Here is a 56,004-nt window from a genome sequence, read left to right as displayed (position 1 = left end):
GCTCGAGGTCGAGGTTTACCCCGGCGATACGTTCCTGTTGTGCAGCGACGGTTTGTACCAAGGGCTCAGCAGCGATGCCCTGGGCAATGCCCTGAGCCTGACCGCGCCGCACGTTGCGCTTGAGCGTCTGTTCGACGGCGCCCTGCGTGGCTCGGCCCGGGACAACCTGACTGCCGTGGTGATCCGACAATGACCCAACTCATGCCGCCGCTCGACGACCTGCTGGTGACCGACGAGGAAGCCAATAACCTGACTTACTTTGCGTTCGCCAAATCTCATCAGGCGGAACCTGCACTGGCGCCGACCAAGGCCAGTGTCGGCGAAATGCCCGACGTGCTCGCGGGCCGTTACCGCATCGAGCGTCTGCTCGGTGCCGGCGGCATGGGCGCGGTTTACCGCGCACGGGACTTGCTGAGCGAACAGTTCGGCGATCCCGACCCTTACATCGCGCTGAAGATCCTCAGCGAAGAATTTGCCGAATCGCCGGACGCCAGCGCCTTGCTCTACAGCGAGTTCGCCCTGATCCGGCGCCTGCGCCACGACAACGTGCTGCGCTTGCACAGCTTTGAAGTGGACACCGACTGCCAGCGCGCCTTCATCACCATGGAACTCATGCGTGGGCTGACCCTGGACAAACTGCTCTGCGAGCGCCCCCTGGGCCTGCCGTGGAAAGAACTGCGCGACATCGCGCTGCCGCTGCTCGACGCGCTGGCCTACGCCCACGCTCGCGGCGTGCTGCACGGTGACATGAAACCGAGCAACGTGATGCTCAGCGAAGAAGGCGTGCGCCTGTTCGACTTCGGTCTCGGCCAGGCAGAGGAGGGCATCCTGCCCGGCCTGCCACACCTGAGCCGCGACCGCTTCAACGCCTGGACCCCGGGCTACGCCGCACCGGAGCTGCTCGAAGGCCAACCGCTGTCGGCCAGTGCCGACGTGTACGGCGTGGCCTGCGTGCTCTACGAACTGGCGGGCGGCAAACACCCGTTCCGTCGCTTGTCTTCAGTCGAGGCCCGCGACGCGCACCTCGACCGCGAGCTGCACGCACCGCGCAATCTACCGAAACACTGCTGGCCAGCCCTGCGAACGGCGCTGGCTTTCGATGCGGCCAAGCGCACCATCACCGCCGCCCAACTGCGTGACGCCATGGGCGCCACTTCGTCTTTGCTGCAGCGCCTGCGACTGCGGGCGTAACGGATGACTACCGAACAGGGAGCAAGCAATGTTCAACCCGTCTAACGAAACGCATTTCAGCCTGACCGTCGAAGACTACGTGGGCGACCTGCAAGTGCTGTCGTTCACCGGCACCGAAGGCATCAGCCAGCCGTATCGCTTCGACCTCGAACTGGTCAGCGAAAACCCCGATCTGGACCTGGAAAAACTCCTGCACAAACAGGCGTTCCTGGCGTTCGATCCGCAAGGCTCCGGCGTTCACGGCCAGATCTACCGCGTCGCCCAAGGTGACGCCGGCAAGCGACTGACCCGCTACAAAATCTCCCTGGTGCCGCAACTGCAATACCTGCATCACCGCACCAACCAGCGCATCTACCAGCAGATGTCCGCGCCGAAAATCATCGCGCTGATCCTCGACGAACACGGCATCAAGGGCAACGCCTACCGCTTCCAGCTCAGCCAACCCTGCCCGGACCGCGACTACTGCGTGCAATACGACGAAACCGACCTGCACTTCGTCCAGCGCCTGTGCGAAGAGGAAGGCATTCACTACCACTTCCAGCACAGCGAGAAAGGCCATCTGCTGGTGTTCGGCGATGACCAGACAGTGTTTCCAAAACTCGGCCAGCCCACCGCCTACGTCCAAGGCAGCGGCATGGTCGCCGACGAGCCCGTCATCAAAGGCTTCAAACTGCGCCTGGAAACCCGCACCGGCCGAGTCACCCGCCGCGACTACGACTTCGAAAAACCACGCCTGCAACTCGAAGCCGCCTACAAGCCTGACGGCGAAAGCACCGAACCGGATCTGGAAGATTACGACTACCCAGGCCGCTTCCTCGACCGCGCGCGCGGCAAATTCCTCAGCCAACGCGCCCTCGAACGCCACCGCGCCGACTACCAGCAAGCCGAAGGCCACGGCGACCAGACCAAACTGATCAGCGGCCACTTCCTGGAAATGTCCGACCACCCGCGCACCGAGTGGAACGACCTCTGGCTGCTCACCGAAATCGTCCACGAAGGCAAACAACCGCAAGTCCTCGAAGAGTCCGTGACCAGCGACACCACCGACAACAAAGATGACTTCCACCAGGGCTACCGCAACCGCTTCCTCGCCACCCCATGGACCGTGTTCTACCGTCCTGCGCTGGAACATCCGAAGCCGCGCGTCCTCGGCAGCCAGACCGCCATGGTCACCGGCCCCAAAGGCGAAGAAATCCACTGCGATCAGTACGGCCGCATCAAAGTGCAATTCCACTGGGACCGCGAAGGGTTGGCGGATGACAAAACCAGCTGCTGGATGCGCGTCTCCAGCTCTTGGGCCGGCGACCGCTACGGCGCCATCGTCATCCCGCGCATTGGGATGGAAGTGCTCGTCACCTTCCTCGAGGGCGACCCCGATCAGCCACTGGTGACCGGTTGCCTGTATCACAAGGAAAACCAGGTTCCCTACGAATTGCCGGCCAACAAGACTCGCACCGTGTTCAAAACCCTCAGCTCACCGGGGGGCGGTGGGTTCAATGAACTGAGGATTGAAGACAAGAAGGGTGCAGAGCAGATCTTCATTCATGCCCAGCGGGATTGGGATGAAAACATTGAGCATGACCAGAAGATTCGCGTGGGTAACGAACGCCACGATACGGTGGTCAAGAACACCTACACCGAGCTCAAGGCTGAAGAGCATCGCACCACAATTGCTGATCGTAAGGTTGAAGTGAAAGCCGACGACCACCTGTCTGTGGGGCAAAATCAACACGTCAAACTCGGCACAGCTCAGTTGACCTATGCGGGGAAAGAGATCCACCTCAAATCCGGCGACAAAATGGTGATTGAGGCGGGGATGGAACTTACGGTTAAAGCGGGAGGAAGCTTCATCAAGCTGGATGCTGGCGGTGTGACCGTGGTGGGGCCAGTTGTGAAGATCAACGCTGGGGGGGCGGCGGGAAGCGGAACGGGTATTGGGATTCTGGTTCCCGGACTGCCGATGATTGCTGATCAGGATCGGGCGGGCAGTGTGCTGAAGAATGAGGCGATTAAAAGCTATTACGAAAAAATTCAATTCGTAACGAGTTCTGGTGATCCAGTTGAGGGGCTTACTGCCGCATTTATTTTGCCTAACACGGCTTCCCCGTTGAGGTTTCGCAGCGATGCTGATGGCCACTCCCCTCAGGTAAAAGCGGATTCAGTACAAACTGCCGACGTCCACCTTGTATGGGACAGCTTTGGTGTTCCTGATGGGGCAGATGATTACGAACGGAGTCGAAAAAAATGAGTAGTGCACCCACCCCTTTGGCAAAAGTTGAAATTAACAAGGCCAAAAATGATCCCCCGCGACAGATCGAGGCGACGTGCGCGCATTTGTGGTCTCTTGCGCAATTTCACGCAATAAAACGGTTGAGTACCTACAGGAAGGAGTACTACCTGTTCGGTGAGTCAAAATGGATGCTTGTCGGTGACTTTAGTACCCGTGCTGCCCGTATTGCCGGTGTATATGCTTCTTTCTATTTGGAAGAAGAAGATGGCGGCAAGAAGGAATTTAAGGGGCGGTTTTATTGGATGGGATTGGCTGCATTTGCAAGCAAGCAAGTCATGTGCGGTCTAGATTTTACAAAGATTGCTACCGCTGCGATGCCTATTGGTAAACCCGTGATTGATATTGGGAAGAATGGTCTAGGTAAAGGTAATTTTTGGTTGTTTCAAGATATTTTTTGCTGGCATTGGTTTTATAGTAAGTACCCAAACAAATTTGAAGGTTGTTCGGGAGGTCGTAATAGTGAAAAGTTTGAAGAGATAATAAAAACAGGTTTGAAAATTCTGCCATGGGCTCAGGAGTCTTTGGGTGTCATTGATAATTTTAAAATAAAGCAGGAAGTAACTGATGCCTTTTCAACTATCAAAAAAGTTGAGGGGAAGGCGCCGGGAAAAGAGAGGCAGGATCTTCAGTATAAATCGCTCATTGCGACGGCAAATCATGAGCAGCTAAATATACTGCAACCACTTATATATGAAGATCCAGTGTTTAAAGCAATTCTTGATGTCCAGAAAAAATCAGAAGGGATGCCGCTTGTGCCTTTGCGGTCAGCTGCATTTTCAACAGCTTGCGACGTAAAAGAGCCAGAACTGAGAGAGCAGATGTATGAAGGTGATTTATATAACGCTCAGAATCGGATGGAATTTATTCAACAAATCGCCGATAAATATCATGGGCTCATGATAAATAGAAAAGAATACATGGAAAGAATGATTACTGAGATATCTGGATGGAGAAACAAACCGTGAAGTGGTATTGGATCTTACCGTTCCTCTGTCTCGCTGGATGCGATAGCGCCAAAAATGAAGGTGCCAATGAAATGAAAAATGAAGCAGTTAACATGAGTGTCGAATTGGGTAGCCCTGTCGAGACCCTATTGAAGAAAGGCCCATTAGAATTCACCTCCGATTGCTTGGATGCGGTAAACATGTGCTGGTATGAAATTAGGCGCGGAGGTAAGGATCAAGCGTTGATGAACGTAACCGTCACTCAGCCAGACAGTACTCTCGAAATAAAACAAGTGATAGGTCTTAATGTTGTCGTAGATGGCGATGTAACTCAGGATGTTGAAGAGGTTGTGATGACTCTCCGAGGATTGCCAGATAATAGTTCTCATGAAGAAAATAAGAAGCTTGTATACAAATTGATATCTGACCTCAAAGCCGGCGGTTGGAGGAAATATTATTTTTCTTCCGATCCTCGCATTTCCAGCTCGGAGTTAAATAAATTTGACTGGAAGGATGATGTTTTTGGCGGAACGCCATTAAGCCATCCGTTGTTTGATCCTGATCACGAAATGAGTTTGGACGACTGGCTGGCAGGTGATGGGTTTTATGATTGGTATTTGTACAGTGGTCACTACATTAGCCATGTCAAAGTACAAAGAAGAAATTCCGCCACTGATCCATCCCGGACAGGTGTATACCTTGTAAAAATCGAGTTCAAGTCTCTGGATAATTTCTGGAGGACGGACTTCGAGGAGGCAGTTCGACCTAGATGGAAAGAGTTATTTCCAGCTCATTTGCAACAGCTCCTCCAACGGCGTTCGGAAACAGAAGATCGAGCTCGAGCCGCTGGGGTGAAGATAGATGAAAGCTACAAAGCGCCGATTATGGAGCAAGTCAGATAGGTGAGATAAGAGGATGGATTTATTTCGAAAGTAAATCCATCCCCTTACTTCTCTTATGTTTTAACTTGTTGCACTTTCATCTCTAACTCATCCAGACGGTCCAAAGCTCGTTCCACCAAAAGTTGTACTCCATCCGCCATCCTGCTCAGCGCCAAGGCTACGGATCGCCGAGTGCCTTCCACATCGTCCGCCAGATCGGCGGCGATAGCGCTTATGGACAGCAGGTCTTCGGAGGCGTTGGCCAACAGAGCTTCAGTGTCGATATCGGGGGAGACGGTGAAGAGATTGCCTTTACGACGTTTGGCTGGTTTTTCGTTGGCCGGGGGGAAGTAATGGGCGAAAGCGCGGTCAACAGCTTCTTTATTGAGTTTTTCGGTGTCGAGGAATTCTTCAGTAGAGGTGCCAGATTTGTCTGGCGGGTTGGGCGTGACCTTGAACATGTATGTATCTCCATCTGTATTTTGGGAGCCACCACCGTTCGCTTGCACGCGAATATGGTGGCAACTGTGCGCAGGTGTGCAAGACCGGGCAGACGGACCCCGGCAGATCGCTCTCGAAAGAAAGATCTCCCACGCACAGCCGCCATAAAACAGGTGCCACGAGCAGGACTCTGCTCGACCAGCGACCAATGACGTTGTGCGTCGTCTTTTACCCGGACTTGCACGTCCGTGTCACCGTTTTTTGCGATGACAAGTAAAGGTTAGCGGTGAAAGTGAGGGGCGAATAGTTCATGAACAGCCCCACGTCTTGCAGGAAATGTCCGATAAACATGACATCCCTGTAGGGGCAAAATCAAAAGGCCGTGATTCCGTTTAAATAGTTGCGGCATGTAATAGATCGGTCTGACAGCGACGACCTGTCGACGTAACGGATGACCACCGAACAGGGAGCAAGCAATGTTCAACTCCGCTAACGAAACCCACTTCAGCCTGACCGTCGAAGACTATGTGGGCGACCTGCAAGTGCTGTCGTTCACCGGCACCGAAGGCATCAGCCAGCCGTATCGCTTCGACCTGGAGCTGGTCAGCGAAAACCCCGATCTGGACCTGGAAAAACTCCTGCACAAACAGGCGTTCCTGGCGTTCGATCCGCAAGGCTCCGGCATTCACGGCCAGATCTACCGCGTCGCCCAAGGTGACGCCGGCAAGCGACTGACCCGCTACAAAATCTCCCTGGTGCCGCAACTGCAATACCTGCATCACCGCACCAACCAGCGCATCTACCAGCAGATGTCCGCGCCGAAAATCATCGCGCTGATCCTCGACGAACACGGCATCAAGGGCAACGCCTACCGCTTCCAGCTCAGCCAACCCTGCCCGGACCGCGACTACTGCGTGCAATACGACGAAACCGACCTGCACTTCGTCCAGCGCCTGTGCGAAGAGGAAGGCATTCACTACCACTTCCAGCACAGCGAGAAAGGCCATCTGCTGGTGTTCGGCGATGACCAGACAGTGTTTCCAAAACTCGGCCAGCCCACCGCCTACGTCCAAGGCAGCGGCATGGTCGCCGACGAGCCCGTCATCAAAGGCTTCAAACTGCGCCTGGAAACCCGCACCGGCCGCGTCACCCGCCGCGACTACGACTTCGAAAAACCACGCCTGCAACTCGAAGCCGCCTACAAGCCTGACGGCGAAAGCACCGAACCGGATCTGGAAGATTACGACTACCCCGGCCGCTTCCTCGACCGCGCGCGCGGCAAATTCCTCAGCCAACGCGCCCTCGAGCGCCACCGCGCCGACTACCAGCAAGCCGAAGGCCACGGCGACCAGACCAAACTGATCAGCGGCCACTTCCTGGAAATGTCCGACCACCCGCGCACCGAGTGGAACGACCTCTGGCTGCTCACCGAAATCGTCCACGAAGGCAAACAACCGCAAGTCCTCGAAGAGTCCGTGACCAGCGACACCACCGACAACAAAGATGACTTCCACCAGGGCTACCGCAACCGCTTCCTCGCCACCCCATGGACCGTGTTCTACCGTCCTGCGCTGGAACATCCGAAGCCGCGCGTCCTCGGCAGCCAGACCGCCATGGTCACCGGGCCCAAAGGCGAAGAGATTCACTGCGACCAATACGGCCGCATCAAAGTGCAATTCCACTGGGACCGCGAAGGCCAGGCCGACGACAAAACCAGCTGCTGGATGCGCGTTTCTTCGAGTTGGGCCGGGGATCGCTATGGCGCGATCGTTATCCCGCGCATCGGCATGGAAGTCCTCGTCACCTTCCTCGAAGGCGACCCCGATCAACCGTTGGTGACGGGGTGCCTGTACCACAAGGAAAACCAGGTTCCCTACGAGTTGCCAGCGAACAAGACTCGCACCGTGTTCAAAACCCTCAGCTCCCCGGGGGGCGGTGGGTTCAATGAACTGCGGATTGAAGACAAGAAAGGTGCGGAGCAGATATTTATTCATGCCCAGCGGGATTGGGATGAAAACATTGAGCACGATCAGAAAATTCGCGTCGGCAATGAGCGACATGACACGGTGGTGAAGAACACCTACACCGAACTGAAAGCCGAAGAACACCGCACCACCATCGCCGACCGCAAAGTTGAAGCGAGGCTGGATGATCACCTGACGATTGGGCAGAACCAGCATGTGAAGCTCGGGACTGCGCAGCTGACGAGTGTTGGGAAAGAGATTCATCTGAAGGCTGGGGCGAAGATTGTTATCGAGGCTGGCAGCGAACTCACCATTTTGGGGGGAGGGAGCTTTATCAAGCTGGATGCGGGTGGGGTGACGGTTGTTGGGCCGGTGGTGAAGATTAATGCCGGCGGTTCGGCGGGCAGCGGCACCGGGATTGGTATCAAGCCACCGGTGCTGCCGGGAGCGGCGGATAAGGATAAGGCGGGGAGTTTGATGGATCAGGCGTTGGCCAATCCATTGAAGGAAACACCACCCGGACAACTGCGCCTGCGCATCGCACCGTTACCGAACATGCCCGGTTATGCCGATGAGCCCTATCAGCTCTACGCGGATGGCGCGCCGATCAGCAAAGGCTTCAGTGATGAGCAGGGCAACGTGGTGTTCCAGCACATTCCGGGTACCCGCAACTATGTCGTGGAAACCATCAACGGCCATCGTTTCAGCATGGACATGAGTGAAGAATCTACCGACCAGACGCGCCACCGTACTGAACGGCTGGGGCGCGAAGGCTACCGTGATTTTCCTGAGGGAGCGGCGTCGCTGGAAGCTGCGAACATCAGCGACGTGTTTCGCCATCTGTGGGCGGATCAAAGCGAGCCGAAGGCGTAAAAGGAGTTACTTGAATGACCTACCTCGACCAAAAATTATCGCTTTCGGTTGCAGAAAGCACCGCGACCCTGAGTGCCGACTGGTTCGCGCACAAAAACAATCCGCTGAGCCCGCCACGCCCGGCGGGCAACATCGTTACCCCGCTGGTGTGTGGCGAAGAAGCGTTCGGCAAAGTGTATGAGTGCATACAGAAGGCCAAGCGCAGCATCGACCTCATCAGCTGGGGGTTTGACCCGGGCCTGCGCCTCAATCGTGGCTCGGCCGATAGCCTCAGCCTGGGCGAGCTGCTCAAGAAAAAGGCTGATCAGGGCGTGGAAGTGCGAGTGCTGATTTGGAACAACCGACTGGCCCAGCTCGGGGAAAACTCGGTCATCGGTGAAGGCTGGAACGGTTCTGGCGGAACGTCGATGGGCTCGGGTATGACCCAAGGCCAGCCTGCGGACACCAGCGGGCGAGACGCCAAACGCCAGAAACTCCTGCAAAAGCAGCAGGAAGAGCAAGCAAAGCTGGCCAAGCTTTCACCCAGCGACGAAAGTGGCAGGCGCGCTTCGCGTGACAGGTTGATCAAGATCCAGATCGACCTGGATGCGCTGGACAGTGGCTACACCAAGGGCAGTGATTCGGGCGGAACAGTGCAAGATCCGAACGAGCAGATCAAAACGCGTGACTGGCACCGTTGGGTGCACAGCAGTGAGGCACGCAATATCGAATTTCGCACGCGGGACTTCAACTGGGCGGGCGAACTGACCTACGACGACGAAAACGGCTTGCGGGTCCATTACGGGCGTCTTGCCATTCTGTGGCGCTTGATGAAAAACGAGTCCCCGGATGTGCCTTTTATCCAGATGCTCGCACTCGGCCTGTTTCCCAGCCATCACCAGAAAACCCTGGTGATCGACTACATGGACCCGCAAACGGCCGAAGGCTTCGTTATGGGGCACAACCTGCAGCGCAACTATTGGGACACCACCGAGCATGCCTTCGACGACCAGAACGGCAAGCGCGACCAAGGCTTCGGCCCCTGGCAAGACCTCTCCCTGCATGTGCGTGGCCCGGTGCTGTTCGACCTCAACCACAACTTTTGCAATGCCTGGGACAAGGGCACCAATTGGATAAAACGTGCCTTCAGCGGCTCCTTGATCGACCAGCGAAAAGTGGTCAAGCCATTGAGCCTCATCTGCAATGGCGGTGAACCTGCGCAAATCTGCAGAACCCAGCCAGAAGAAGGACCGGAAACCACCATTCTCGAAGTGTATGAAAAGGCACTGGGCAACGTGCACCAGTACGCCTACATCGAGAACCAGTATTTCCGCTACAAACCTTTGGCCGAACGCCTGAAAAAAACCGCGGCCGACTACACCGCCGCAGGCAAGCTTCAAGACCTGTACCTGTTTGTGGTGACCAACAACCCGGAAAGCGGTCACTTCTCAAGCACCACTCACGAGACGCTGGATACCCTCGGGCAGGGAGAGCTGATGCCCTTGGCTCACCGCGATCTCAAATACGACCAGCGTCAACTCGCGCTTCGCGAACGTGAGTTGACGGCCCAACCCAGCTCGCCTCAGCGCGATCAGCAACTGGCCGCCGTGAAAGCGCAAATGGCCAAGGAGAACATCGACTCCAGCCGCGCCGACGACTTGATCGAAACGGACCCCAACAAGCACTACAACCAGGCGGCGGCTCGCGAACTGGAACCTGAACTGATCCCGCCAAAGGGGCTCAAAATCATCGTTGCCACCCTGGTCAGCTGCAAGGACAGTGGCGCTCCGGTGGCCGGAAAAACCAGCACAGAGCGGCAAACGGATAAGGCCATCGAAGAGCACCTAGGCCCTGAACAGGGCACGGCGCAGTACAAGTCAATTTATGTGCACAGCAAATTGCTGTTGGTTGATGATCTGTTTTTCACCTTGGGTTCGGCGAATATAAATTTACGCAGCTTGCAGACCGACTCTGAATTGAACATTGCTATGCCTAGTCCGAAAACGACGCGGACTTGGAGAGAACGGTTGTGGGCGATGCATTCGGGGGTGCCGGTAGTAACAAATACCCCCTCGTCACAACAGAATATTATGAAAGACTACAATAACTGGGAGTCAGTTATTGATAGGAACTGGAAAAATCAACAAAGTAATCTTCCGTTAGATGGAAATTTAGTCAGATTTTGGGATGTGGTGACGCCTTATGCGAAAGCTGTTGATTAACTATTTGCCGGTTGTATTTTTTTATCTATTTGGGGCTGTTGCCATGGCTGATGAGTTTAAATGTGTTCATGAGAAAGATACCGCGCCACCTCTGGATCAGCAGGCGGACCAATGGTTTAAACAAGCTAGAGCTATAAGTAAAGAGCGGCTGCCCGACTGGCCGGAAGTAGCCAGTTTATATCAACGATCGGTTGATAAGGACCATTGGAAAGCAATGCATAATTTGGCTGAGTTGTATCTTAGGGGGGATGGTGTTAGTAAGGATACTAATAAGGCTATCGATCTTTATATGAAAATGGTAAGCCTAAATGTCCCGTTGGGCTATTACGACATGAGTGTGATGACCCAGCGAGGTGTAGGCGTCGTGCAGTCTGATAAAGATGCCATGTTATTTCTGCTGAAAGCGGGCGACATGGGAAGTCCATTGGCTCAGACTGTGTTGGGAAATACATACATATATAAGCTGAAAAAAGTTAGTTTGGGCGCAACTTATTTGCGCTGTGCAGCTCATCAAGATGACGCGAAGGCTAACTATGAGCTGGCTGAGTATTACGAAGTCACTGATAGGAACTATCCAGTTGCCATGCACTTCTACCAGCGTGCGGCTGCATTAGGATATGCGAAAGGGTTCTTGGCAATTGAAAATACTTTTAATTTTGGAAAGTTCGGATATAAGAAAGATGAAGGGCTAGCTAGCAATTACAGTGCAGTGTCTAGCAAGCTTTATAGTAACCCCGAACTGTTGTTTCCAAATCTCGCCAAAGATTATCCACTGCCGCCACACCCTGTTCAGGGCTATCACGGCGATAAAGATATCAACTGGAAACCGGCTGGGCGTAATGACGATTATTAAAGCATTGCTAGCTGCGGGCTTAGTAAGTGCCAGTGGGCTTGTTGTGGCTGACGAATTCAAGTGTGTCCATGAACAGGATACTGCTCCGTCTTTGAATCAACAGGCGGAGCAGTGGTTTCAAGAAGGACGGTCTATCAGTAAAGAGCGCCCTGCAAATTGGACGGAAGTCGCTCGGTTCTATCAACAAGCGGCAGAAAAAAATCACTGGAAGGCTATGCACAATCTTGCCGAGCTTTATTTGCTTGGCGACGGGGTTGTCAAGGATACAAATAAAGCTATTGACCTTTATATGGAGATGGTGAAGTTGCAGGTGCCCTTGGGTTATTACGATATGAGTGTGATGACTCGGCGTGGTGTCGGAGTGGTGCAGTCCGATAAAGACGCTATGCTTTTTTTGATAAAAGCAGCAGATCTTGGAAGCCCGCATGCGCAAACACGGATTGGGTATATCTATATATACGATAAAAACAAAGACGCTTTGGGGCTTAGGTACCTTAAGTGCGCAGATGAGCAAGATTATTCAGATGCGACGTACAAGATAGCTTCATATAATAGCAATATTGATGCTAATTACCCTGTTGCCATGCACTATTATCAGCGTGCGGTAGCGTTAGGCGTGCGCAAAGCTGCGTTAGTTATTGATAGTACTTTTGAGGAAGGCAATTTCGGCTACGAAAAAAATGAGAAAATGGCGAAAGCATATAGCAATATCTCTAGCCAGCTATACAAGAATCCAGATCTTCGCTTTCCTGATTTATCGAAAGATTATCCGCTGCCGCCACATCCTGTTCAGGGCTACCACGGCGATAAAGATATCAATTGGAAACCTACTGGGCGTGATGACGATTATTAATGCGCTGCTGATTGCGGGCTTTTTAAGTTTCAGTGGGCTTGTTGTAGCCGACGAATTCAAGTGCGTCCATGAACAAGATACTGCTCCGACTTTGAGTCCACAGGCGGAGCAGTGGTTTCAACAGGGACGCTCTATGAGTAAAGAGCGCCCTGTAAACTGGGCAGAAGTCGCCCGGCTCTATCAGCAAGCGGTAGAGAAAAATCATTGGAAGGCCATGCACAATCTCGCCGAGCTTTATTTGCGCGGTGACGGGGTTGTCAAGGATACAAATAAAGCTATCGACCTATACATGGAAATGGTGAAGTTAAAGGTACCGTTGGGTTATTACAATATGGGTGTGATGACCCAGCGTGGTTTCGGATTAGTGCAGTCCGAAAAAGACGCCATGATGTTTTTGCTTAAGGCTGGGGATTTGGGGAGCCCGCTAGCACAGACCAGGCTGGGAAATATTTATATTTACGACCTGAAGAAATATCGACTAGGGGTGTCTTATTTGCGCTGTGCGGCGAATCAAGATGATGCGAAGGCAAATTACGAATTGGCCGCATACTACAAAATAGTTGATAGAAATTATCCTGTTGCATTGCATTATTATCAAAAGGCTGCTGCCTTAGGTGAGCGGAAAGGTGCTATGCAAATCGAAAGTGTGTTTCGGGGTGGACTGTTTTCTTATCAGAAAAATAAGAAACTTGAAGATGCTTATTATGAAATATCAAACCAGCTGTCGAATAATCCGGAACTTCGTTTTCCAAGCCTAGCGAAAAGCCACCCATTACCTCCAAATCCAGTTCAGGGCTATCACGGCGATAAAGATATCAACTGGAAACCGGCTGGGCGTAATGACGATTATTAAAGCATTGCTAGCTGTGGGCTTTTTAAGTGCCAGTGGACTTGTTGTGGCTGACGAATTCAAGTGTGTCCATGAACAAGATACTGCTCCTCCTTTGAATCAACAGGCGGAACAGTGGTTTCAACAGGGACGCTCTATGAGTAAAGAGCGCCCCGAAAACTGGACGGAAGTCACACGGCTTTATCAGCTAGCGGCAGAAAAAAATCACTGGAAGGCTATGCACAATTTCGCCGAACTTTATCTGCGCGGCGATGGGGTTGCCAAGGATACAAATAAAGCTATCGGTCTATATATGGATATGGTGAAGTTACAGGTACCCTTGGGTTATTACGATATGAGTGTGATGACCCAACGAGGCGTTGGCATTGTGCAGTCCGATAAGAATGCCATGCTCTTCCTAATCAAGGCGGCTGATCTAGGAAGCCCGCAGGCGCAAACTAGAATCGGATACATATATGTATATGATAAGAACAGAGATGCCGTCGGCCTGGATTATATAAAGTGTGCCGCTAAGCAAGGTTATGCCGACGCTAATTACAAATTGGGCACGTACTATCAGGGGATAGATAAAAATTACCCGGTAGCTATGCACTATTATCAGCTCGCTGCTGCCTTCGGGGAGGATAAAGGAGCTATGGAAGTTAGAGATGTTTTCCAAGAGGGGCTGAACGGTTATCCGAAGAATGCCAAATTGGCGAAAGTCTATGATGATATATCGAGTCACTTCTACCGCGATCCTGATCTGCGGTTGCCTAACTTGGCAAAGGGCTACCCACTTCCTCCACACCCTGTTCAGGGTTATCACGCCGATAAAGACATCAACTGGAAGCCCACGGGACGTAATGACGACTACTAATCCTGCGACGAAATGAGAGACTCTGCGTCAGAGAAAAGCATCCCGCTAAAACTCGCGGTGCACAGTTTTCGACTCAAGCATGTCCATGAAGGACTCGACGAATGAAGGAGCACTGTAATGCGTAAAACCTTGGGGATTTTGGCGGCTGTGTTGTTAGCCCTTTCGATATTCAGTGCAGTGCTGGGGCTCGGGGGGATCGCTGCCGGAGCGACCGGCAGCGGAAGCATATCCAGCGGCCTTGATGTTGCCTTCACCGTGGCATGGGTGTTGTTTGTCTTGAGTCTCATAAGCGGAGTAGTCGCTGTTTTCTGCCCGAAAGACAGTCGTCCATAGCGCGGGGAAGGGATGGGTTTTTTATGCTAAACCCATCCCCCGTTTGTTATTTAAAAGGGACCAAAAAGTGGACAGATTTATTACTTGTCCCCCTTGTTTCGGAAAGCTAGCGCATGCGGCGGGAGAAGATATTGAAGAGAGCTGGCAACCTCCAAAAATTGAAGTTGATGGTCAGGAATCGTATTGATGATGAGGCTTTTCTGGTTACTTACGTTTCTTCTGCTCGGCGCATGCGGTGATGCCGGTCGCGATAGCGGTACCCCGAGCGTTGTCGTAGAAAACCGTGTCGAGAATGACACTGCTCTGGTCAGCCAGGAGATCACCGATTTTTCTGATCAGGAGCCCGTTGTTTCTCTGCATGCAGGTGGAGACGAATGGGAGTTGGGTGACTTCACGCTGCGCGCTCTAATCCTCCCAGGCATCGTTGATCTTGGCCAAGTCGGTGATCCTTGGATGACGCTGTTTCCTCGGATTTCGCTCATTCAAGTCAGGATTCTTGCTGGCCCAGACTCACCTGTGAAGCACGCAAACATGGCAGTGGTGTTCTCAAATAACCCGGTTCCTGTCTATTTTGAAACGGATAGGCGAGGAGATTCGCCCGCGTATTACGTGCAAACGGGCATTGTTGCGAAGGTCTACTTAGTGTGGGATGAGCTGATCGTTCCGGAGGGCGCGGACGATTACGAAAAAAGTCGAAATAAGGGGCTTCTACAGATAATGAGTGATTGGAATCCCACCCAGGCCTTGATGCATCGGCTTTTGAAGTTGGCGAATTAGATAAAAGGGGATGGGTTTTATGAATAAACCCATCCCCTCATTTCCTACTACACCTTCGCCCGATGCTCCGCCGGATCCGGCGAATCAATGTGATCCAGCGCTCGCTCCACCAACAACCGGACCCCATCCGCCAATCTGCTGAGCGCCAAGGCTAAGGAGCGTCGTGCACCGTCCACGTCGTCGGCCAGGTTGGCGGCGATGGCGCTGATGGACAGCAGGTCTTCCGAGGCGTTGACCAGGAGGGCTTCGGTGTCGATGTCGGGGGAGACGGCGAAGAGGTTGCCTTTGCGAGGCTTGGGTTTGTCGCCGGGTGGTGGGGCGAAATGGTGGTCGAGGGCGCGTTCGGCGGCTTCGTGGAGTTTCTTCGAATCGAGGGATTCGTAGGGGGAGGTGGCTTCGTTTTCTGGTGGATTGGGTGTTGGCTTGATCATATGAGTAGTACCGATATTAGGAGCTAATCACCGTTTCGCTTGCGCTTCGAATGAGGTGGCAGCTGTGTATAGGTGTGCAAGACCGGAATCGGCAAACCGGCAGACCCGAAGGCCTCCCACACACAGCCGCCATAACAATTCGCGAGCATAAGAAAACGCTCGATGAATAGCCATAACCGATTGTGTGCCGATCCCGGACTTGCACGCCCGTGTCACCGATTTTGCGGTGACGAACAAAGCCTATCGGTGAAGCCCAAGGCTGCCTAGTTCACGAACAGCACCACGTATTGAAGGAAATATCCGATGGCGTCGAGCGTAGAAAGATCAAAATCTTCACGCTTTTAAACACCCTCGGTTCGTCAATGACTTGGTAGTCATCAGCGTCAAAAACTACGGCATCTTCTTCTATCACTGCACAACAGTGGCGTTCTCGCTTGAAGCCGCTACACTGCGCCGGCCGTTCACTTTTCTCTTGAGGCTGTGCGCATGAAATTTCGTTTTCTTCTGTGGATACTGGGTTTGTTGATGGGTAAGGCCAGTCGGACTAATCCTGCGTTTCAGCAGCAGTTGGGTGACAAGGAATTGGTGTTCCAACTACAGACCCTGGACGGGAAAGTGGCGCGGCATTTCTTTGTGAAGGATCAGCGCATTACCAGCAAGTCGGGCGTGTATGCCGAGCCGGCGTTTGCGATTGCGTTCAAGGATGCGGCGTATGGCTTTGCCACGATGCAGGCGAAGAACAAGCAGTTGGCGTTTATGACGGGGATTCAGGACAAGTCGATTCAGATCAAGGGGAATCCGGCGCTGGTGATCTGGTTTCAGGGGTTGACCAAGTATTTGAAGCCGCGGAAGGCGAAGGCTAAAGCCAAGGCTTGAGGTCGATGATTAACCCTGTGGCGAGGGAGCTTGCTCCCGCTGGGCTGCGGAGCGGCCCTACAGTCTGAGACCTCGGTTGTATCTGACACACTGCGTTGGCTGGGTTGCGACTGCTGCGCAGTCGAGCGGGAGCAAGCTCCCTCGCCACAGAGGTGTGGTGATTCAGAGATACCGAGGTGGATTCTTCGCGGGCAAGCCTCGCTCCTACAGGGATTGCGTAAATCCTGTGGGAGTGGGCTTGCCCGTAGTGCTTTAGGCCTGGCTGAATTGCGAAGCCAGTTCGCGCAGCAGGACTTCGGCTTCAAGCACTTTGCTGACGACGTCGTTGGCCTTGTCGCGAGTCAGGCCTACGCGTTCCAGCAATGCGTCCGGGATGTCCTCGTCGGGGCCGGAGCCAATCCCGCGTCCACGCAGCAATCGCACTGCCAAACACACCAGGTTCGGATACTCGGCATAGTCGCCGTCGTAGCTCGGATCGTGCTGGAAGCGTAACGCGGTGGCGAGTTCTTCGGGCATGTCCCAGTAGCGCATCAGCCAGGAGCCGATCTGTTCGCGGCTGATGCCGAGCAGGTGTTGCTCGACGTAGCTGTGGCACAGGTGCGGGTTGACTTCCAGGTGGCGGCAGATCAGCGAGAAGTGCGGCGGGAACACGTGCGCCAGCAGCAAGTAGCCGAAGTTGTGCAGCAGGCCGGCGAGGTAGGTCAGGCCGGCTTCCGGGCGCTGGGCGCGGGGCATGGCGCGGGTCAGGCCTTCGATGACGGCGGCGGTGTAGATCGATTGCTGCCAGTACGGCGTGGTGTGTTGCGGGTGGTCTTTGGGCAGGCTCAGGGTTTTGCCCAGGGCCAGGCCCAGCGCGAGGTTGATCACCAGGTCGAAACCCAGCACGCGCACGATCGCGTCTTCCACTGAACGAATTTTGCCCGGCGAGGCGTAGTACGGCGACGCGGCCCAGCTGACGACTTGGGCGGCCAGCGCCGGGTCGGTTTCGACCACGCCGGTGATGTCGTCGATGGTGGCGTTGGGGTCGACCCGCAACTTGATGATTTTCTGCGCGGTCTCGGCCAGCGGCGGAATCTCGATGGTCTCTTCCAGACGTTGCTGGATGCGTCGCGCGGTGAACGCCTGGACGGCCTGGGTGATTTCCTGGCGGTCATCGTCGGGGCGGTCGAGGTTCGGGCGGATGCTGGTCAGGTTCTCGCCGAAGTTGGCGGCGCTGGCCTTGGTCAGCATGCTCTTGAAATCTTCGCGGGTGATTTCCAGCAGCAGGCCCGGCTCGCCCGAGTTGATCAGCAATTTCGGTTCGCGCAGCAGGCTTTCTTCGTACAGGCACGGCGAACTGGTCAGCGCCGGCAGGCCGGGCAGTAGGCTCAGGTTGTGCTTGCCGAGCATTTTCACAAGGCGTTCTGTGGGCACGGCGGTGAGGCGGCGACCGGTCAGTTCGGCGAGGCGGTTGAGGTCCAGCAACTGGCTTTGCGGGAACAGCACCATCAAGGCGCCGACCGCGTCGTCCACCAGAACGGCCTGCACTTTGCGCGAGGCGTTGAGGCCGTGGTGGTCGAGCACTTCTTGGTAGGCAATGCCCAACTTGCCCAGCAGCAGCCGAATAACAGACGGAGCGTGCAGGGGTTCCGGGGCGAGGGCAGCTTCAGTCATGGTCTGTATCCGTATTCAAACAATTGCAGGAGTATAACCAGCTTGTTTAAAAGCATCGTCCACAAACTGCGACGGTGCTCACACTTGGCCGTATTGCTGCCCATGGCGCAGCCAGCGGTCAAGCAACGGGCTGACATGGTCCGGCCAGCGTTCCAGCAAGGCCTGGGCGGCATCGCGCACGGCGGGCAGCAAATCGGCGTCGCGCATCAGGTCGGCGACCTTGAATTGCAGCAGGCCGGTCTGGCGCGTGCCGAGCATTTCGCCGGGGCCGCGCAGTTCGAGGTCTTTTTCGGCGATGACAAAACCGTCGTTGGTTTCGCGCATGATGCCCAGGCGCTGGCGGCCGATCTGCGACAGCGGCGGATGGTAAAGCAGCACGCAATGGCTGGCGGCGCTGCCTCGACCGACACGGCCGCGCAATTGGTGCAGTTGTGCGAGGCCAAGGCGCTCGGGGTTTTCGATGATCATCAGGCTGGCGTTTGGCACATCGACGCCGACTTCGATCACGGTGGTGGCGACCAGCAGTTGCAGGTTGCCGGCCTTGAATTCGGCCATGACGGCGGCTTTCTCGGCGGGCTTCATGCGGCCGTGGATCAGGCCAACTTTCAGTTCGCCCAGTGCTGCGGTGAGGTCTTCGTAAGTGGTCTCGGCGGCCTGGCAGGTCAGCTCTTCCGACTCTTCAATCAGCGTGCACACCCAATAGGCCTGACGCCCTTCGGCACAGGCGCCGCGCACCCGCTCGATGACTTCGACACGTCGGGTATCGGTGACCAATACCGTGTTCACCGGGGTTCGGCCGGGCGGCAGTTCGTCGAGGATCGAGGTGTCGAGGTCGGCGTAGGCGCTCATGGCTAGCGTCCGCGGAATCGGTGTGGCGGTCATGATCAGCTGATGCGGGCACATCCGCCCGCCGACGCCTTTTTGCCGTAGCGCCAAACGCTGCTGCACACCGAAGCGGTGCTGTTCGTCGATGATCGCCAGGGCGAGGTTCTTGAACTGCACTTCGTCCTGGAACAGCGCGTGCGTGCCGACCACCATCGGTGCGCCGTTGGCGATTTGTTCCAGCGCGGCCACGCGGTTTTTGCCTTTAAGCTTGCCGGCCAGCCACGCGACTTCGATGCCCATCGGTTCGAGCCAGCGCTTGAAGGTGATGAAGTGCTGTTCGGCGAGGATCTCGGTGGGCGCCATCAGCGCGACCTGATAACCGGCCTCCAGCGCCTGAAGTGCAGCGAGGGCAGCAACCACGGTTTTACCCGCGCCGACGTCGCCCTGAATCAGGCGCAGCATGGGTTCGTGCTGACTGAGGTCGTAGGCGATTTCGTTGCCTACCCGTTGCTGGGCGCCCGTTGGCGTAAAGCCCAGATTGGCCAGGTATTGCGCTGGCAGTCGCGTGGCTTTCGGCATCGCCGGCGCGCGTAGGGAGCGCATGCTCTCGCGCAGGCGTTGCTGGGACAGTTGATGGGTCAGCAGTTCTTCGAAGGCCAGACGGTGCTGCGCCCAGTGATGGCCGAGGGCGAGTTCGTCGACGTCGGCATCGGCGGGTGGGTGATGCAGGTAGCGGATCGCATCGGCCAGCGGCGCCAGTTGGTAGTCGCGCGCGAGTTCGGTCGGCAGCCAGTCGGGCAGGCTGGTGGGGCCGAGCATCGTCAGGGTTTGCATGCACAGTTGGCGCAAACGCTGTTGGGTCAGGCCTTCGGTGAGCGGGTAGACCGGGGTCAGGGTTTCATCCACCGGCGGTGGCTCGTCACCGGTGATGGCGCGGTACTCCGGGTGGTAGATTTCCAGCCCGGACGCACCGGGCCGCGCTTCGCCGTAGCAGCGAATCCGCGTGCCGCGTTTGAGGCCTTCTTTCTGCGCGTTGCTGAAATGGTAGAAGCGCAGGCTGAGCCCGCCGGTGCCGTCCTGAATTCGAACAACAAGGCTGCGGCGACGACCCATGACCACGTCGGCGCCGCTGACGGTGCCTTCGATCACAGCGTCCTGACCCGGTCGCAAATGGCCGATCGGGACCACACGCGTGCGGTCCTGATAGCGCAGCGGCAGGTGGAACAGCACGTCCTGAAGATTCTCCAGGCCGACCTTGGCCAGTTTCTCGGCCATGGCCTCACCGACACCCTTGAGTGCCGTCACCGACACTTGCGACAACTCGGTCATGACTGCAACTTACGCCGCAACCACCGGCACCGGCGGCTTGGCCACCGAGCACAGGCGAATGGAGTCAGCGAGGATCTCGATGGCTTTCGGACGCGGGAAGCTTGCGCGCCAAGCGATGGCCACGGTACGGAACGGTATCGGCGGCGTCAGTGGGCGCACTTCGATGATGCCGGGGGCGTAGTGATGGCTATCCACTGCCGAGAGCGGCAGGATCGAAATGCCGAGGCCGGACGCAACCATGTGGCGGATGGTTTCCAGGGAGCTGGATTCCACCGTGGTGTGCTTGGCGCCGTCGTTGCCTTTGGCCAGGGTCGGGCAGGCTTCCAGCACTTGATCGCGGAAGCAGTGGCCTTCGCCGAGCAGCAGCAGGCTCTTGTCGTTGAGCAGGGCGGCGTCGATGGATTCTTTTTGCGTCCACGGGTGCTGGGCCGGCATCAGGACGTAGAACGGCTCGTCGTAGAGCTGCAGGGTCAGAACGTCGGCTTCGTTGAACGGCAGGGCGATGATGATCGCGTCGAGCTCGCCGTTGCGCAGTTTGTCGCGCAGCACGTGGGTGAAGTTTTCTTCGATGTACAACGGCATCTGCGGGGCGACCCGGTGCAGTTGCGGAATCAGGTGCGGAAACAGGTACGGGCCGACGGTGTAGATCGCGCCGACTTTCAGCGGAGCGGTCAGCTGGTTTTTGCCAGCCTGGGCCAGTTCGCGAATGCCTTGGGCCTGTTCCAGGACTTTCTGCGCCTGGGCAACGATGCCTTCGCCGACCGGGGTCAGGCGCACGGCGCTCTTGCTGCGCTCGAAAATCAGCACACCGAGTTCGTCTTCAAGCTTTTTCACGCCCACCGACAGGGTCGGCTGGCTGACATGGCAACGCTCGGCCGCGTGGCCGAAATGCTGCTCTTGGGCGAGGGTAACGATGTAGCGTAATTCTGTGAGAGTCATAGCAAGCGTCCATGAAGTTGCGAGCCAAGCATACCGGCTGCAATCGATAGACGCACGTTATCAGACTGAGTGTGCTGAGTGACACTGGGTAATGCCGGTTTGCCGCTGGTGGATATGCAAAAGGCACCTTTCGGTGCCTTTATGGCTATGCACGTATCTCCCTGTGGGAGCGGGCTTGCTCGCGAATACGGTGTGTCAGTCAAAGTTGATGGCGACTGTCACACCGCTTTCGCGAGCAAGCCCGCTCCCACATGGGGTTTTGTGTTGCGTTTAGCGGCGGCGTTTTTCCAGGGAGTAGAGGAACGGCGCCGTGATTTCGATGGTCCCGTTGGTCAGCATGTCGGCCGGCGGCTTGGGCAGCGGTTGGGCGAGGCGGATCATTTCCAGGGTGGCGCGGTCCAGATCGGCAGTGCCTGAACGGCCCACCAGTTCGTACGACAACACATTACCTTCGCCATCAACGATGAAGCGCAGACGGTTGGTGCCTTGCTTGCCCCGATTCTGTGCGCTCACCGGGTACTTTTTGTACTTGCCCAAGTGCGCAAGCAGGGTGCCTTCCCAGCTGGCCTTGGCAGCCTGTTGTGCCGGCGATGGACCCGGTGCCGGTTGCGCGGATTTCTCCGTCGGTGCCTGGGTCGGTTGCGCGTCGCTAGGCTTTTCCTCGGACGGCTTCTCCTTCGGCGGCTCCGGCTTTTTCTCCACAGGCTTGGGCGGTTGCGGCTTGGGCTTGGGTTTGACCGGCTTCGGCACAACGATCTCGGCCTTCGGCACTTCAGCCAGCTTTGGGATCGGCAATTCTTCCACCGGAGCCGGTGGCTGTGGCGGCGTTATGACTTTCGGTGGTGCCGGCGGTGGTGGGGCGGGGACCGGCGCCAGCTCGACCATCATCGCCTGCGGCGGCAGCTCGATCGGTGGGCGCGACGTCCAGTTCAGCGCCAGCGCAATGGCCAGTGCATGGACGCCCAGCACCACGGCCAGGCTCGCGCTATAACGCGTCAGCTTATGGCGCGTCGTGATCATTTCTTGACTGCCGTCTCGAGCCCGACCAGACCTACCTTCAGGTAACCGGCGGAGCGCAGGTTGTCCATCACGCTCATCAGGTCGCCGTAATCCACGCCTTTATCGGCCTGGAAGAAGATCGTCGTGTCTTTCTTGCCTTGGGTCCTGGCGTCGAGGGTGGCGCCGAGTGCTTCGGCCTTCACTTCGTCTTCACCGAGGAACAGGCGCTGGTCAGCCTTGACGCTGAGGAACACCGGTTTCTCCGGCCGCGGCGCCGGTTTGGCGCTGGAAGCCGGCAGGTCGACCTTGATGTCCACGGTGGCCAGCGGAGCGGCCACCATGAAGATGATCAACAGCACCAACATCACGTCGATGAACGGCGTGACGTTGATTTCGTGGTTCTCGGCCAGATCGTCGTCTGCGCCTTCTTTCAAATGCAAGCCCATGGCTGATTACCCTACTTTGACCATGTGCGGTTGCGTGGAGCGCTCGGTGGTCGGCAGGTGATCGAGGTCACGGCTGACCAGCAGCAGGACTTCAGCCGAGGCATCGGACACTTGAGCCTTGTAGCCAGCGATGGAGCGAGCGAAGACGTTGTAGATCACCACGGCAGGAATCGCCGCAACCAGGCCCAGCGCGGTGGCCAGCAGGGCTTCGGCGATGCCGGGCGCCACGACGGCGAGGTTGGTGGTCTGGGTTTTGGCGATGCCGATAAAGCTGTTCATGATGCCCCACACGGTGCCGAACAGGCCCACGAACGGCGCGGTGGAACCGATGGTGGCGAGCACGCCGGTGCCGCTGCTCATGTTACGACCGCAGGCTGCAACCAAGCGCTCGAGACGGAAGGCAACACGTTCCTTGATGCCTTCTTTCTCGCGGCTGTTGACCGACAAACGCATCTCTTCCAGGGCGTCATGCACCAGCAGGTTGGCGAGGGTGCCTTGCTGGGTGGCGGTCGCGCTGGCTTCTCTAAGGGTGGTGGCTTTTTTCAGGTGGACGATTTCGGTGCGCAGACGACGCTTGGCGCCCATCAGCTCAAAGCCCTTGGCGATCCAGATGGTCCAGGTGATGATCGAGGCGATGGCCAGGCCGATCATCACGATTTTCACGATAATGTCGGCGTTCTTGTACATGCCCCAAGGCGACAGGTCGTGGGCCATGCCCAGGGTGTTGTCCTCTTCTTGAGGTTCGTTCATCTTCTTCGCCGCTTCGCCGAACTCGGCTAATGCTTTTTGTACTTCCGGAGGCAGGGACGAAGTATCGACGCTACCGTCAGGATTTCTTGGTACGTCAGGTGTTGCTTGAGCCGAAGGCTCATGGGCGGCGGGTGCAGAGGCTTCATCAGCGAAGGCGGCGACCGGTGCGAGCAACAGGGTAAGCAGCAGGGCGGCCACTGCGCTCCAGGCGCGAGGTCGTTTGGTTGGCGAAGCGGGGAATTGATTGCGTGTCATGCTGGCCGGACCTGAGAGAGAAAATAGGGTAAATGTTCTTCCAGACCTCGTAAGGCCGAGAACAAAAGTGGCTGGCATTATTGCAATTAATTCTTGTTAACAAAAGTAATAGAGTATCTTTTTTTCCTTCATTGCTAGCCGCTCGTCCTTTGCCGGCGCTAGTCTGTGCCTTTCTGATGGGAGTTTTCTGATGTCTGCGCCTTCTGTTTTGATTGCCGGCTGTGGTGATGTCGGCAGTCGTCTGGCCACGCAATTGTTGGCTTGCGGGTGGGAAGTTCATGGCCTGAGGCGTGACGTTTCACGCCTGCCCGATGGGGTCATTGGCGTCGCTGGCGACTTGTTCAATGAAGACTGCCCGGAGACCTGGCCGGTTGGCGCAGTGGATTACGTGGTGTATTGCGCAGCGGCCACCGATCACGATGAAGCCGGTTATCGCGCGGCTTATGTGCAGGGCTTGCAGCATGTGCTGGAGTGGCTGAACGACTATGGGCAGGTGCCGAATCGCCTGCTGTTTGTTTCCAGCAGCAGTGTGTATGGGCAGCAGGGTGGCGAGTGGGTCGACGAGACTTCGCCGACCATTGCCGAAGGTTATTCGGGCCGATTGATGCTGGAGGCTGAGCAAGTGGCGCTGCAGAGCGGCATCCCGGCGAGCATCGTGCGCTTGACCGGCATTTACGGCCCCGGCCGCGAATGGCTGCTGACTCAGGTGCGTCGCGGCTATCGCGTGGCCGTTGACCCACCGCTTTATGGCAACCGCATTCACGCCGACGACGCAGCGGGCTTGATGGCGTTTTTGCTTGAGGCGGATCGGCGCGGGGTGGCGCTGGATGACGTCTATATCGGCGTGGATGACGCGCCGGCGCCGCTGGCCGAAGTGGTCGGCTGGTTGCGTGAATACCTGGGCGTTACGGAATGGGCGGAGGACGCAAGCGTGCGGCGCACCGGCAGCAAGCAGTGCAGCAATGCCCGGGCGAAGGCGTTGGGCTGGGCGCCCAAGTACCCGACCTATCGCGAAGGCTACGCCGCCATTCTCGAAGGCCGCTGCTGATTTCCATACGCCCAAAAAAATTGTAGGAGCGAGGCTTGCCCGCGAAGGCGTCATAACTTCCAACATTTATGTTGGCTGTTACATCGCCTTCGCGGGCAAGCCTCGCTCCTACAATTGGATTTTTGTTGGCCTTCAGGGCCGGGTTACTGCTTTTCCAGTAACCACTTGCGATCACCCGGCGTGAACTGAGGCATTTCATCCGCCTGAGCCGTGTTCACCGCCTGCAGAATCTCAAGCTCCTTGCCCTTGCGCGCAAAGATCCAGGTATTGCCCTGGCCGTTGACTTGCAGCCACATGTTGTCATTGCCGCCGCTCATCGACGCGCAATCGCCCGCCAGGCACAGGGCATATCGATCGGCACCCGGCAGGCCGGCAACCTGGCCGTCGGCCTGGAATTGCACGGAATTGCCTTCGCCCGGGCCGTTGACGATTTTCCAGCTTCCACCCATATAGGCGGTGTACAGCGCGCGTTCGAAGCTCGCGCCAATCGGTGCGCCATCCGGGACCGGAATCAACGCGCGGTCAAAGACCTGCTCCGGCTCGTTTTCGCTGGCGGCCTGGCTCAGTTGCTTGCCGTCACGCTTCAGCTCGCTGGCGGAGCTGCCATAAAAGTCGACTTTCCAGGCGCCGGACTCTTCGCCCAGCAGCTTGCCTTCGACATTTTCAAAACCATTGGTGTAGCGAGCCTGGGCGGCCTTGGTGTTGACGTCCCATTCCAGGTTCGGGCCATAAGCCTGGAGCGCTTCACGCAGGGGGCCGCCTTTGGACGCAGCGTCGATCGCCACCTGATTGATCCAGGTGCCGCTGATGTCGCGGTCGGCAGGGTTGCTGGCACAACCGCCCAAGAGTAGGGCGACCAGCGAGAGAGCTAGCGCATGGCGCATGGTGGAATCCTTTCAGAAACGAAGTCGACGCAACCTTGAAAAGGCTGCGCCGGATGTATTACTCGATGACCAGAATGGCATCCATCTCAACCTGCGAACCCTTTGGCAGGGCAGCTACGCCGATGGCGGCGCGGGCAGGGTAGGGCTGATCGAAGTACTTGCCCATGATCTCGTTGACCTTGGCGAAGTGGCTCAGGTCGGTGAGGAAGATGTTCAGTTTGACGATGTCCTTGAACGAACCGCCAGCGGCTTCGGCCACGGCTTTGAGGTTCTCGAACACCTGGACAGTCTGGGCTTCGAAGCCTTCAACCAGTTCCATGGTTTTTGGGTCCAGAGGAATCTGGCCCGACATGTAGACGGTGTTGCCAGCCTTGATCGCCTGGGAGTAAGTACCGATGGCAGCCGGGGCCTTGTCGCTGGTGATAACAGTCTTGGTCATGAATGACTCCTTGTAATAGTGGGCTTAAGCGCGCATGCGGGTGATGCGAATCACCCCGGTCAACGCGCGCAGTTTCTTGATCACGCGGGCCAGGTGCACACGGTCGTGCACGCTGACCACCAGTTGGACCACGCTGATGCGACCATCGCGTTCGTCCATGCTGATTTTCTCGATATTGCCGTCGGCCGCGTTGACGCTGCTGGCCAGTAGGGCGATCAGGCCGCGCTGGTGTTCCAGTTCGACGCGCAGCTCGACGTTGAATTCGCCGGTGACATCCTTGGCCCACGAGAGCTGGATGCATTTTTCCGGGTTGTGACGGATTTCGCTGATGTTGCGGCAGTTGTCCAGGTGCACGACCATGCCTTTGCCGGCGGACAAGTGACCGACAATCGGGTCGCCCGGGATCGGTGTGCAGCACTTGGCGTAGCTGAGGACCAGACCTTCGGTGCCGCGAATCGCCAGCGGGCCTTCCGGGCTTGGCAGCTGTTCGCCTTCGCCGAGCAGGCGGCGGGCGACCACGTAGGCCATGCGATTGCCCAGGCCGATGTCTTCCAGCAAGTCTTCGATCAGTTCGAGACGGTATTCGGCGAGCATCGCCTTGACGCGATCAGCTGCTACTTTTTCCAGCGAGCTGTCGAAACCGTTGAGCACTTTGTTCAGCAGGCGCTCGCCGAGGCTGATGGACTCGGAGCGGCGTTGCAGTTTCAGCGCATGGCGGATGTGGGTCCGCGCCTTGCCGGTGACCACGAAGTTGAGCCACGCCGGGTTTGGCCGCGCGCCGGGAGCACTGACGATCTCGACCGTGGAGCCGCTTTGCAGCGGTTCGGACAGCGGTGCGAGGCGGCGATTGATCCGGCAGGCAATGCAGCTGTTGCCCACGTCGGTGTGCACCGCGTAAGCGAAGTCGACCGCCGTGGAGCCTTTGGGCAGCTCCATGATCCGGCCTTTGGGCGTGAACACGTAGACCTCGTCCGGGAACAGGTCGATTTTCACGCTCTCGATGAATTCCAGCGAGTTGCCGGCGCGTTGCTGCATTTCCAGCACGCCTTTGACCCACTGGCGAGCACGGGCGTGAGTGCCTTTTGGCTGCTCGTCGCCGCTGGATTTGTACAGCCAATGGGCGGCGATGCCATTGTTGGCCATCTCTTCCATTTCACGGGTGCGGATCTGGATCTCGATCGGAACGCCGTGCATGCCGAACAGCGTGGTGTGCAGCGACTGATAGCCGTTGGCCTTGGGAATCGCGATGTAATCCTTGAAGCGCCCCGGCAACGGTTTGTACAAATTATGCACAGCACCCAGCACGCGGTAGCAGGTATCGACCTTGTCGACGATGATCCGGAACGCGTAGACGTCCATGATCTCGTTGAAGGCCCGACGCTTGCCACGCATTTTCTTGTAGATGCCGTAGAGGTGTTTCTGACGACCGCTGACCTCGCCCTGGATGCCATCGATGGCCAGGCAGTGGCTGAGGGACTCTTCGATCTTGTTGACGATTTCCTTGCGGTTGCCCCGGGCGCGTTTGACCGCCTGGTTGATTCGCGCGGAACGCATCGGGTGCATCGCCTTGAAGCCGAGGTCTTCGAATTCTATGCGGATGGCGTGCATGCCCAGCCGGTTGGCGATGGGTGCATAGATTTCCAGGGTTTCCTTGGCGATCCGTCGGCGTTTTTCACCAGACAGGACTTCCAGTGTGCGCATGTTGTGCAGGCGGTCGGCGAGCTTGACCAGGATCACGCGAATGTCGCGTGCCATGGCCATGGCCATTTTCTGGAAGTTTTCGGCCTGGGCTTCGGCCTTGGTCTCGAAGTTCATCTGGGTCAGTTTGCTGACCCCGTCGACCAGTTCGGCCACGGTTTCGCCGAACTGCGCTTGCAGCGCTTCCTTGGCAATACCGGTGTCTTCGATCACGTCATGCAGCATCGCCGCCATCAGGCTCTGATGGTCCATGTGCATGTCGGCAAGAATATTCGCCACCGCAAGAGGATGCGTGACATACGCCTCACCGCTGCGGCGGCGTTGGCCGTCGTGGGCTTGTTCGGCGTAGAAGTACGCTCGGCGGACCAGGTTGACCTGGTCCTTGCCGAGGTAGGTCGATAAGCGATCGGCGAGGGCGTCTATGCTCGGCATGATAACTCCTGCCGTTCGCTGTGACCCCGCGCCGTGCTACGTCGACCAGGCATAGGCTTAGACGGCCTCGTTGGACTCGTCCTCGAACGCTGCGAACAGCGGTTCGTCTTCGACGATTTCAGCATTGGCGATGAACTCGTAGCTCATCAGGCCTTCGGCGATTTCACGCAAGGCTACAACGGTAGGCTTGTCGTTTTCCCACTGTACCAGTGGCTCTTTGCCGCCGGTGGCCAGTTGACGGGCACGCTTGGTGGACAGCATGACCAGTTCAAAACGGTTTTCCACGTGGTTCAGGCAGTCTTCAACGGTTACGCGGGCCATGGTATTCCTCGGAGCGAATGCAATATGCGCGCTGCCCGGGTGGGCGAGCGGACTGAACAGTTTAAAAAATCACCAGCGATTAGGGAAGCGCTGATTTTTTGACCAAGCCCTTCAACGCGCTGCAAGTGCCAATGTAAAGCCCTTGCAGCGGTTTTGGGAAGCGCTGTTTAGCACAGCAATTCAGCCAAAAGTTTTCCGTTACGCTGCTGCTGACGCTTCTGATGCAGCTGATTGGCACGGAAAATCGCCTGCAAATCCTTCAGCGCATGGGCGAAATCGTCATTGATGATCAGGTAGTCGTAGTCGACGTAGTGGCTCATTTCGCTGACGGCTTCGCGCATCCGGCCTTCAATGACCTCGTCACTGTCCTGGCCGCGATTGTTCAGGCGCTGATGCAAGGCTTGCAGCGACGGCGGCAGAATGAAGATCGAGCGGGCCTGGGGCATCAACTTGCGCACTTGCTCGGCACCCTGCCAGTCGATTTCCAGAATCAGGTCGTGGCCTTCATCCAGGGTCTGCTGCAGGTGGCTTTGCGAAGTGCCGTAAAGGTTGCCGAACACTTCGGCGCGCTCAAGGAAATCCCCGTGCTCGATCATCTTCACGAACTCGCCGCGTTCGACGAAGTGATAGTTCAAGCCGTTCACTTCACCGGGGCGCATGGCGCGGGTGGTGTGGGAGACCGAGACGCGGATCTCCTGATCCGCGTCGGTCAGGGCCTTGACCAGGCTGCTCTTGCCCGCGCCCGAAGGGGCGGAAATGATGTACAGGGTGCCGGTGCTGTGGGTCATGTCGGGTTTGCCTTACTCAATATTCTGCACTTGTTCGCGCATCTGCTCGATCAACACTTTGAGGTTGACCGCCGCCTGGGTGCTGCGCGGATCGAAGGCTTTGGAGCCCAGTGTATTGGCTTCGCGGTTGAGTTCCTGCATCAGGAAGTCCAGGCGCCGACCGGCAGCGCCGCCGGACTTGAGCACCCGGCGAACTTCAATGATGTGAGTGCTCAGGCGATCCAGTTCTTCGGCGACGTCGCTCTTTTGCGCGAGCATGACCATTTCCTGTTCCAGGCGCTGTGGGTCCATCTCGGCTTTCATGTCGGCAAAGCGGTCGAGGACTTTCTGGCGCTGGGTGGCGAGCATCTGCGGTACCAATTCACGCAGTGTCACGACGTCTTCTTCAATGGAGGTCAGGCGATCGTTGATCAACCGGGCCAGCTCCGCCCCTTCACGCTCGCGGCCGGCCTTGAGTTCTTTCAAACCTTCGTTGAACAGCGTCAGTGCTTCGGCATTCAAGGCTTGCGGGTCAGTGGCGTCGCCCACCAGCACGCCGTGCCAGGCAAGCACTTCCAGCGGGTTGAGTGCGGCCGGATTTTTGATCAGGCTGGCGATGGTTTCGGCGGCAGCGACCAATTGCGCAGCGCGTTCGCGATCCACTTGCAGGGGTTTGTCAGTGTTTTCTTCGGTGAAGCGCAGGGTGCATTCGAGCTTGCCCCGGGATATCCCCTGGCGCAGCGCTTCGCGGACCGCACCTTCGAGGTCGCGAAACGACTCCGGCAGGCGCAGGTGGGGTTCCAGGTAGCGGCTGTTGACCGAGCGCAATTCCCAGCTCAGGGTGCCTTGGGCGCCAGCTTTTTCAACGCGGGCGAAGGCGGTCATGCTGTGCACCATGGAGGTACCTCGCAATTCAGGTTTGCGTTACCAAAGGTTTCGCGAGACCCGATATCTGTGAATTAAAGCCGACAGGCAGCAAAGGCGCAGGATTGTAGCGCAGTGGGGCGGATGCGCCCAAACACACGGTGTGACAAAGGGCTGCAGGCCGTCGGTAAAGCGCTGTTCTACGCTCTAGTCAGCGCCTTCAATCGTCGGACGGATTTTTTAGAAGTGCCCACTCCTGGCGCGCGGCTCTATAATGCTCGGCAGTTTTCCGTCCTCCGTACAGGTATTCCCTATGAAACGTCCAAGTGGTCGCGCTGCCGATCAGCTCCGCTCGATCCGCATTACCCGCAACTACACCAAACACGCCGAGGGATCTGTACTGGTCGAGTTCGGTGATACCAAAGTCATCTGCACCGTCAGCGTCGAGAACGGCGTGCCGCGTTTCCTTAAGGGGCAGGGCCAAGGCTGGTTGACCGCCGAATACGGCATGCTGCCGCGCGCCACCGGCGAGCGTAACCAGCGTGAAGCGAGCCGTGGCAAGCAAGGCGGCCGCACCCTGGAAATCCAGCGTCTGATCGGTCGTTCCCTGCGTGCTTCGCTGGACATGTCCAAGCTGGGCGACGTCACCCTGTACGTCGACTGCGACGTGATCCAGGCTGACGGTGGCACCCGCACCGCGTCCATCACCGGCGCCATGGTTGCGCTGGTCGATGCCTTGAAAGTGATCAAGAAGCGCGGCGGCCTGAAAGGCGGCGACCCGCTCAAGCAAATGATCGCTGCCGTTTCGGTGGGCATGTACCAGGGCGAGCCTGTGCTCGACCTCGATTACCTGGAAGACTCGGCTGCCGAGACTGACCTGAACGTGGTGATGACCAGCACCGGCGGCTTCATCGAAGTCCAGGGCACTGCCGAAGGCGCGCCGTTCCAGCCGGAGGAGCTGAACGCTATGCTTGAACTGGCGAAGAAAGGCATGACCGAGATCTTCGAACTGCAAAAGGCCGCACTGGCCGACTGATCGAATGTTCCACGCAAGGAGGACACCATGAGTGACGAGCAGCAACTACTTCCCATCCCGAGCAAAGAAGTTCGGCAGTGGGCCATGTTTTGTCACTTGTCCGCCTTGCTGGGGATCTGGATTCCGTTCGGTACGTTGATCGGCCCGCTGATTCTCTGGCAGATGAAGCGCGAGATGGACCCGTTTGTCGATGCCCAGGGCAAGGAGGCGCTGAACTTTCAGATCACCGTCGCCATTGCCTCTGCCATCTGCTTCTTGCTGATGGTGGTGATCGTCGGGTTCTTTCTGTTGGGTCTGGTGGCGATTGGTGCGTTAGTGCTGACGATCATCGGTGGCGTGAAAGCCAACGAAGGGGTGCCGTATCGGTATCCGTTCACCTGGCGGTTGATCAAGTAGTCACCGCTGTCCTGTAGGAGCGAGGCTTGCCCGCGAATTGAGGCGCATCGGTCTGTCAGGAAAAACGCGTTTTCGTTCTTCGCGGGCAAGCCTCGCTCCTACAGGAATGAGGTGCACACAAAAAAGCCGACAGCGATGTCGGCTTTTTTGCATCTGCGAAACGACGCTTATATGGTCAGCGTCCAGTCGTAGTCCACGATCAGTGGTGCGTGTTGCGAGAACCGTGGCTGGCGTGGCAGGCGTGCGCTGCGAACAAAGCGGCGCAGGCCAGGGGTCAGCAACTGGTAGTCGAAACGCCAACCGAGGTTGAGCATTTCCGCCTGTTCGTTGTCCGGCCACCAGCTGTACTGGTCGCCTTCACGGCTGACTTCACGCAGGGCATCAACATAGCCCATGTTGCCGACAATCTCGTCCATCCAGGCACGTTCAGGTGCCAGGAAGCCCGGGGATTGCTGGCTGTCGCGCCAGTTCTTGATATCTAGCTTCTGTTGCGCCACGTACAGCGAGCCACAATAAATGTACTCGCGACGTTTGCGTCGCTGTTTATCCAGATAACGGGCGAAGTCGTCCATTAGCTTGAACTTCTGGTTCAAGTCTTCATCGCCGTTCTGCCCCGAAGGGAGCAGCAAGGTCGCGATGCTGACCTTGTCGAAATCGGCTTGCAGGTAGCGCCCGTAGCGGTCGGCCGTCTCGAAGCCGAGACCGCTGATGACTGCCTTCGGTTGCAACCGCGAATACAAAGCCACGCCACCCTGGGCGGGAACTTCGGCTTCGCAGGCATAAAGGAAGTAGCCATCCAGTTGGAAGGCTGGATCGTCCAGTTCAAAGGCGGAGGCGCGGGTGTCCTGCAGGCAGATGACGTCGGCATTCTGTGCTTGCAGCCAACTGAGCAAACCTCGCTCCACTGCAGCCTGAATACCATTGACGTTCACACTGATGATCCGCATAAATGGCCCCAAAAATCGCGTGCGTGTATGATACACGGCGTCAACCTAATTAGCTAAATCCGTGGTATTTGGGGTTTTTTTCATGCAAGCGTATCAGCGCGATTTCATTCGTTTTGCCATCGATCGCGGCGTTTTGCGCTTCGGCGAGTTCACCCTGAAGTCCGGACGCACCAGTCCTTACTTCTTTAATGCCGGCCTTTTCAACTCGGGTTCGGCCCTTGCGCAGCTGGGTCGTTTCTACGCGGCAGCCATCGTCGAGAGCGGCATTTCGTTCGATGTATTGTTTGGTCCGGCGTACAAAGGCATCCCTTTGGCGGCGACCACCGCAGTGGCCCTGGCCGAACATCACGAACGTGATCTGCCATGGTGCTTCAACCGCAAGGAAGCCAAGGCTCACGGCGAAGGCGGCAGTCTGGTTGGCGCGCCGTTGACCGGCGATGTGCTGATCATCGACGACGTGATCACCGCCGGCACCGCGATCCGCGAAGTGATGCAGATCATCGCTTCCCAGGACGGTGCCAAGGCCAAGGGCGTACTGATCGCCCTGAACCGTCAAGAGCGTGGCAACGGCGAGTTGTCGGCGATCCAGGAAGTGGAGCGTGATTTCGGCATTCCGGTGATCAGTATTGTGTCGCTGAACCAAGTGCTCGAATTCCTGGCTGACGATCCGCAGCTCAAGCAGCATTTGCCAGCCGTTGAAGCCTATAGGGCTAAGTTCGGCGTCTAAAGAAAAGGCCCTGTGAGAACAGGGCCTTTTTTTATCGGGAAAAGAAACGGCTGTGCTTATCTGTTTGGATACGGATCTTTCACCGCGTCGCCCTGGCCGGTCAGAACTTTCCAGCCATTAAGCAGGTGCACCGATTTCTGGCGCTGAGGGCACGGCGGAATCGAGGTTTTGGCCTGATTCGAATACCGATGTCCGCAGTCCACGCATTCAAAGGTGCCTGCTGAAACGTCGCTGCCATATGGAACGTAATCTTTTTGCATGAGGTCATTCTCCTGTGGATACAGGGAAGATCCTAGGCGGATTGTTTTCTACGCGATGTCGGACGTTTCGCTGAGTCAGGTCGGATATTTCCGGCGCGCATAAAAAAGATCGCAGACTTCGTCAGTTCTTACAGAATATTCGTACTTCCGTAGGTGCCGGCGAAGGCTGCGATCTTTTGCCGTGCTTGAATCAGTGACGCTTGCGATTGCTGATCAACGTACCCACACCGGTATCGGTGAAGATTTCCAGCAGAATCGCATTCGGCACCCGACCATCAATGATCAACGAGCTGCCGACGCCGCCCTGAACCGCTTCCAGCGCGCAACGGATCTTCGGCAGCATGCCGCCGTAGATGGTGCCGTCGGCGATCAGGTCGTCGACTTGCTGGGTGGTCAGGCCGGTGAGGACGGTGCCCGACTTGTCCATCAGGCCGGCGATGTTGGTCAGCAGCATCAGCTTTTCAGCTTTCAGCGCTTCGGCGACTTTGCCGGCCACCAGGTCAGCGTTGATGTTGTACGACTCGCCGTTGGCGCCGACGCCGATGGGCGCGATCACCGGGATGAAATCACCTTTGACCAGCAGGTTCAGCAGGTCGGTGTTGATCCCGACCACTTCGCCGACCTGGCCAATGTCGATGATTTCCGGTTGGGTCATCTCCGGCGTCTGGCGGGTCACGGTGAGCTTCTTCGCACGAATCAGCTCGGCGTCTTTCCCGGTCAGGCCGATGGCGCTGCCGCCATGACGGTTGATCAGGTTGACGATGTCCTTGTTCACCTGGCCGCCGAGGACCATTTCCACCACGTCCATGGTTTGCGCGTCAGTCACGCGCATGCCATCGATGAAGTGGCTCTCGATCGACAGACGCTTGAGCAAGTCGCCGATTTGCGGGCCGCCGCCGTGAACCACCACCGGGTTGATGCCGACCGCTTTCATCAGCACGATGTCGCGTGCGAAGCCGGTTTTCAGCTCCTCGCTTTCCATCGCGTTGCCGCCGTATTTGATCACCAGCGTCTTGCCGACATAGCGGCGAATGTAAGGCAGCGCTTCGGACAGGACCTTGGCGGTGTTGGCGGCGGCTTCGCGTTCGAGGGTCATTCAGGGCTCCGGGTGCTTCAGAAGATCAAAACGGTAATTGGAGATCAGGTGCAACACGCTTCAACTGGACTTTGAAAACGTCCTTGATGCGTTGCAATTCAGCCTCGTCATCGGCCTCGAAGCGCAGCACCAGCACCGGCGTGGTGTTGGACGCGCGCACCAGGCCCCAGCCTTTGGCGTAGTCGACTCGCACGCCGTCGATGGTGGTCAGGTCGGCGCCTTCGCCCCACTTCGCGTCGTGCAATGCATCAATGATGCTGAATTTGCTCTCTTCGGTCACATGGATATTGATTTCCGGCGTAGAAATATCGTTTGGGAAGGTCGCAAACAGCTCTTCCGCGGTGGATTTTTCCTTGCTGAGGATCTCCAGCAGACGCGCAGCGCTGTAAATGCCGTCGTCAAAACCGAACCAGCGCTCCTTGAAGAAGATGTGCCCGCTCATTTCGCCGGCCAACAGCGCGCCGGTTTGTTTCATTTTCTTTTTGATCAACGAGTGACCGGTCTTCCACATTAGCGGACGGCCGCCGTATTCCTTGATCAGCGGTGTCAGGCGGCGGGTGCATTTCACGTCGAAGATGATCTCCGCGTCCGCGTTGCGCGCCAGTACATCGCGGGCGAACAGCATCAGCAGGCGGTCCGGGTAGACGATGCTGCCGGTGTTGGTGACTACGCCAACGCGGTCGCCGTCGCCGTCGAAAGCCAGGCCGAGGTCGGCGTTGGTTTCCTTGACCTTGGCGATCAGGTCCACCAGGTTTTCAGGCTTGCCCGGGTCCGGGTGGTGGTTCGGGAAGTTGCCGTCGACGTCGCAGAACAGCGGGATGACTTCGCAGTTCAACGCTTCGATCAATTGCGGGGCGATCACGCCGGCCGCGCCGTTGCCGCAGTCGACCACGACTTTCAGGCGACGAGCCAGTTTGATGTCCTGGACGATTTCGGTGTTGTAGCGGTCGAGGATCTCGACCTGGGTGACGCTGCCCTTGCCACTGCTCAGGTTGTTGGTCTTGAGGCGGTCGTGCAGGGCCTGGATCTGTTCGTTGGCCAAGGTATCGCCAGCGATGACGATCTTGAAGCCGTTGTAGTTCGATGGGTTGTGGCTGCCGGTGAGCATGACGCCGGATTTGCCTGCCAGTACGTTGGCGGCGTAGTACAGCGCCGGGGTTGGCACCAGGCCGACGTCGCTGACGTGGCAGCCGCTATCGGCCAGGCCCTTGATCAATTGTTCGACCAGTTCAGGGCCGGAGAGGCGGCCGTCGCGGCCAACGGAAACGTTCGGTTCGTCCTGGGCCAGGCTTTGGGCACCGATGGCGCGGCCGAGCCAGTAAGCGGTCTCAGCGTTCAGGAATTCCGGGACGGTGCCGCGAATGTCGTAGGCGCGGAAGATGCTGTCGGGGAACTTGGGTACGACTTGGGCTGGGGTGCTCATCTGTAGGAATGCTCCATCTCGAAAGTGACTGGACAGGCCTGCGAAGAACTCTTCGACCGGCTCAAACTGAAGGGTAAGACGGCGTTTTCTACAGAGAGTTCGTGGTGCGAAAAGGCCATGACACCGGTTTCACTGAGCATCTGGACGGCCAATGCCTTGATTTCCAGTGTTAAACCTTGCAGATGACGACTGTGCAATTTCTGCTTTGAAATCCACCTGTGGCGAGGGAGCTTGCTCCCGCTTGAGTGCGTAGCGCTCACAGAATCCTGGGGCCGCTTCGCAGCCCAGCGCGAGCAAGCTCGCTCGCCACAAGGAGGCATCTATCGGATCAGTGGCTGCCGGAATGCCCGAAACCACCCGCACCGCGTTCGGTTTCAACGAACTCTTCGACCATCTCGAAGTGCGCTTGAACCACCGGCACCAGCACCAGTTGAGCCAGGCGCTCACCGACCACTATGTTGAAGTCAGTCTGGCCGCGGTTCCAGCACGAAACCATCAGCGGACCCTGGTAATCCGAGTCAATCAAACCGACCAGATTGCCCAGCACGATACCGTGCTTATGCCCCAGGCCAGAGCGCGGCAGGATCAGTGCGGCCAAACCTGGATCGCCAATGTAAACGGACAGGCCGGTCGGGATCAGCAGGGTTTCGCCCGGCTTGATGACGGTGTCTTTTTCCAGCATGGCGCGCAGGTCGAGGCCGGCGGAGCCAGGCGTGGCGTACTGCGGCAACGGGAATTCGGTACCGATGCGGGGGTCGAGGATCTTGGCTTGCAAAGCGTGCATGTAAATTAAACCTGGTTCAGACGTTCGGCGATAAAAGTGATCAGCTGGCGAGCAATTTTGCTCTTGCTGGTCTGGGCGAAAAGTGTGGCGTGTAGCTCGCGATCGATCACGCTGCAGGCGTTTTCTTCGCTGTTGAAGCCAATGCTCGGGTTGGCGACGTCGTTGGCGACGATCAAATCGAGATTCTTGTCTTTCAGCTTGCGGGCAGCGTAGTCGAGCAGGTGTTCGGTTTCGGCGGCGAACCCGACACTGAACGGACGGTCGGGGCGAGTGGCGATGGTGGCCAGGATGTCTGGATTACGCACCATTTGTAGCAACAAGCCGTCGCCGTTCGTAGGGTCTTTCTTGAGTTTCTGTGGGGCGACGACTTCCGGGCGGTAGTCCGCGACCGCTGCCGAGGCGATAAACAGATCGCAAGGGATCGCGGCCTCGCAGGCCGCGAGCATGTCGCGAGCGCTGACCACGTCGATGCGGGTGACGCGATCCGGGGTCGGCAGGTGCACCGGGCCGGTGATCAGCGTGACGCGGGCGCCAGCTTCCACCGCGGCTTCGGCCAGGGCAAAGCCCATTTTCCCGGAGCTGTGGTTGGTGATGTAGCGCACCGGGTCGATGTTTTCCTGGGTCGGGCCGGCGGTGATCAGCACGTGTTTGCCGGTCAATGCGTGGCGCTTGAAGCAGTCCGCCGCGCATTGGGCGAGCTCGACGGCTTCGAGCATGCGGCCCAGGCCGACGTCACCGCAGGCCTGGCTGCCGGAGGCCGGGCCGAAGGCTTTGATGTCGCGGCTTTCGAGGATTTGCAGGTTGGCCTGGGTCGCCGGGTCGCGCCACATGGCCTGGTTCATCGCCGGCGCAACGGCGACCACGGCATCGGTGGCCAGCACCAGCGTGGTCAGCAGATCGTCAGCAATGCCTTGGGCCAGGCGGGCGATCAGGTCCGCCGTAGCGGGGGCGATCAGCACCATGTCGGCCCATTTGGCTAGCTCGATGTGGCCCATGGCAGCTTCGGCCGCCGGGTCCAGCAGGTCAAGATTAACCGGGTGGCCGGACAGGGCCTGCATGGTCAACGGCGTGATGAACTCGCTGCCGCCACGGGTCATGACCACGCGCACTTCGGCACCCTGGTCGATCAGGCGGCGAACCAGGTCGGCGCTCTTGTAGGCAGCAATACCGCCGCCGACGCCCAGAACGATGCGTTTCCGATACAGCCGCTGCATAGGTCTGCCTTTCATTTCGTTGATGACTGCGTGGCGATACCCCCTCCCCAGGAGTGAAATCGCCCGCAAAAAAGATGGGCTACGATATCACAGCGACCGCTATGGAACAGCGGCGCCCAAAGACCAAGGAGGTGGTATGAGTATTCGCGATTGGCCGGCGGCCGAGCGGCCGCGGGAGAGGTTACTTGAGTTGGGTTCGGCGAGTCTTTCAGACGCCGAGTTACTGGCCATCTTTCTACGAACCGGCGTATCCGGCAAAAGCGCGGTAGATCTGGCGCGACACCTGTTGAATCAGTTTGGCAGCTTGCGCACGTTGCTTGAGGCCGACCTTCGGACCTTCAGCGGCGAGCTCGGACTTGGGCCGGCAAAGTTTGCGCAGTTGCAGGCGGTGCTGGAAATGGCCCGCCGGCATCTGGCAGAACGGTTGCGGCGGGATTCTGTGATGGAGAGTCCTTTGGCGGTGCGTGACTACCTGAAGTCGATGCTGCGTCACGAGCCGCATGAGGTCTTCGGTTGCCTGTTTCTGGATTCCAAACACCGGGTGCTGGCGTTTGAAGTGCTGTTTCGCGGCTCCATCGACAACACCAGCGTGTACCCGCGACAGGTGGTCAAGCGTGCATTGGCCCACAACGCCGCCGCGTTGATCCTCTGCCATAACCATCCGTCGGGCAATCCGGACCCCAGTCAGGCCGATCGGCTGCTGACTAAGCGCTTGCAAGAGGCGCTCGAACTGGTTGATGTGCGGGTGCTCGACCATTTCATCATCGGTGACGGCGATCCGTTGTCGATGGCTGAGTATGGGTGGATGTAACAGGAAATACGCGGACTCTGTAGGAGCCGGCTTGCTGGCGATCCGGGCGACGCGGTGTGGCCGGTTAACCGCGGTGATGCCATCGCCAGCAAGCCGGCTCCTACAGGGTTTTGCGTGAGGCTGTTATTTGAGGATGACCTTGGAGTAGTCCTGACGACCAAACGGGCTGACCGAGTAACCCTCGACGTCTTTACGCGTCAGCGCAAAAGCAGTCGGATGCGCCAGCGGCAGCCACAGCGCCTGTTGCTGGATCTGCGCCTGGGCCTGTTCGTAGAGCTTGGTGCGCACCCCTTGTTCGCCGGTGGTCTTGCCAGCGCTGATCAGCTTGTCCAGGTCCTGGTTGCAATACCGGGCGAAGTTGGTGCCGGATTTGACCGCGGCGCAGGAAAACTGAGGCGTGAGGAAGTTGTCCGGGTCGCCGTTGTCACCCGCCCAGCCCATGAACAGAAGGTCGTGCTCGCCGGCCTTGGCGCGGCGAATCAACTCGCCCCATTCGATCACGCGGATTTCGGCCTGGATGCCGATTTCCGCGAGGTCGGATTGCAGCATTTGCGCACTGAGACTCGGATTCGGGTTTAGCAGACTGCCGGAAGGTCGGGTCCAGATGGTGGTCTGGAAACCGTCCTTGAGCCCGGCCTTCGCCATGAGCGCCTTGGCCTTTTCGACATCATGCGGATAACCCGGCAGGCCTTTGGCGTAGCTCCAGGTGTTGGGCGGGTACGGGCCGTTGGCGGGCTCGGCGGTGTCTTCGAACACGGCTTTGACGTAGTTGGCCTTGTCGAACGCGAGGTTGATCGCCTGGCGCACTTCAGGTTTGTCCAGCGGTGGATGCTGGCTGTTGATGCCAACGAACGCGGTCATGAAGGCGTCAGTCTTTTCCACTTTCAGGGTCGGTTCTTTCAGCGCGGCCTGTACGTCCAGAGGCTTGGGCGACAGGGCGATCTGGCACTCGTTGCGACGCAGTTTCTGCAATCGCACGTTGGCATCCGGCGTGATAGCGAAGATCAGTGGGTCCACCGACGGCTTGCCACGGAAGTAGTCCTGGTTGGCCTTGTAGCGAATCGAGGCATCTTTCTGGAAACGCGTAAACACAAAAGGGCCGCTGCCGATCGGCTGGCTGTTGAGCTTCTCCGGCGTGCCGGCCTTCAGCAGTTTATCGGCGTATTCGGCGGAATAGATCGAGGCGAAGCCCATGCTCAGGGTCGCCAGGAAAGTCGAGTCCGGGTGATCAAGGGTGAAACGCACGGTCAGCGGGTCCAGTGCGTCGATCTTCTTGATCAGCGCCGGCAACTGCATCGATTGGGCGTGCGGGAAACCGCTCTGGGCAACTTTGTGCCAAGGGTTCGCCGGGTCGAGCATGCGCTCGAAACTGAATTTGACGTCTTCGGCAGTCAATTCGCGGGTCGGGCTGAAGTACTCGGTGCGGTGGAACTTCACCTGTGGGTGCAGTTTGAACACATAGGTCAGGCCGTCGGGCGTGACTTCCCAGCTGTCCGCGAGGCTGGCGACCACTTTGCCGCTGGCGGTATCGAAGTCCACCAGGCGGTTCATCAGCACATCGGCCGAGGCGTTGGTGGTGGTCAGCGAGTTGTATTGCACCACGTCGAACCCTTCCGGACTGGCCTCGGTGCAGACGCTCAGGGCGGCGGCATGGGCCAGCGGGCTCAGCAGGAGCGGGGCGAGCAACAGCGGTAGGGCAGCAAGGCGCATGGTCGGATTCCTTTACAGATCGAAGGCCCATCTGCAAGTGCAGTCTGGAAAAGGCTTACCCTAGTGGGCTCTTTTGCAAATGACTATCCCCTTTTTCATTTTCAGGGGACTATGTGCGCTTGTTTTCGGTGATGCGGGCCGAGGAAAACCCGGAATCGGTCGGTTGGCCGATTCTCTGCGACGAGCGGTCTTCATCGACCACAGCCTTTATCCAAGGCGCCCGGCGCCCGAAAAATGGGGAATTTATCAAGTCCGCGCACACGGAATGTTGTTGCTCTCCAGTCTTTCTGGTATAAAGCAGCGCTCTTTTCTAGGGGCCCGGTTCCTTCACTGTAGGTGTAGCCGGTAAGACCTCTAAAGAAACGCGGCGCCTGGCGCCAAATGACTGAGAGATTAAGCGGCCAACCCATGCCGGGTTGGGCATGTGGTTTTAGAGGGCTGAGGCATGTCGAGAGTATGTCAAGTTACCGGTAAGGGTCCGGTGACTGGGAATAACATTTCCCACGCAAACAACAAAACCCGTCGTCGTTTCCTGCCGAACCTGCAGCATCACCGCTTCTGGGTTGAAGAAGAGAAACGTTTCGTGCGTCTGCGCGTATCTGCCAAAGGCATGCGTATCATCGACAAGCGTGGCATCACTGTCGTGCTGGCCGAAATCCGCAAAGCCGGCAAGATCTAAGGGAGCTAATCATGCGTGAATTGATTCGTTTGATTTCGAGCGCCGGTACTGGTCACTTCTACACTACCGACAAGAACAAGCGTACTACCCCGGACAAAATCGAGATCAAGAAATTTGATCCGGTTGTTCGCAAGCACGTGATCTACAAAGAAGGCAAAATCAAGTAATTGATTTTTCTCTCTTACGAAAAAGGCCCGTATCGCGAGATACGGGCCTTTTTTGTTGCCTGCAGGTTATGGGTTGCCAGTTAGTGCCCTTCGCGGGCAAGTCGAAGAGACCGGCCCAGCTAATACAAATCCTCAGGCCTTCTGTTCAAACGCCACATAGATCTTGCGGCACGTTTCCAGCACTTCCCAAGTGCCGCGGAACCCTGCCGGGATCACGAAGCGATCGCCTGCGCGCAGGGTCTTGCCGTTACCTTCGTTGTCACGCAGCACTGAAACGCCCTGAATGATTTCGCAGTATTCATGCTCGGTGAAGTTCACATGCCACTGGCCAACCGCACCTTCCCAAACCCCCGCGTTCAACTGGCCGCAAGGGCTGTTGTAGTGGTTGTAGACCACTTGCTCGGGATCGCCCTTCAGGATTTTTGCCTGGTCCGGCTTATAGCGCTCGGGCTCGGTAGTGGCGAGGCTGAAGTCGACGACATCCTGGATATTCATTGTTGTAAGTCCCCGTGATTGCGGCGCGATGGCTGGAAAGACCCAAAGTCTATGTTTATTAAAATGAACATCGCAAGGCCGTTTGCCGGCCTTATGTCAAATATATTGAAACTTCACCTGCCGCTGGTTTAGGGTGGCGGTTGCCTTGGGCCGAAAAATCAGGCTGGCTGGGCAGAATTCCTGACAGCGTCCGCGAAGATCGCGGGGCGCTCGTATTCAATAAGAGGAGGACACTCGTATGACCACCCTGACTCGTGCCGATTGGGAGCAACGGGCTCGCGATCTGAAGATCGAAGGCCGCGCCTACATCAATGGCGAATACACCGATGCCGTCTCCAGCGAGACCTTCGAGTGCATCAGCCCGGTCGATGGCCGTCTGCTGGGCAAGATTGCCAGCTGTGACGCCGCCGACGCCCAGCGCGCCGTTGAAAACGCCCGCGCCACCTTCAATTCCGGCGTCTGGTCGCGCCTGGCGCCGACCAAACGCAAAGCCACCATGATCCGTTTCGCCAGCCTGCTGAAGCAGCACGCCGAAGAACTGGCGCTGCTTGAAACCCTGGACATGGGCAAGCCGATCAGCGATTCCCTGTACATCGACGTTCCCGGCGCGGCGCAAGCCCTGAGCTGGAGCGGTGAAGCCATCGACAAGATCTACGACGAAGTCGCCGCCACTCCGCACGATCAGCTGGGTCTGGTGACCCGCGAGCCGGTCGGCGTCGTCGGCGCCATCGTGCCGTGGAACTTCCCGTTGATGATGGCCTGCTGGAAACTCGGCCCGGCGCTGTCCACCGGTAACTCGGTGATCCTCAAGCCGTCGGAAAAATCCCCGCTGACCGCCATCCGCATCGCTGCGCTGGCCGTCGAAGCCGGCATTCCGAAAGGCGTGCTCAACGTTCTGCCAGGTTACGGTCATACCGTCGGCAAGGCTCTGGCCCTGCACAACGACGTCGACACCCTGGTGTTCACCGGTTCGACCAAGATCGCCAAGCAATTGCTGATCTACTCCGGCGAATCGAACATGAAGCGCGTCTGGCTCGAAGCCGGCGGCAAGAGCCCGAACATCGTGTTCGCCGATGCCCCCGACCTGCAAGCTGCAGCCGAAGCGGCGGCGGGCGCCATCGCCTTCAACCAGGGCGAAGTCTGCACCGCCGGTTCGCGTCTGCTGGTCGAGCGCTCGATCAAAGACACCTTCCTGCCGCTGGTGATCGAAGCGCTGAAAACCTGGAAGCCGGGCAACCCGCTGGACCCGGCGACCAACGTCGGCGCGCTGGTGGACACCCAGCAGATGAACACCGTGCTGTCCTACATCGAATCCGGCCACGCCGACGGCGCCAAACTGGTGGCTGGCGGCAAGCGCACGCTTCAGGAATCCGGCGGCACCTACGTTGAGCCGACGATTTTCGACGGCGTGACCAATGCGATGAAAATCGCTCAGGAAGAAATCTTTGGCCCAGTGTTGTCGGTGATCGCGTTCGACACCGCCGAAGAAGCCATTGCGATTGCCAACGACACGCCTTACGGCCTGGCCGCAGCGGTGTGGACCAAGGACATCTCCAAGGCCCACCTGACCGCCAAGGCTCTGCGCGCCGGTAGCGTGTGGGTCAACCAATACGACGGTGGCGACATGACCGCACCGTTCGGTGGCTTCAAGCAATCGGGCAACGGTCGCGACAAGTCGCTGCACGCGTTCGACAAATACACCGAGCTGAAGGCGACCTGGATCAAGTTGTAAGTCCTTAAAGGGAGCCTTCCAAATCAGGCTCCCGACAAAGACCCTTGTGGGAGCAAGTCTTTGTGGTGAGGGGATTTATCCCCGTTCGGCTGCGAAGCAGTCGCAGAACCAATGCATGCGGTGTATTACTCCGTAAATGCAGGTTTTGGGGTCGCTGCGCGACCCAACGGGGATAAATCCCCTCGCCACAATGGCTCGCTCCCACATTTTTTTGCGTCGTCTGTGAAAAATAAGATCCACAGGAGCGTGGAACATGCGTTGGGCGACTTATTTCGCCGTGTTGGCGTCTGTCTTGAGTGTCGGCCTGGCCCTGGGTGTCAGCATGCCGCTGGTGTCGTTTCGCCTGGAAGGCTGGGGCTATGGCTCGTTCGCCATCGGTGTAATGGCGGCGATGCCGGCCATTGGCGTGCTGCTGGGGGCGAAGATCTCCAGCCATCTGGCTTCGCGACTTGGCACAGCCAATCTGATGCGTCTGTGCCTGTGGGCTGGAGCGGTGTCCATTGGCTTGCTGGCGCTGCTGCCGAGCTACCCGGTCTGGCTGCTGTTGCGCTTGATGATCGGGGTGATCCTGACCCTGGTCTTCATTCTCGGCGAAAGCTGGATCAACCAACTGGTGGTTGAACAATGGCGCGGACGATTGGTGGCGCTGTACGGCAGCAGCTATGCGCTGAGTCAGCTGGCCGGGCCGTTGCTGCTGGGCGTTGTGGGTACCGAACACGATTACGGCTTCTGGGTCGGCGTCGGCTTGCTTATGGCGGCGCCATTATTGTTGTTGGGCCGCAGCGGCGCACCGACCAGCGAAGCCTGCAGCGTCACCTTCAGCGACCTGTGGGGCTTCTGCCGTGGCCTGCCGGCGATTGCCTGGGCGGTGTCGCTGTTCGCGGCGTTTGAAGCAATGATTCTGACCTTGCTGCCGGTGTATTGCCTGCGTCAGGGCTTCACCACGGAAATCGCCTTGGCGATGGTCAGCACCGTGGTGGTGGGTGATGCCTTGCTGCAACTGCCGATCGGCGCGCTGGCGGATCGCTTGTCGCGACGCACCTTGTTCACCGGTTGTGCGGTGGTGTTGCTGATCTCGAGCCTGGCGATCCCTTTGCTCATCGACACGTTGCTGATCTGGCCGTTGTGGGTGCTGTTTGGCGCCAGCGCCGGGGGCTTGTTCACCTTGTCGCTGATCTTGATCGGTGAACGTTATCGTGACGATGCGCTGGTCCGGGCAAACGCACATATTGCGCAGCTGTGGGGTATTGGATGCCTGATCGGACCCTTGGCCGCCGGTGCCGGCAGCCAGTGGGTCAGCGGGCATGCCTTGCCGTTGTTGATGGCGGCGGGAGCGTTCGGGTTGGTGATCTTACTGTCACGCCAAGGCGCGTTCGGTGGAGTTGCCGAACCGGCCTGAAACCCTGCACAAGCGTGTGGCGAGGGAGCTTGCTCCCGCTCGACTGCGCAGCAGTCGCCTATCGGAGCCCTCGTTCAGTCTGAATGAACGGGGGCTTCTGGTTTAGGGCCGCTTCGCGACCCAGCGGGAGCAAGCTCCCTCGCCACATTTGATTGATGGAAGCAACGCTACAACATCCGCTCCAGGCCGACCGCCGTGCTGAACCAGGAATTGAAGCGGCGCCACAGGCTCCCGGGTTCCTTGGTCAGCGTGTGCATTTTGCCGTTGTCCTCAGTCACCCAGACGATCCGGTCATTTTCCAGTTTCACCTGATAACTCACGGGCGGCGCCATACCTTCCATGGCCGCTTTGCGCACATGCGCGGCAAGTTCGGGGCTGTCCACCAGCACGCCGACTTCGGTGTTCCACAGCACCGAGCGTGGGTCGAAGTTGAACGAGCCGATGAAGGATTTCTGCTGGTCGAAGATCATCGCCTTGCTGTGCAGGCTGGAATCGGAACCCCGGAAAGACTTGCTATAGAAAATATGCGGCCCGCTGCCGCCGCCTTCGCCGGGCTGGCGGCGCAATTCGTAAAGTTTCACGCCATGTTCCAGCAGCGCCCTGCGATAAGGCGCGTACCCCCCGTGCACGGCCGGCACGTCTGTGGCTTCCAGCGAGTTGGTCAACAAACTCACCGACACCCCGGCGTCGGCCCGGCCGGTGAGATAGACCAGCCCCGGCTGCCCCGGTACGAAGTAAGCCGAGATCATGATCAGTTCTTTGCTGACGCCCGTAAGCTCCGGCGCCAATTGCGTGGTCAGCAGCAAATGCGGGTCGGGCTCGCCGTCCGACAAGACCTTGCTCGGTGCATCCCACAACGCCTGGTTCCAGGCCCAGATCAGCTCCCGGCGCCAGATGTCCATGCGTGGCTTTGTGGTGTACGTCATCAACTGCTGATACAGCGCATGATTCTGCTTGCGGGTCTCTTCCAGCGATTCTTCCAGGCGCGTGCGGGTATTGCGCAGATCCTTTTGCGTCGGTCTGCTCGACAGGAATTCGTCGATCGGCTTGCTCAGCGCGCTGTTCCAGTACTGGTCGAAGCTGTGACCAAGCTGCTCGGCCACCGGCCCGACGCCGAGCATGTCGATGTCGGTGAAATTCAGGTTGGGCTCGGCATCGAAGTATTCGTCTCCCAGGTTGCGGCCGCCGACGATGGCCGCGCTGTTGTCCGCCAGCCACAACTTGTTGTGCATGCGCCGGTGTTGCAGCGACAGGTTAAACAAGCGGCCCATGGTGCGCGTCACGCCCGTGGCACGGCCCAGGTGCAGCGGGTTGAACAGGCGAATCTGGATCTGCGGATGTGCGGCGAGGGTCGCGATGATCCAGTCCAGACCGTCGCTGGTGGTGTCATCGAGCAGGATCCTCACCCGCACGCCGCGGTCTGCTGCCTTGAGCAATTCGTCCACCAGCATCCGCGTACTGATGCCGTCATGCACGATGTAGTACTGCAAGTCGAGGCTGCTTTGGGCGTTGCGGATCAGCTCGGCACGGGCCATGAAGGCTTCGCCGCTGTTGGACAGCAAACGAAAGCCGGACTTGCCCTCATGGGGCGCGGCCTGGGCCTGGATGGAGCGGCCGAACGCCGAATCGCTGGCGGGTAAAGCCTGGCTCGGTTCACGTTGAACGTCGAAGCTGGCGCAGCCGCCCAGGAACGAGGCGAGTAGCAGAAGAGCGAGCAGGGGCTGTCTGACTCTCACGTGGGAACGTTCCGATTGGCGGCAAAGGTCGGCATATGGACGCTGGATTCCTGAGAAAGGTCAGTCGTTGATGGGGGGCGTTTCTGCCAGCAGTTTTATCGCTGCGGCGCCGACCTTGCGCACGGCCTCTTCGATCAGCGGGGTCGGCTTGGCAGCGTAGTTCATCCGCAGGCAGTTGCGGTATTTGCCCGAGGCGGAAAAGATGCTGCCAACGGCAATCTGTACACCTTGATCATGCAGGGCGCGATTGAGTTTCAGGGTGTCGAAGCCGTCCGGCAGCTCAACCCACAACATGAAGCTGCCCTGAGGGCGACTGGCGCGGGTGCCGGCGGGGAAATAGCGCGTGACCCAGTCGATCATCATGTCGCGATTGCGTTGGTATTGCGTGCGCACCCGCCGCAAATGCGGTTCGAAATGCCCGGCCTTGAGAAATTCGGCAATCGCAATCTGCGGTTGCGGCGCCGTAGAGCCGGTGCTGATGTATTTCATGTGCAGCACCCGTTCCAGATAGCGTCCCGGCGCGACCCAGCCAATGCGCAGCCCGGGCGCCAGGGTTTTGGAAAAGGAACTGCACAGCAGCACGCGGCCGTCTTCGTCGAAGGATTTGATCGTGCGTGGACGCGGGTAGCTGTAGGAGAGTTCGCCATACACATCGTCTTCGACAATCGCCACGTCGAAACGCTGTGCGAGCGTCAACAACGCGCGTTTGCGCGATTCCGGCATGATGTAGCCCAGCGGGTTGTTGCAGTTGGGCGTCAACTGTATGGCTTTGATCGGCCATTGCTCCAGGGCCAGTTCGAGCGCATCGAGGCTGATCCCGGTGATCGGGTCGGTGGGGATTTCCAGGGCTTTCATGCCCAGGCCCTTGAGGGTCTGCATGGCGCCGTGAAAACTCGGCGAGTCCACCGCCACAATGTCCCCCGGCTCGCAGATGGCGCGAATGCTGGTGGACAGCGCTTCGTGGCAACCGGTGGTCACCACCAGGTCATGGGCGGTCAATTGGCAACCGGAATCGAGCATCAGGCGGGCGATTTGTTCGCGCAGTTCGAGGGTGCCGTAGATGTTGTCGTAATACAGACCGGGCATGTCTTGGCGACGGCTGATGCGCGCCAGGTTGCGCAGCAATGGCTTCATCGTCGGCGTGGTGATGTCCGGCATGCCGCGCCCGAGTTGCACGACGTCCTTGCGAGGAACGGCGCGGATCAATTCCAGCACCTGGTCCCACTGCGAAATATCCACCGGACGCTGGGCCGGACGGCCGATGGCCGGCAGCTCCGGCAATTCGCGACCCACCGGTACGAAGTAGCCGGACTTGGGTTTGGGTGTCGCCAGCCCACTGTCTTCCAGCACGCGATAGGCCTGCTGCACCGTGCTCAGGCTGACCCCATGCTCGACACTCAACGCCCGCACCGAGGGCAGCCGATCACCGGGGCGATAGAAGCCCTGTTCAATACGCGTGCCGAGCAATTCGGCGAGGTTGACGTAGAGGGTCATGGCGCAGTCTCGGTATAGATGATTCGATTGACCAGTACAGATGGGGCGAAATTATAGGATTCAGACGCTAAATCGCTAAATCGCTAAATCGCTAAATCTGTATGGAGTTAATACAGCATTGTTTAATCTGTAATGCTTTTCGGCGTCCGCGCATCATGAAAGCTCTGGCTACCCAAGTAAACAGGAGCAATCAACATGAACGGCTTGAGCGATGTGCGGCTGACGTTACACAGTCAGGAACTGGTGGCAGGGCAGGAAAACGGTGCACGTGAGGCGGTCATGCGCAATGCACCGTCCGGCCTGAGTCGCTGGGGTCTGTTCTGGCATCGTCTGCACACGCGCAGGGCGTTGCTGGAGCTGACACCGCAGCAGCTCAGGGATGTCGGGTTGAGTCGGGAGCAGGCGCGGAAGGAGGGGCTCAAGCCTTTCTGGCGGGTCTGAGTTTTGCGCTGTTCTTTGCAGGCCTCTTCGCGGGCAAGCCTCGCTCCTACAGAGTTAGCGTTGATCTTCCGACCGACGCATAACCTTATAGGAGCGAGGCTTGCCCGCGAAGGCGTCCACAAGAACGCTACAACTTCCTCAGACCAACTCTTTGAGCCGATGCCACAACATCCCCAACGCCAGCAACGGCGAGCGCAAATGCTTCCCGCCGGGGAAGGTGATGTGTGGGACGCGAGCAAACAGATCAAACCCGCCCCCCTGCTGCCCGCTGATCGCTTCGGCCAACAGCTTTCCGGCCAAATGCGTGGCATTCACCCCATGCCCGGAATACGCCTGGGCGTAATACACATTCGGCTGGTCCTTGAGCCGGCCGATCTGCGGCAGTCGGTTGGCACCGATGCCGATCATCCCGCCCCATTGATAGTCGATCTTCACCCCGCCCAGTTGCGGGAAGACTTCCAGCATCTTCGGCCGCATATAAGCGCCGATATCCTTTGGATCGCGGCCCGAATAGTGGCAGGCGCCGCCAAACAGCAAGCGTCGATCCGCCGAGAGTCGGTAGTAATCCAGGGCCACCCGTTGATCGCAGACCGCCATGTTCTGCGGCAGTAGCGAATGCGCCAACTCTTCACTCAATGGCTCGGTGGCAATGATGTAGCTGCCGGCGGGCAGCACCTTACCGCTGAGCTGCGGGTTGAGTTCGTTGAGGTAGGCGTTGCAGCCCAGCACCAGCGTCTTGGCGCGGACCGAGCCTTGTGCGGTATGGACCTTGACCTCGGGGCCGTAGTCGATGCGAGTCACCGCCGAGTGTTCGAACAGCTTCGCGCCCAGCTGCTGCGCGGCGGCCGCTTCGCCCAGGGCCAGGTTAAGCGGGTGAAGATGGCCCGAACCCATGTCGATCAGGCCGCCGACGTAGCGGTCCGATCCCACAACCGAGTGCATTTCATTGGCTTGCAGCAGCCGGGTTTCGTAGCGGTAGCCAAGGCTGCGCAGCTCTTCGGCGTCCTCGGCGAAACCTTCGAGGTCGCGAGGCTTGTTCGCCAGGTCGCAGTAACCCCAGGTCAGGTCGCAAGGGATCTGAAAACGCTCGACGCGCTGGCGGACGATTTCCACCGCTTCCAGGCCCATGAGTTTCATCTGGCGCACGCCGTCCGCACCGATCACGTCGGTGAACTGATCGAGGCCATGACCGACGCCACGAATCAATTGCCCGCCATTGCGTCCGCTGGCGCCCCAGCCGATCTTGTGCGCTTCGAGCAGGATCACGCTGAGGCCACGTTCGGCCAGCTCAAGCGCCGTGTTCAGCCCGGAAAATCCGCCGCCGACCACGCACACATCCGCCACCAGGTCACCTTGCAGCACCGGATGATCGGGCTGCGGCAGGCTGCTGGCGGCGTAGTAAGAGGCAGTGTGCTGGGCACGGGCATTCATGTGAGCGTCCCTGATTCGTGTGTCTATAAAATGTGACGGAGCATAAGCCGGACTTCCCGGCACGGGCAACACTGGTCGGTTCGTGCTGTCTGGATCGGGGCTTTTGCGTCAGAATCCCGGTCTATTCCGCTTTGGGTCACCGCTTCGATGAGCTGCAACAGCCAGAAAATCCGCACGCTTCGCCAGCAGATTCCCTCGTTCGAGTGCGTGCCCGGCTGCCATGACTGCTGTGGGCCGGTGACCACCTCGCCGGAAGAAATGTCCCGCCTGCCGCGCAAGACCCGGGCCGAGCAGGATGCGGCGATGGATGAGCTCAACTGCGTGCACCTGGGGCCCAATGGCTGCACGGTGTATGACGAGCGGCCGCTGATCTGCCGGTTGTTTGGTACCACCAAGACCTTGCCGTGCCCGAATGGGCGGGGGCCGGTGGAGCTGATTCATCCGCGGGTGGAGAAGCAGATTCATGAGTACATGGCTTCTACCCGACAGGTCCTCGTCTGAGGAAAGACCGAGTCGCCTGTAATCGCCAGCAGGCTAGCTCCCACAGTGGATCTGAGTCATGCACAGACTGTGTGTCCGCTGAAGATCAACGGTGGGCGCTAGCCTGCTAGCGATGGGGGTCTGAACAGACACCACAAAGTCTCAATCCGGAATCGGCAGGCACAAACTCTCTTTCACCTCTTCCATCACGATATAGCTCTTGGATTCGCGCACATGCGGCAGCTTGAGCAGGATGTCGCCCAGCAGCTTGCGGTACGAAGCCATCTCGGAAATCCGCGCCTTCACCAGGTAATCGAAATCCCCTGACACCAAATGGCACTCCAGCACATGGGGCAGCTTCAGCACCGCACGTCGGAACTCTTCGAAAGTATCGCCGGATTTGTAGTCGAGGCTGATCTCGACGAACACCAGGAGACTACCCTTGAGGTGCTGCGGATTGAGCCGGGCGTTGTAGCCCATGATGATCCCTTCGCGCTCCAGGCGCCGGACCCGCTCGGTACACGGTGTGGTCGAGAGCCCGACCTTTTCCCCAAGCTCGGTGAAGGAGATACGCCCGTCCGCTTGCAGGATCCGCAGGATGTTGCGGTCTATCTTGTCCAGCTCACGTTTGGTCTGAGTGTTGGTACGCATAGGGGATGCGCCTCCGTGAAAAGGGTTTTTGCCGAGAATTCTCGCCAAATATAGGCAGTTATATAGTGAAAAGCACTGCCTAATCTTTTTTACACTGCGCACATCAATGCTCTACAACTACGAACGTCAGCGGCACGCCGCGATGAGGGATATGAAAATGCGCGTTATGGTCTTGGGTAGCGGCGTCATTGGCACCACCAGTGCTTATTATCTGGCGAGTGCCGGGTTCGAAGTGGTGGTGGTGGACCGTCAGCCAGCCGCTGCCATGGAGACCAGTTTCGCCAACGCCGGCCAGGTGTCGCCGGGTTATGCCTCGCCGTGGGCCGCACCGGGCGTACCGCTCAAGGCTATCAAGTGGCTGTTGCAGCGCCACGCACCGCTGGCGATCAAGGCCACCGCCGACATCGATCAATACCTGTGGATGGCGCAGATGCTGCGCAACTGCACCGCCAGCCGTTATGCGGTGAACAAGGAGCGCATGGTCCGTCTGTCCGAGTACAGCCGCGACTGCCTCGACGAATTGCGCGCTGAAACCGGCATTGCCTACGAAGGCCGCAGCCTCGGTACGACCCAACTGTTCCGTACCCAGGCTCAACTGGACGGTGCCGCGAAAGACATCGCCGTACTGAAAGAGTCCGGCGTACCGTTCGAACTGCTCGACCGCGCCGGCATCGCCCGCGTTGAGCCAGCGCTGGCCAGCGTCACCGATATCCTCGCCGGTGCCCTGCGCCTGCCGAACGACCAGACCGGCGACTGCCAGATGTTTACCTCCCGCCTGGCCGAAATGGCCGTCAAATTGGGCGTGGAATTCCGTTTCGGCCAGGACATTCAGAAGCTCGACTTCGCCGGTGATCGCATCAACGGCGTGTGGATCGACGGCAAGCTGGAAACCGCCGACCGTTACGTGCTGGCACTCGGCAGCTATTCGCCGCAACTGCTCAAGCCGCTGGGCATCAAGGCCCCGGTGTATCCACTCAAGGGTTACTCCCTGACCGTGCCGATCACCAACCCGGCGATGGCCCCGACCTCGACCATTCTCGACGAGACCTACAAGGTCGCTATCACCCGCTTCGATAACCGTATCCGCGTCGGCGGCATGGCTGAAATAGCCGGTTTTGACCTGTCGCTGAACCCGCGTCGGCGCGAAACCCTGGAGATGATCGTCAACGACCTTTATCCTCAGGGCGGCGATCTGGCCCAGGCAAGTTTCTGGACCGGTCTGCGTCCGACCACCCCGGACGGCACGCCGATTGTTGGCGCCACCCCGTTCAGCAACCTGTTCCTGAACACCGGTCACGGCACGCTCGGCTGGACCATGGCGTGCGGCTCCGGCCGTTTGCTGGCTGACCTGATGGCCAAGAAAACGCCGCAGATCAGCGCCGAAGGCCTCGATATTTCCCGTTATGGCACCAAACTTCAGGAGTCCGCAAAACATGTCAATCCAGCGCCAGCTCACCAATGAGCGCATGAGCCAGATCGTTGTCCACAGCGGCACCGTCTATCTGGCAGGGCAAGTCGGCGACGACATGAGTGCCGGGATTGAACAGCAGACCCGTGAAACCCTCGCCAATATCGAGCGTTTGCTCGATCTGGCAGGCACCGACAAGAGCCGTTTGCTCTCGGTGACGATTTACCTGAAAGACATCGACGCGCATTTCGAAGGCATGAACGCGGTGTGGGACAAGTGGCTGCCGAAAGGCGTCGCCCCGGCCCGTGCGACGGTTGAGTCGAAGCTGTGCGAACCGGAAATTCTGATCGAGCTCTCGGTCGTCGCTGCTCTGCCGTAAGCCTGTCAGAAAGATAGAAAGATCCCTCTCCCGGTGCTGTTGGTGGTTCACGCCGTCAGCCAGCGCCGGTTTTTATTCCCATGACCGCCTAGAAGTCTGCCGCCATGCGTCCAGCCCGTGCCCTGATCGACCTTCAAGCCCTGCGTCACAACTACCAGATCGCCCGTGAAGTCACGGGGGCCAAGGCCCTCGCCGTGATCAAGGCTGACGCCTACGGCCATGGCGCGGTGCGTTGCGCCCAGGCGCTGGAAGCCGATGCGGACGGGTTTGCCGTGGCCTGCATCGAAGAAGCGCTGGAGCTGCGCGCAGCGGGTATCCGGGCTCCGGTGTTGTTGCTGGAAGGTTTTTTCGAAGCCGATGAGCTGTCGCTGATCGTCGAACATGATTTCTGGTGCGTGGTGCATTCGTTGTGGCAGCTCGAAGCCATCGAGAACGCTGCGTTGAGCAAGCCGATCACCGTCTGGCTCAAGCTTGATTCGGGCATGCACCGGGTGGGTTTGCATCCAAAGGATTATCAGGCGGCTTATCAACGGCTGTTGGCCAGCGGCAAGGTGGCGAAGATTGTTTTGATGAGCCACTTCGCCCGCGCCGATGAGCTGCACGAACAAGCCAGTGCCGAGCAGGTCGCTGTATTTGAAGCGGCACGTAAAGGTTTGTCGGCCGAAATCAGCCTGCGCAACTCGCCGGCGGTACTCGGCTGGCCGCAGATTCCGAGTGACTGGGTTCGCCCGGGCATCATGCTCTACGGCGCCACACCGTTTGAAGAAGCCAACGCCGTGGCCTCTCGTTTGCAGCCGGTGATGACCCTGGAATCGAAAGTGATCTGCGTGCGTGAACTGCCGGCCGGCGAGCCGATCGGTTACGGCGCCAAGTTCATCACCCCCAAGCCCATGCGCGTCGGGGTGGTGGCCATGGGTTATGCCGATGGTTACCCGCGTCAGGCACCGACCGGCACGCCAGTGATGGTCGCCGGGCAGCGCAGCCAGTTGATTGGCCGCGTGTCGATGGACATGCTCTGCATCGATCTGACCGATGTGCCGCAGGCCGGCCTGGGTTCGACCGTCGAGTTGTGGGGCAAGAACATCCTCGCCAGCGAGGTGGCTGCCGCCGCTGACACGATTCCTTATCAGATCTTCTGCAACCTGCGCCGGGTGCCAAAGCTCTATTCCGAGGGTTAGCGGTCAGCAGTCCGTACCGGAAGTCGCCTAGCTGAACAGGATTCAGGCCAAAGTGTTGTAAATACTGAACGCTGTCGCCATGATAACGCTCAATATTTCTACAACCTGAATCTTGGAGGCGCAAGCTTGGACGTCGGTGAACGACTGCAATCCATCCGTAAGCTCAAAGGTCTTTCCCAGCGTGAGCTCGCCAAGCGCGCGGGCGTCACCAACAGCACGATTTCCATGATCGAGAAGAACAGCGTCAGTCCCTCGATCAGTTCGCTGAGGAAGGTACTGGGCGGGATTCCCATGTCCATGGTCGAGTTCTTTTCCGAAGAAATCCTGCAGGAAAAACCGACGCAGATCGTCTACAAAGCCAACGAGCTGATCGATATTTCCGATGGCGCAGTGACCATGAAACTGGTTGGTCGGGCGCACCCGAGCCGGGCTATCGCCTTCCTCAATGAAATCTACCCGCCTGGCGCCGACACCGGTGACGAGATGCTTACCCATGAGGGCGAGGAAACCGGCATTTTGGTGGAAGGCCGACTGGAACTGGTGGTAGGGCTGGAAACTTTTGTGCTCGAAGCGGGCGATAGCTACTACTTTGAAAGTACCAAGCCACACCGTTTCCGTAATCCGTTCGATGCGCCGGCGCGACTAATCAGCGCAGCCACGCCCGCGAATTTCTAAGAGAAGAGGCGTCCTGCCAGCATCGCTGAGGCGCCCGAACCGTTTTTCCATTGCGCAACAAGACCCCTTCGACTTTGGGGTTGTTTCAGTGTGACGGGGTTACCGTTATACTTGCGCCCGCCTGCGAACCGTGGCCGTAGGCGTGACTAGCCACCATTGAGGGTGAACGCGTGAATCTAATTATGAAAATGCTGGCCGTACCAGCAACCGTATTGGCCCTATGGGCAGTCAGCGCACAAGCAGCGACCAACGACGATATTGCAAAACGCCTTGAGCCAGTCGGCCAGGTTTGTGTGACGGGTAAAGAGTGCAAGGGGATGGAAGTCGCTGCTTCGGCGGGTGGCGATGATGCCAAAACCCCTGACTCAGTGATTGCAAAACATTGCAACGCTTGCCACGGTACAGGCCTGCTGAACTCGCCAAAAATCGGTGATGCCGCAGCCTGGGGCGAGCGCGCCAAAAAAGAAGGCGGCCTTGACGGTTTGCTCGCGAAGGCGATCTCCGGCGTCAATGCCATGCCTCCAAAAGGCACATGCGCCGATTGCACAGACGCCGATCTCAAAGGCGCCATCCAGAAAATGTCCGGCTTGAAATAAGCGTTCATCTTCAGCAAAAAGCCGCTTTCGAGCGGCTTTTTTGTTCCTGCGATTTACTGCCCATGACTGTTCATTGCAGCAAAGACCCGGCAAGCTCGGTCAAACCCCAATTCACCGAATGTAAGGGAGGATCAGATGGTGCAGCTGTGTTCTATCGAGCAGGCGGTCGATGACGTATTGGCGCGGTTGCCGGCGCATATCCACATGGGCTTGCCCCTCGGTCTGGGCAAACCCAACCACTTCGTCAACGCGCTGTTCCAGCGCATCGCGCAGTTGCCCGAACGGCAACTGACGATCTACACCGCCCTGTGCCTGGGCCGTCCGGCCTTGGGCGACGGTTTGCAGAAGCGCTTCCTCGAACCCTTCATCGAACGTGTATTTGGCGATTATCCGGAG

General features: G+C 58.3%; 56 protein-coding genes and 1 pseudogene (2 of these 57 cut by a window edge). 31 read left to right on the top strand and 26 right to left on the bottom strand.

Annotated elements, in window-relative coordinates:
* The 5 genes in view from ACA068_RS28915 to ACA068_RS28895 are tightly spaced (at most 28 nt apart) and all read left to right on the top strand, a layout consistent with a single transcriptional unit that may run on beyond the window.
* Positions 1–193, top strand: the end of a protein-coding gene (locus ACA068_RS28915) for a PP2C family protein-serine/threonine phosphatase (protein WP_497306448.1). It extends 536 nt beyond the left edge of the window; only the last 193 of its 729 coding nucleotides appear in the window; the start codon falls outside the window, past its left edge; it ends in the stop codon at positions 191–193.
* Positions 190–1,191: a serine/threonine-protein kinase gene (locus ACA068_RS28910; protein ID WP_497306447.1), complete on the top strand. Its 1,002-nt coding sequence runs from the start codon at positions 190–192 to the stop codon at positions 1,189–1,191. The genes ACA068_RS28915 and ACA068_RS28910 overlap by 4 nt, the downstream gene beginning before the upstream one ends.
* 28 nt (positions 1,192–1,219) lie before the next feature.
* Positions 1,220–3,439, top strand: a complete 2,220-nt coding sequence (locus ACA068_RS28905; RefSeq protein ID WP_497306445.1) for a type VI secretion system Vgr family protein — start codon at positions 1,220–1,222, stop codon at positions 3,437–3,439.
* A complete protein-coding gene (locus tag ACA068_RS28900) occupies positions 3,436–4,446 on the top strand; it encodes a DUF2515 family protein (protein ID WP_497306443.1) in 1,011 nt (336 codons plus the stop codon). The genes ACA068_RS28905 and ACA068_RS28900 overlap by 4 nt, the downstream gene beginning before the upstream one ends.
* On the top strand, positions 4,428–5,327 hold the full coding sequence (locus ACA068_RS28895) for a hypothetical protein (protein WP_497306441.1): 900 nt from the start codon (positions 4,428–4,430) through the stop codon (positions 5,325–5,327). The genes ACA068_RS28900 and ACA068_RS28895 overlap by 19 nt, the downstream gene beginning before the upstream one ends.
* 53 nt (positions 5,328–5,380) lie before the next feature.
* Here ACA068_RS28895 and ACA068_RS28890 read toward each other — a convergent pair whose 3' ends face one another.
* On the bottom strand, positions 5,381–5,767 hold the full coding sequence (locus ACA068_RS28890; RefSeq protein WP_497306439.1) for a DUF6124 family protein: 387 nt from the start codon (positions 5,765–5,767) through the stop codon (positions 5,381–5,383).
* 456 nt (positions 5,768–6,223) lie between these two features.
* On the opposite strand from ACA068_RS28890, the gene ACA068_RS28885 reads away from it, so the two are divergent.
* The 8 genes from ACA068_RS28885 (at position 6,224) to ACA068_RS28850 (ending at position 15,307) form a co-directional block, all read left to right on the top strand.
* Positions 6,224–8,584, top strand: coding sequence for a type VI secretion system Vgr family protein (locus ACA068_RS28885; protein WP_497306438.1), 2,361 nt, complete (start codon positions 6,224–6,226; stop codon positions 8,582–8,584).
* 14 nt (positions 8,585–8,598) lie between these two features.
* The gene (locus ACA068_RS28880; RefSeq protein WP_497306436.1) at positions 8,599–10,785 is read left to right on the top strand and encodes a phospholipase D-like domain-containing protein; all 2,187 of its coding nucleotides are present in this window, start codon (positions 8,599–8,601) and stop codon (positions 10,783–10,785) included.
* On the top strand, positions 10,766–11,638 hold the full coding sequence (locus ACA068_RS28875) for a tetratricopeptide repeat protein (protein ID WP_497306435.1): 873 nt from the start codon (positions 10,766–10,768) through the stop codon (positions 11,636–11,638). The genes ACA068_RS28880 and ACA068_RS28875 overlap by 20 nt, the downstream gene beginning before the upstream one ends.
* The gene (locus tag ACA068_RS28870) at positions 11,625–12,491 is read left to right on the top strand and encodes a tetratricopeptide repeat protein (protein ID WP_497306434.1); all 867 of its coding nucleotides are present in this window, start codon (positions 11,625–11,627) and stop codon (positions 12,489–12,491) included. The genes ACA068_RS28875 and ACA068_RS28870 overlap by 14 nt, the downstream gene beginning before the upstream one ends.
* Positions 12,478–13,344, top strand: coding sequence for a tetratricopeptide repeat protein (locus tag ACA068_RS28865; RefSeq protein WP_497310680.1), 867 nt, complete (start codon positions 12,478–12,480; stop codon positions 13,342–13,344). The genes ACA068_RS28870 and ACA068_RS28865 overlap by 14 nt, the downstream gene beginning before the upstream one ends.
* Complete coding sequence (locus tag ACA068_RS28860) at positions 13,331–14,197, top strand: tetratricopeptide repeat protein (protein WP_497306433.1); 867 nt, start codon at positions 13,331–13,333, stop codon at positions 14,195–14,197. The genes ACA068_RS28865 and ACA068_RS28860 overlap by 14 nt, the downstream gene beginning before the upstream one ends.
* Positions 14,198–14,314: 117 nt before the next feature.
* Entirely contained in the window at positions 14,315–14,530 is a 216-nt protein-coding gene (locus tag ACA068_RS28855; protein WP_497306431.1) for a hypothetical protein, read from the top strand.
* 186 nt (positions 14,531–14,716) lie between these two features.
* Positions 14,717–15,307, top strand: a complete 591-nt coding sequence (locus ACA068_RS28850; RefSeq protein WP_497306430.1) for a hypothetical protein — start codon at positions 14,717–14,719, stop codon at positions 15,305–15,307.
* Positions 15,308–15,354: 47 nt separating this feature from the next.
* On the opposite strand, the gene ACA068_RS28845 is transcribed toward ACA068_RS28850, so the two are convergent.
* Entirely contained in the window at positions 15,355–15,738 is a 384-nt protein-coding gene (locus ACA068_RS28845; protein ID WP_497306429.1) for a DUF6124 family protein, read from the bottom strand.
* A 486-nt stretch (positions 15,739–16,224) separates the two neighbouring features.
* Here ACA068_RS28845 and ACA068_RS28840 point away from each other — a divergent pair, with 486 nt between their 5' ends.
* Entirely contained in the window at positions 16,225–16,614 is a 390-nt protein-coding gene (locus tag ACA068_RS28840) for a helicase (RefSeq protein WP_497306428.1), read from the top strand.
* Positions 16,615–16,866: 252 nt separating this feature from the next.
* Here the strand turns inward: ACA068_RS28840 and ACA068_RS28835 are convergent, their stop codons facing one another.
* From ACA068_RS28835 to exbB, 6 genes are all read right to left on the bottom strand, one after another.
* A complete protein-coding gene (locus tag ACA068_RS28835; protein WP_497306427.1) occupies positions 16,867–18,267 on the bottom strand; it encodes an aminoacyl-tRNA deacylase and HDOD domain-containing protein in 1,401 nt (466 codons plus the stop codon).
* A 78-nt stretch (positions 18,268–18,345) separates the two neighbouring features.
* Positions 18,346–20,421, bottom strand: a complete 2,076-nt coding sequence (gene recG / locus ACA068_RS28830; protein ID WP_497306426.1) for an ATP-dependent DNA helicase RecG — start codon at positions 20,419–20,421, stop codon at positions 18,346–18,348.
* 9 nt (positions 20,422–20,430) lie between these two features.
* Positions 20,431–21,360: a hydrogen peroxide-inducible genes activator gene (locus ACA068_RS28825; protein ID WP_497306425.1), complete on the bottom strand. Its 930-nt coding sequence runs from the start codon at positions 21,358–21,360 to the stop codon at positions 20,431–20,433.
* Between the two features lie 270 nt (positions 21,361–21,630).
* A complete protein-coding gene (locus ACA068_RS28820; protein WP_497306424.1) occupies positions 21,631–22,380 on the bottom strand; it encodes an energy transducer TonB family protein in 750 nt (249 codons plus the stop codon).
* Positions 22,377–22,805 (bottom strand): TonB system transport protein ExbD, encoded by a 429-nt coding sequence (gene exbD, locus ACA068_RS28815; protein WP_010465232.1) that lies wholly within the window; start codon positions 22,803–22,805, stop codon positions 22,377–22,379. Before exbD ends, ACA068_RS28820 begins: the two co-directional genes overlap by 4 nt.
* 6 nt (positions 22,806–22,811) lie before the next feature.
* Positions 22,812–23,810 carry a tonB-system energizer ExbB gene (gene exbB / locus ACA068_RS28810; RefSeq protein ID WP_497306422.1) on the bottom strand — a complete coding sequence of 333 codons (999 nt, stop codon included), beginning with the start codon at positions 23,808–23,810 and terminating at the stop codon, positions 22,812–22,814.
* A gap of 190 nt (positions 23,811–24,000) precedes the next feature.
* Here exbB and ACA068_RS28805 point away from each other — a divergent pair, with 190 nt between their 5' ends.
* Positions 24,001–24,858 (top strand): SDR family oxidoreductase, encoded by an 858-nt coding sequence (locus ACA068_RS28805; protein WP_497306420.1) that lies wholly within the window; start codon positions 24,001–24,003, stop codon positions 24,856–24,858.
* 143 nt (positions 24,859–25,001) lie between these two features.
* Here ACA068_RS28805 and ACA068_RS28800 read toward each other — a convergent pair whose 3' ends face one another.
* The 6 genes from ACA068_RS28800 to ACA068_RS28775 form a co-directional block, all read right to left on the bottom strand.
* Entirely contained in the window at positions 25,002–25,742 is a 741-nt protein-coding gene (locus ACA068_RS28800) for a hypothetical protein (protein WP_497306418.1), read from the bottom strand.
* Between the two features lie 58 nt (positions 25,743–25,800).
* Complete coding sequence (locus tag ACA068_RS28795; RefSeq protein WP_003229509.1) at positions 25,801–26,181, bottom strand: RidA family protein; 381 nt, start codon at positions 26,179–26,181, stop codon at positions 25,801–25,803.
* A gap of 24 nt (positions 26,182–26,205) precedes the next feature.
* Entirely contained in the window at positions 26,206–28,311 is a 2,106-nt protein-coding gene (gene spoT / locus ACA068_RS28790) for a bifunctional GTP diphosphokinase/guanosine-3',5'-bis pyrophosphate 3'-pyrophosphohydrolase (RefSeq protein WP_403099825.1), read from the bottom strand.
* Between the two features lie 57 nt (positions 28,312–28,368).
* A complete protein-coding gene (gene rpoZ, locus ACA068_RS28785) occupies positions 28,369–28,632 on the bottom strand; it encodes a DNA-directed RNA polymerase subunit omega (protein WP_007894670.1) in 264 nt (87 codons plus the stop codon).
* A gap of 167 nt (positions 28,633–28,799) precedes the next feature.
* Entirely contained in the window at positions 28,800–29,420 is a 621-nt protein-coding gene (gmk, locus tag ACA068_RS28780; protein WP_497306416.1) for a guanylate kinase, read from the bottom strand.
* A gap of 12 nt (positions 29,421–29,432) precedes the next feature.
* Positions 29,433–30,296 (bottom strand): YicC/YloC family endoribonuclease, encoded by an 864-nt coding sequence (locus ACA068_RS28775; RefSeq protein ID WP_497306414.1) that lies wholly within the window; start codon positions 30,294–30,296, stop codon positions 29,433–29,435.
* Between the two features lie 280 nt (positions 30,297–30,576).
* Here ACA068_RS28775 and rph point away from each other — a divergent pair, with 280 nt between their 5' ends.
* Together rph and ACA068_RS28765 are read left to right on the top strand one after the other, a co-directional pair.
* Positions 30,577–31,299, top strand: coding sequence for a ribonuclease PH (rph, locus tag ACA068_RS28770; RefSeq protein ID WP_010465211.1), 723 nt, complete (start codon positions 30,577–30,579; stop codon positions 31,297–31,299).
* 27 nt (positions 31,300–31,326) lie between these two features.
* A complete protein-coding gene (locus ACA068_RS28765) occupies positions 31,327–31,695 on the top strand; it encodes a DUF4870 domain-containing protein (protein WP_094469980.1) in 369 nt (122 codons plus the stop codon).
* A gap of 167 nt (positions 31,696–31,862) precedes the next feature.
* Here the strand turns inward: ACA068_RS28765 and crc are convergent, their stop codons facing one another.
* The gene (gene crc / locus ACA068_RS28760) at positions 31,863–32,642 is read right to left on the bottom strand and encodes a catabolite repression control protein Crc (protein WP_007934608.1); all 780 of its coding nucleotides are present in this window, start codon (positions 32,640–32,642) and stop codon (positions 31,863–31,865) included.
* Positions 32,643–32,724: 82 nt separating this feature from the next.
* Between crc and pyrE the strand changes: the two genes are divergently transcribed.
* Positions 32,725–33,369 carry an orotate phosphoribosyltransferase gene (pyrE, locus tag ACA068_RS28755; protein WP_497306412.1) on the top strand — a complete coding sequence of 215 codons (645 nt, stop codon included), beginning with the start codon at positions 32,725–32,727 and terminating at the stop codon, positions 33,367–33,369.
* 56 nt (positions 33,370–33,425) lie between these two features.
* Here pyrE and ACA068_RS28750 read toward each other — a convergent pair whose 3' ends face one another.
* The 5 genes and pseudogenes from ACA068_RS28750 to coaBC form a co-directional block, all read right to left on the bottom strand.
* Positions 33,426–33,629, bottom strand: a complete 204-nt coding sequence (locus ACA068_RS28750) for a zinc ribbon-containing protein (RefSeq protein ID WP_219094640.1) — start codon at positions 33,627–33,629, stop codon at positions 33,426–33,428.
* Positions 33,630–33,819: 190 nt separating this feature from the next.
* Entirely contained in the window at positions 33,820–34,725 is a 906-nt protein-coding gene (gene argB, locus ACA068_RS28745) for an acetylglutamate kinase (protein WP_008007602.1), read from the bottom strand.
* Between the two features lie 25 nt (positions 34,726–34,750).
* Positions 34,751–36,124 (bottom strand): annotated as a pseudogene (locus ACA068_RS28740) (phosphomannomutase/phosphoglucomutase); the annotation flags it as partial.
* A gap of 352 nt (positions 36,125–36,476) precedes the next feature.
* On the bottom strand, positions 36,477–36,932 hold the full coding sequence (gene dut / locus ACA068_RS28735) for a dUTP diphosphatase (protein ID WP_497306410.1): 456 nt from the start codon (positions 36,930–36,932) through the stop codon (positions 36,477–36,479).
* Positions 36,933–36,937: 5 nt separating this feature from the next.
* Positions 36,938–38,146 (bottom strand): bifunctional phosphopantothenoylcysteine decarboxylase/phosphopantothenate--cysteine ligase CoaBC, encoded by a 1,209-nt coding sequence (gene coaBC / locus ACA068_RS28730; RefSeq protein WP_497310679.1) that lies wholly within the window; start codon positions 38,144–38,146, stop codon positions 36,938–36,940.
* A gap of 136 nt (positions 38,147–38,282) precedes the next feature.
* Between coaBC and radC the strand changes: the two genes are divergently transcribed.
* Entirely contained in the window at positions 38,283–38,957 is a 675-nt protein-coding gene (radC, locus tag ACA068_RS28725; protein ID WP_497306408.1) for a RadC family protein, read from the top strand.
* A gap of 123 nt (positions 38,958–39,080) precedes the next feature.
* On the opposite strand, the gene ACA068_RS28720 is transcribed toward radC, so the two are convergent.
* Complete coding sequence (locus ACA068_RS28720) at positions 39,081–40,667, bottom strand: ABC transporter substrate-binding protein (RefSeq protein ID WP_497306406.1); 1,587 nt, start codon at positions 40,665–40,667, stop codon at positions 39,081–39,083.
* Positions 40,668–41,112: 445 nt separating this feature from the next.
* On the opposite strand from ACA068_RS28720, the gene rpmB reads away from it, so the two are divergent.
* Together rpmB and rpmG are read left to right on the top strand one after the other, a co-directional pair.
* Positions 41,113–41,346 carry a 50S ribosomal protein L28 gene (rpmB, locus tag ACA068_RS28715; RefSeq protein ID WP_007894701.1) on the top strand — a complete coding sequence of 78 codons (234 nt, stop codon included), beginning with the start codon at positions 41,113–41,115 and terminating at the stop codon, positions 41,344–41,346.
* An 11-nt stretch (positions 41,347–41,357) separates the two neighbouring features.
* On the top strand, positions 41,358–41,513 hold the full coding sequence (gene rpmG, locus ACA068_RS28710) for a 50S ribosomal protein L33 (RefSeq protein ID WP_007894709.1): 156 nt from the start codon (positions 41,358–41,360) through the stop codon (positions 41,511–41,513).
* A 132-nt stretch (positions 41,514–41,645) separates the two neighbouring features.
* Here rpmG and ACA068_RS28705 read toward each other — a convergent pair whose 3' ends face one another.
* The gene (locus ACA068_RS28705; RefSeq protein WP_109626712.1) at positions 41,646–42,008 is read right to left on the bottom strand and encodes a cupin domain-containing protein; all 363 of its coding nucleotides are present in this window, start codon (positions 42,006–42,008) and stop codon (positions 41,646–41,648) included.
* A gap of 238 nt (positions 42,009–42,246) precedes the next feature.
* Here ACA068_RS28705 and ACA068_RS28700 point away from each other — a divergent pair, with 238 nt between their 5' ends.
* On the top strand, positions 42,247–43,740 hold the full coding sequence (locus ACA068_RS28700) for an aldehyde dehydrogenase (RefSeq protein ID WP_497306404.1): 1,494 nt from the start codon (positions 42,247–42,249) through the stop codon (positions 43,738–43,740).
* A gap of 253 nt (positions 43,741–43,993) precedes the next feature.
* Positions 43,994–45,139 (top strand): MFS transporter, encoded by a 1,146-nt coding sequence (locus tag ACA068_RS28695; RefSeq protein ID WP_497306402.1) that lies wholly within the window; start codon positions 43,994–43,996, stop codon positions 45,137–45,139.
* A 167-nt stretch (positions 45,140–45,306) separates the two neighbouring features.
* Here the strand turns inward: ACA068_RS28695 and ACA068_RS28690 are convergent, their stop codons facing one another.
* Positions 45,307–46,875: a phospholipase D family protein gene (locus tag ACA068_RS28690; protein WP_497306400.1), complete on the bottom strand. Its 1,569-nt coding sequence runs from the start codon at positions 46,873–46,875 to the stop codon at positions 45,307–45,309.
* 60 nt (positions 46,876–46,935) lie between these two features.
* Positions 46,936–48,369 (bottom strand): aminotransferase-like domain-containing protein, encoded by a 1,434-nt coding sequence (locus ACA068_RS28685; protein WP_497306398.1) that lies wholly within the window; start codon positions 48,367–48,369, stop codon positions 46,936–46,938.
* Between the two features lie 195 nt (positions 48,370–48,564).
* On the opposite strand from ACA068_RS28685, the gene ACA068_RS28680 reads away from it, so the two are divergent.
* On the top strand, positions 48,565–48,810 hold the full coding sequence (locus tag ACA068_RS28680) for a DUF1127 domain-containing protein (RefSeq protein ID WP_497306397.1): 246 nt from the start codon (positions 48,565–48,567) through the stop codon (positions 48,808–48,810).
* 138 nt (positions 48,811–48,948) lie between these two features.
* Here ACA068_RS28680 and ACA068_RS28675 read toward each other — a convergent pair whose 3' ends face one another.
* On the bottom strand, positions 48,949–50,241 hold the full coding sequence (locus ACA068_RS28675; RefSeq protein ID WP_497306395.1) for an NAD(P)/FAD-dependent oxidoreductase: 1,293 nt from the start codon (positions 50,239–50,241) through the stop codon (positions 48,949–48,951).
* Positions 50,242–50,388: 147 nt separating this feature from the next.
* On the opposite strand from ACA068_RS28675, the gene ACA068_RS28670 reads away from it, so the two are divergent.
* Positions 50,389–50,742: a YkgJ family cysteine cluster protein gene (locus tag ACA068_RS28670; RefSeq protein WP_007947437.1), complete on the top strand. Its 354-nt coding sequence runs from the start codon at positions 50,389–50,391 to the stop codon at positions 50,740–50,742.
* Between the two features lie 141 nt (positions 50,743–50,883).
* On the opposite strand, the gene ACA068_RS28665 is transcribed toward ACA068_RS28670, so the two are convergent.
* Positions 50,884–51,372 carry an Lrp/AsnC ligand binding domain-containing protein gene (locus ACA068_RS28665; protein WP_010465173.1) on the bottom strand — a complete coding sequence of 163 codons (489 nt, stop codon included), beginning with the start codon at positions 51,370–51,372 and terminating at the stop codon, positions 50,884–50,886.
* Positions 51,373–51,529: 157 nt separating this feature from the next.
* Here ACA068_RS28665 and dadA point away from each other — a divergent pair, with 157 nt between their 5' ends.
* The 6 genes from dadA to ACA068_RS28635 all read left to right on the top strand — a co-directional run.
* Positions 51,530–52,834: a D-amino acid dehydrogenase gene (gene dadA / locus ACA068_RS28660; RefSeq protein ID WP_497306393.1), complete on the top strand. Its 1,305-nt coding sequence runs from the start codon at positions 51,530–51,532 to the stop codon at positions 52,832–52,834.
* Positions 52,806–53,159, top strand: a complete 354-nt coding sequence (locus tag ACA068_RS28655; RefSeq protein WP_403099791.1) for a RidA family protein — start codon at positions 52,806–52,808, stop codon at positions 53,157–53,159. Before dadA ends, ACA068_RS28655 begins: the two co-directional genes overlap by 29 nt.
* Positions 53,160–53,263: 104 nt before the next feature.
* Positions 53,264–54,337, top strand: coding sequence for an alanine racemase (gene alr / locus ACA068_RS28650; protein WP_497306391.1), 1,074 nt, complete (start codon positions 53,264–53,266; stop codon positions 54,335–54,337).
* Positions 54,338–54,463: 126 nt separating this feature from the next.
* Positions 54,464–55,012, top strand: a complete 549-nt coding sequence (locus tag ACA068_RS28645; RefSeq protein WP_007947433.1) for a cupin domain-containing protein — start codon at positions 54,464–54,466, stop codon at positions 55,010–55,012.
* 170 nt (positions 55,013–55,182) lie between these two features.
* Positions 55,183–55,608, top strand: coding sequence for a c-type cytochrome (locus ACA068_RS28640; protein ID WP_497306389.1), 426 nt, complete (start codon positions 55,183–55,185; stop codon positions 55,606–55,608).
* A gap of 135 nt (positions 55,609–55,743) precedes the next feature.
* Positions 55,744–56,004: the beginning of an acetyl-CoA hydrolase/transferase C-terminal domain-containing protein gene (locus tag ACA068_RS28635; protein ID WP_497306388.1), read on the top strand. It continues 1,662 nt past the right edge of the window; 261 of the gene's 1,923 nt are visible here — the first part of the coding sequence; it begins with the start codon at positions 55,744–55,746; the stop codon falls past the right edge of the window.

This window comes from Pseudomonas sp. LBUM1660, assembly GCF_059695935.1.
This window is presented reverse-complemented; position numbering and strand designations above follow the sequence as displayed.

Bases quoted from the DNA above. Each gene is read 5' to 3' on its own strand.
- ACA068_RS28910 (WP_497306447.1), top strand. From the start codon at position 190: ATGACCCAACTCATGCCGCCGCTCGACGACCTGCTGGTGACCGACGAG.
- ACA068_RS28905 (WP_497306445.1), top strand. From the start codon at position 1,220: ATGTTCAACCCGTCTAACGAAACGCATTTCAGCCTGACCGTCGAAGAC.
- ACA068_RS28900 (WP_497306443.1), top strand. From the start codon at position 3,436: ATGAGTAGTGCACCCACCCCTTTGGCAAAAGTTGAAATTAACAAGGCC.
- ACA068_RS28895 (WP_497306441.1), top strand. From the start codon at position 4,428: ATGGAGAAACAAACCGTGAAGTGGTATTGGATCTTACCGTTCCTCTGT.
- ACA068_RS28890 (WP_497306439.1), bottom strand. From the start codon at position 5,767: ATGTTCAAGGTCACGCCCAACCCGCCAGACAAATCTGGCACCTCTACT.
- ACA068_RS28885 (WP_497306438.1), top strand. From the start codon at position 6,224: ATGTTCAACTCCGCTAACGAAACCCACTTCAGCCTGACCGTCGAAGAC.
- ACA068_RS28880 (WP_497306436.1), top strand. From the start codon at position 8,599: ATGACCTACCTCGACCAAAAATTATCGCTTTCGGTTGCAGAAAGCACC.
- ACA068_RS28875 (WP_497306435.1), top strand. From the start codon at position 10,766: ATGCGAAAGCTGTTGATTAACTATTTGCCGGTTGTATTTTTTTATCTA.
- ACA068_RS28870 (WP_497306434.1), top strand. From the start codon at position 11,625: ATGACGATTATTAAAGCATTGCTAGCTGCGGGCTTAGTAAGTGCCAGT.
- ACA068_RS28865 (WP_497310680.1), top strand. From the start codon at position 12,478: ATGACGATTATTAATGCGCTGCTGATTGCGGGCTTTTTAAGTTTCAGT.
- ACA068_RS28860 (WP_497306433.1), top strand. From the start codon at position 13,331: ATGACGATTATTAAAGCATTGCTAGCTGTGGGCTTTTTAAGTGCCAGT.
- ACA068_RS28855 (WP_497306431.1), top strand. From the start codon at position 14,315: ATGCGTAAAACCTTGGGGATTTTGGCGGCTGTGTTGTTAGCCCTTTCG.
- ACA068_RS28850 (WP_497306430.1), top strand. From the start codon at position 14,717: ATGATGAGGCTTTTCTGGTTACTTACGTTTCTTCTGCTCGGCGCATGC.
- ACA068_RS28845 (WP_497306429.1), bottom strand. From the start codon at position 15,738: ATGATCAAGCCAACACCCAATCCACCAGAAAACGAAGCCACCTCCCCC.
- ACA068_RS28840 (WP_497306428.1), top strand. From the start codon at position 16,225: ATGAAATTTCGTTTTCTTCTGTGGATACTGGGTTTGTTGATGGGTAAG.
- ACA068_RS28835 (WP_497306427.1), bottom strand. From the start codon at position 18,267: ATGACTGAAGCTGCCCTCGCCCCGGAACCCCTGCACGCTCCGTCTGTT.
- recG (WP_497306426.1), bottom strand. From the start codon at position 20,421: ATGACCGAGTTGTCGCAAGTGTCGGTGACGGCACTCAAGGGTGTCGGT.
- ACA068_RS28825 (WP_497306425.1), bottom strand. From the start codon at position 21,360: ATGACTCTCACAGAATTACGCTACATCGTTACCCTCGCCCAAGAGCAG.
- ACA068_RS28820 (WP_497306424.1), bottom strand. From the start codon at position 22,380: ATGATCACGACGCGCCATAAGCTGACGCGTTATAGCGCGAGCCTGGCC.
- exbD (WP_010465232.1), bottom strand. From the start codon at position 22,805: ATGGGCTTGCATTTGAAAGAAGGCGCAGACGACGATCTGGCCGAGAAC.
- exbB (WP_497306422.1), bottom strand. From the start codon at position 23,810: ATGACACGCAATCAATTCCCCGCTTCGCCAACCAAACGACCTCGCGCC.
- ACA068_RS28805 (WP_497306420.1), top strand. From the start codon at position 24,001: ATGTCTGCGCCTTCTGTTTTGATTGCCGGCTGTGGTGATGTCGGCAGT.
- ACA068_RS28800 (WP_497306418.1), bottom strand. From the start codon at position 25,742: ATGCGCCATGCGCTAGCTCTCTCGCTGGTCGCCCTACTCTTGGGCGGT.
- ACA068_RS28795 (WP_003229509.1), bottom strand. From the start codon at position 26,181: ATGACCAAGACTGTTATCACCAGCGACAAGGCCCCGGCTGCCATCGGT.
- spoT (WP_403099825.1), bottom strand. From the start codon at position 28,311: ATGCCGAGCATAGACGCCCTCGCCGATCGCTTATCGACCTACCTCGGC.
- rpoZ (WP_007894670.1), bottom strand. From the start codon at position 28,632: ATGGCCCGCGTAACCGTTGAAGACTGCCTGAACCACGTGGAAAACCGT.
- gmk (WP_497306416.1), bottom strand. From the start codon at position 29,420: ATGACCCACAGCACCGGCACCCTGTACATCATTTCCGCCCCTTCGGGC.
- ACA068_RS28775 (WP_497306414.1), bottom strand. From the start codon at position 30,296: ATGGTGCACAGCATGACCGCCTTCGCCCGCGTTGAAAAAGCTGGCGCC.
- rph (WP_010465211.1), top strand. From the start codon at position 30,577: ATGAAACGTCCAAGTGGTCGCGCTGCCGATCAGCTCCGCTCGATCCGC.
- ACA068_RS28765 (WP_094469980.1), top strand. From the start codon at position 31,327: ATGAGTGACGAGCAGCAACTACTTCCCATCCCGAGCAAAGAAGTTCGG.
- crc (WP_007934608.1), bottom strand. From the start codon at position 32,642: ATGCGGATCATCAGTGTGAACGTCAATGGTATTCAGGCTGCAGTGGAG.
- pyrE (WP_497306412.1), top strand. From the start codon at position 32,725: ATGCAAGCGTATCAGCGCGATTTCATTCGTTTTGCCATCGATCGCGGC.
- ACA068_RS28750 (WP_219094640.1), bottom strand. From the start codon at position 33,629: ATGCAAAAAGATTACGTTCCATATGGCAGCGACGTTTCAGCAGGCACC.
- argB (WP_008007602.1), bottom strand. From the start codon at position 34,725: ATGACCCTCGAACGCGAAGCCGCCGCCAACACCGCCAAGGTCCTGTCC.
- dut (WP_497306410.1), bottom strand. From the start codon at position 36,932: ATGCACGCTTTGCAAGCCAAGATCCTCGACCCCCGCATCGGTACCGAA.
- coaBC (WP_497310679.1), bottom strand. From the start codon at position 38,146: ATGCAGCGGCTGTATCGGAAACGCATCGTTCTGGGCGTCGGCGGCGGT.
- radC (WP_497306408.1), top strand. From the start codon at position 38,283: ATGAGTATTCGCGATTGGCCGGCGGCCGAGCGGCCGCGGGAGAGGTTA.
- ACA068_RS28720 (WP_497306406.1), bottom strand. From the start codon at position 40,667: ATGCGCCTTGCTGCCCTACCGCTGTTGCTCGCCCCGCTCCTGCTGAGC.
- rpmB (WP_007894701.1), top strand. From the start codon at position 41,113: ATGTCGAGAGTATGTCAAGTTACCGGTAAGGGTCCGGTGACTGGGAAT.
- rpmG (WP_007894709.1), top strand. From the start codon at position 41,358: ATGCGTGAATTGATTCGTTTGATTTCGAGCGCCGGTACTGGTCACTTC.
- ACA068_RS28705 (WP_109626712.1), bottom strand. From the start codon at position 42,008: ATGAATATCCAGGATGTCGTCGACTTCAGCCTCGCCACTACCGAGCCC.
- ACA068_RS28700 (WP_497306404.1), top strand. From the start codon at position 42,247: ATGACCACCCTGACTCGTGCCGATTGGGAGCAACGGGCTCGCGATCTG.
- ACA068_RS28695 (WP_497306402.1), top strand. From the start codon at position 43,994: ATGCGTTGGGCGACTTATTTCGCCGTGTTGGCGTCTGTCTTGAGTGTC.
- ACA068_RS28685 (WP_497306398.1), bottom strand. From the start codon at position 48,369: ATGACCCTCTACGTCAACCTCGCCGAATTGCTCGGCACGCGTATTGAA.
- ACA068_RS28680 (WP_497306397.1), top strand. From the start codon at position 48,565: ATGAACGGCTTGAGCGATGTGCGGCTGACGTTACACAGTCAGGAACTG.
- ACA068_RS28675 (WP_497306395.1), bottom strand. From the start codon at position 50,241: ATGAATGCCCGTGCCCAGCACACTGCCTCTTACTACGCCGCCAGCAGC.
- ACA068_RS28670 (WP_007947437.1), top strand. From the start codon at position 50,389: ATGAGCTGCAACAGCCAGAAAATCCGCACGCTTCGCCAGCAGATTCCC.
- ACA068_RS28665 (WP_010465173.1), bottom strand. From the start codon at position 51,372: ATGCGTACCAACACTCAGACCAAACGTGAGCTGGACAAGATAGACCGC.
- dadA (WP_497306393.1), top strand. From the start codon at position 51,530: ATGCGCGTTATGGTCTTGGGTAGCGGCGTCATTGGCACCACCAGTGCT.
- ACA068_RS28655 (WP_403099791.1), top strand. From the start codon at position 52,806: ATGTCAATCCAGCGCCAGCTCACCAATGAGCGCATGAGCCAGATCGTT.
- alr (WP_497306391.1), top strand. From the start codon at position 53,264: ATGCGTCCAGCCCGTGCCCTGATCGACCTTCAAGCCCTGCGTCACAAC.